The 40,495-nt window shown below is 43.0% G+C and carries 34 protein-coding genes (1 of these 34 only partly in view); 10 read left to right on the top strand and 24 right to left on the bottom strand.

What is annotated here, in order from left to right; genetic code table 11:
• Positions 1–361: 361 nt before the first annotated feature.
• The 3 genes from KP803_RS03020 to KP803_RS03010 all read left to right on the top strand — a co-directional run bounded on the left by KP803_RS03020 (position 362) and on the right by KP803_RS03010 (position 6,792).
• A complete protein-coding gene (locus KP803_RS03020; RefSeq protein WP_248007342.1) occupies positions 362–1,420 on the top strand; it encodes an efflux RND transporter periplasmic adaptor subunit in 1,059 nt (352 codons plus the stop codon).
• Positions 1,420–4,530 (top strand): multidrug efflux RND transporter permease subunit, encoded by a 3,111-nt coding sequence (locus KP803_RS03015; RefSeq protein WP_248007341.1) that lies wholly within the window; start codon positions 1,420–1,422, stop codon positions 4,528–4,530. The genes KP803_RS03020 and KP803_RS03015 overlap by 1 nt, the downstream gene beginning before the upstream one ends.
• Positions 4,531–4,887: 357 nt before the next feature.
• On the top strand, positions 4,888–6,792 hold the full coding sequence (locus tag KP803_RS03010; protein WP_248007340.1) for a DUF1566 domain-containing protein: 1,905 nt from the start codon (positions 4,888–4,890) through the stop codon (positions 6,790–6,792).
• A gap of 61 nt (positions 6,793–6,853) precedes the next feature.
• Here KP803_RS03010 and KP803_RS03005 read toward each other — a convergent pair whose 3' ends face one another.
• The gene (locus KP803_RS03005; protein ID WP_248007339.1) at positions 6,854–7,453 is read right to left on the bottom strand and encodes a YitT family protein; all 600 of its coding nucleotides are present in this window, start codon (positions 7,451–7,453) and stop codon (positions 6,854–6,856) included.
• Between the two features lie 348 nt (positions 7,454–7,801).
• On the opposite strand from KP803_RS03005, the gene glyA reads away from it, so the two are divergent.
• A complete protein-coding gene (gene glyA, locus KP803_RS03000; protein ID WP_248007338.1) occupies positions 7,802–9,052 on the top strand; it encodes a serine hydroxymethyltransferase in 1,251 nt (416 codons plus the stop codon).
• A 216-nt stretch (positions 9,053–9,268) separates the two neighbouring features.
• On the opposite strand, the gene KP803_RS02995 is transcribed toward glyA, so the two are convergent.
• The 13 genes from KP803_RS02995 to leuS form a co-directional block, all read right to left on the bottom strand.
• Complete coding sequence (locus tag KP803_RS02995) at positions 9,269–9,598, bottom strand: hypothetical protein (RefSeq protein WP_248007337.1); 330 nt, start codon at positions 9,596–9,598, stop codon at positions 9,269–9,271.
• A 177-nt stretch (positions 9,599–9,775) separates the two neighbouring features.
• Entirely contained in the window at positions 9,776–10,741 is a 966-nt protein-coding gene (gene lipA / locus KP803_RS02990) for a lipoyl synthase (RefSeq protein ID WP_248007336.1), read from the bottom strand.
• Positions 10,742–10,747: 6 nt separating this feature from the next.
• Complete coding sequence (gene lipB / locus KP803_RS02985) at positions 10,748–11,401, bottom strand: lipoyl(octanoyl) transferase LipB (RefSeq protein ID WP_248007335.1); 654 nt, start codon at positions 11,399–11,401, stop codon at positions 10,748–10,750.
• A 176-nt stretch (positions 11,402–11,577) separates the two neighbouring features.
• Positions 11,578–11,856 (bottom strand): DUF493 family protein YbeD, encoded by a 279-nt coding sequence (gene ybeD, locus KP803_RS02980; protein WP_248007368.1) that lies wholly within the window; start codon positions 11,854–11,856, stop codon positions 11,578–11,580.
• A gap of 151 nt (positions 11,857–12,007) precedes the next feature.
• Positions 12,008–13,186, bottom strand: coding sequence for a serine hydrolase (locus KP803_RS02975; RefSeq protein ID WP_248007334.1), 1,179 nt, complete (start codon positions 13,184–13,186; stop codon positions 12,008–12,010).
• A gap of 95 nt (positions 13,187–13,281) precedes the next feature.
• Positions 13,282–14,082 carry a septal ring lytic transglycosylase RlpA family protein gene (locus KP803_RS02970; RefSeq protein ID WP_282437135.1) on the bottom strand — a complete coding sequence of 267 codons (801 nt, stop codon included), beginning with the start codon at positions 14,080–14,082 and terminating at the stop codon, positions 13,282–13,284.
• Positions 14,083–14,100: 18 nt separating this feature from the next.
• Positions 14,101–15,222 carry a rod shape-determining protein RodA gene (rodA, locus tag KP803_RS02965; protein WP_248007333.1) on the bottom strand — a complete coding sequence of 374 codons (1,122 nt, stop codon included), beginning with the start codon at positions 15,220–15,222 and terminating at the stop codon, positions 14,101–14,103.
• Positions 15,219–17,108: a penicillin-binding protein 2 gene (mrdA, locus tag KP803_RS02960; protein WP_248007332.1), complete on the bottom strand. Its 1,890-nt coding sequence runs from the start codon at positions 17,106–17,108 to the stop codon at positions 15,219–15,221. The genes rodA and mrdA overlap by 4 nt, the downstream gene beginning before the upstream one ends.
• A 92-nt stretch (positions 17,109–17,200) precedes the next feature.
• Positions 17,201–17,671 carry a 23S rRNA (pseudouridine(1915)-N(3))-methyltransferase RlmH gene (gene rlmH, locus KP803_RS02955; protein ID WP_248007331.1) on the bottom strand — a complete coding sequence of 157 codons (471 nt, stop codon included), beginning with the start codon at positions 17,669–17,671 and terminating at the stop codon, positions 17,201–17,203.
• A 4-nt stretch (positions 17,672–17,675) separates the two neighbouring features.
• Positions 17,676–17,993: a ribosome silencing factor gene (gene rsfS / locus KP803_RS02950; protein ID WP_248007330.1), complete on the bottom strand. Its 318-nt coding sequence runs from the start codon at positions 17,991–17,993 to the stop codon at positions 17,676–17,678.
• A gap of 71 nt (positions 17,994–18,064) precedes the next feature.
• Positions 18,065–19,093, bottom strand: coding sequence for a DNA polymerase III subunit delta (holA, locus tag KP803_RS02945; RefSeq protein ID WP_248007329.1), 1,029 nt, complete (start codon positions 19,091–19,093; stop codon positions 18,065–18,067).
• Between the two features lie 7 nt (positions 19,094–19,100).
• Positions 19,101–19,766 (bottom strand): LPS-assembly lipoprotein LptE, encoded by a 666-nt coding sequence (locus KP803_RS02940; protein ID WP_248007328.1) that lies wholly within the window; start codon positions 19,764–19,766, stop codon positions 19,101–19,103.
• A 125-nt stretch (positions 19,767–19,891) separates the two neighbouring features.
• Positions 19,892–22,468 carry a leucine--tRNA ligase gene (leuS, locus tag KP803_RS02935; protein WP_248007327.1) on the bottom strand — a complete coding sequence of 859 codons (2,577 nt, stop codon included), beginning with the start codon at positions 22,466–22,468 and terminating at the stop codon, positions 19,892–19,894.
• Positions 22,469–22,588: 120 nt separating this feature from the next.
• Here leuS and KP803_RS02930 point away from each other — a divergent pair, with 120 nt between their 5' ends.
• Entirely contained in the window at positions 22,589–23,059 is a 471-nt protein-coding gene (locus KP803_RS02930) for a zinc ribbon-containing protein (protein WP_248007326.1), read from the top strand.
• A gap of 120 nt (positions 23,060–23,179) precedes the next feature.
• On the opposite strand, the gene lnt is transcribed toward KP803_RS02930, so the two are convergent.
• The 5 genes from lnt to miaB form a co-directional block, all read right to left on the bottom strand.
• Positions 23,180–24,712, bottom strand: a complete 1,533-nt coding sequence (lnt, locus tag KP803_RS02925; protein WP_248007325.1) for an apolipoprotein N-acyltransferase — start codon at positions 24,710–24,712, stop codon at positions 23,180–23,182.
• A 107-nt stretch (positions 24,713–24,819) separates the two neighbouring features.
• Complete coding sequence (corC, locus tag KP803_RS02920; RefSeq protein ID WP_248007324.1) at positions 24,820–25,719, bottom strand: CNNM family magnesium/cobalt transport protein CorC; 900 nt, start codon at positions 25,717–25,719, stop codon at positions 24,820–24,822.
• A gap of 161 nt (positions 25,720–25,880) precedes the next feature.
• Positions 25,881–26,345: an rRNA maturation RNase YbeY gene (ybeY, locus tag KP803_RS02915; RefSeq protein ID WP_248007323.1), complete on the bottom strand. Its 465-nt coding sequence runs from the start codon at positions 26,343–26,345 to the stop codon at positions 25,881–25,883.
• A complete protein-coding gene (locus KP803_RS02910) occupies positions 26,345–27,463 on the bottom strand; it encodes a PhoH family protein (RefSeq protein ID WP_248007322.1) in 1,119 nt (372 codons plus the stop codon). The genes ybeY and KP803_RS02910 overlap by 1 nt, the downstream gene beginning before the upstream one ends.
• 154 nt (positions 27,464–27,617) lie before the next feature.
• A complete protein-coding gene (miaB, locus tag KP803_RS02905; protein WP_248007321.1) occupies positions 27,618–29,042 on the bottom strand; it encodes a tRNA (N6-isopentenyl adenosine(37)-C2)-methylthiotransferase MiaB in 1,425 nt (474 codons plus the stop codon).
• A 262-nt stretch (positions 29,043–29,304) separates the two neighbouring features.
• Here miaB and KP803_RS02900 point away from each other — a divergent pair, with 262 nt between their 5' ends.
• Positions 29,305–30,456 carry a 2-octaprenyl-3-methyl-6-methoxy-1,4-benzoquinol hydroxylase gene (locus KP803_RS02900; RefSeq protein WP_248007320.1) on the top strand — a complete coding sequence of 384 codons (1,152 nt, stop codon included), beginning with the start codon at positions 29,305–29,307 and terminating at the stop codon, positions 30,454–30,456.
• A 113-nt stretch (positions 30,457–30,569) separates the two neighbouring features.
• Here the strand turns inward: KP803_RS02900 and crr are convergent, their stop codons facing one another.
• The 5 genes from crr to cysZ all read right to left on the bottom strand — a co-directional run bounded on the left by crr (position 30,570) and on the right by cysZ (position 35,497).
• On the bottom strand, positions 30,570–31,079 hold the full coding sequence (gene crr, locus KP803_RS02895) for a PTS glucose transporter subunit IIA (RefSeq protein WP_017034689.1): 510 nt from the start codon (positions 31,077–31,079) through the stop codon (positions 30,570–30,572).
• A gap of 122 nt (positions 31,080–31,201) precedes the next feature.
• Positions 31,202–32,926, bottom strand: a complete 1,725-nt coding sequence (gene ptsI / locus KP803_RS02890) for a phosphoenolpyruvate-protein phosphotransferase PtsI (protein WP_248007319.1) — start codon at positions 32,924–32,926, stop codon at positions 31,202–31,204.
• Between the two features lie 139 nt (positions 32,927–33,065).
• Positions 33,066–33,323: an HPr family phosphocarrier protein gene (locus KP803_RS02885; RefSeq protein WP_248007318.1), complete on the bottom strand. Its 258-nt coding sequence runs from the start codon at positions 33,321–33,323 to the stop codon at positions 33,066–33,068.
• Positions 33,324–33,624: 301 nt separating this feature from the next.
• Positions 33,625–34,593 carry a cysteine synthase A gene (gene cysK, locus KP803_RS02880; RefSeq protein ID WP_248007317.1) on the bottom strand — a complete coding sequence of 323 codons (969 nt, stop codon included), beginning with the start codon at positions 34,591–34,593 and terminating at the stop codon, positions 33,625–33,627.
• Positions 34,594–34,750: 157 nt separating this feature from the next.
• Entirely contained in the window at positions 34,751–35,497 is a 747-nt protein-coding gene (cysZ, locus tag KP803_RS02875) for a sulfate transporter CysZ (RefSeq protein WP_248007316.1), read from the bottom strand.
• Between the two features lie 224 nt (positions 35,498–35,721).
• On the opposite strand from cysZ, the gene zipA reads away from it, so the two are divergent.
• The 4 genes from zipA to KP803_RS02855 all read left to right on the top strand — a co-directional run.
• Complete coding sequence (zipA, locus tag KP803_RS02870; RefSeq protein WP_248007315.1) at positions 35,722–36,642, top strand: cell division protein ZipA; 921 nt, start codon at positions 35,722–35,724, stop codon at positions 36,640–36,642.
• 100 nt (positions 36,643–36,742) lie between these two features.
• Entirely contained in the window at positions 36,743–38,755 is a 2,013-nt protein-coding gene (gene ligA / locus KP803_RS02865; RefSeq protein ID WP_248007314.1) for an NAD-dependent DNA ligase LigA, read from the top strand.
• A 518-nt stretch (positions 38,756–39,273) separates the two neighbouring features.
• Complete coding sequence (locus tag KP803_RS02860; protein WP_248007313.1) at positions 39,274–40,377, top strand: porin; 1,104 nt, start codon at positions 39,274–39,276, stop codon at positions 40,375–40,377.
• Positions 40,378–40,459: 82 nt separating this feature from the next.
• Positions 40,460–40,495 carry the beginning of a YccT family protein gene (locus KP803_RS02855; RefSeq protein ID WP_248007312.1) on the top strand. Its footprint extends 717 nt past the window's final position, so only the first 36 of its 753 coding nucleotides appear in the window; its start codon is at positions 40,460–40,462; the stop codon falls past the right edge of the window.

Here is a 40,495-nt window from a genome sequence, read left to right as displayed (position 1 = left end):
CGAAGGCGGAGCCGGCAGATTTACAGTCTGCTCCCTTTGGCCACTCGGGAACCCCCCCAGGGGGCACTTTGGTATTTCTTAATCTCTAAGGATTTAAGAAATAAGCTTAAGTGATGTTTTCCCAACGCGTCACTCAAGTGCGGAGCGCATCATAGCAAACTCGTAAAAGCTGTAAAGAGTTTTCTTAGGATTTTGAACTGAATGGTGCCTTTTTGGACAAAGGTGATACTAAATAGCCATTTTAGCGTAAGGGATATGAGGTAAACGTTGAGTTTGTTTCCTATTATTTACACTACTTGACGTTATCACTAGCCAAGAAGAGGTACTATATTGATAGTTCTTATTTTCACAGATACCAAACATGAAAAATAAAATAATCATAAAGTTACTGGCACTGTCTATTCTAACGTCTGCTCCTTTGGCTCAGGCAAAGCGTCCTTCTGGCCCACAAGCCGTTACGGTGATCACTGAAGAAGTTCAAGTCCACCAAATATCTCAATCTTTAACATTAGTTGGTAAGTTAGAGGCAAAACAAGCCGTGGTTATCTCTCCGGAAGTGGCGGGTAAAGTGACCAAAATCCCCGTTACTGCGAACCAAGAAGTAAAACGAGGTCAACTGCTGATTCAATTAAACGACGATAAGGCGAAGGCATCACTCAAAGAAGCAAGAGCTTACTTAAATGATGAAACTCGTAAGCTGGCAGAGTTTGAACGCCTAGCAAAGCGAAATGCGATCACTCAAACACAAATAGATGGGCAAAAAGCGAGTGTTGAAATCGCTCAAGCTCGCTTGGATGCAGCCCATGCCAACGTAAAAGATTTGAATATTGCCGCGCCTTTCTCTGGCACTATCGGTTTCATTGATTTAAGCCCCGGTGAGTTAGTCAGTGCGGGAAGCCAACTGCTGACGCTTGATGATTTGTCGGTGATGCAGTTAGATCTACTTATTCCAGAACGTTACTTATCGCGTTTAAGCCAAGGTATGAAGGTGGTGATTAGTACGTCAGCTTGGGGTAGTAGAACCTTTGACGGTGAACTTGTCGGTATTGATTCTCGAGTTAACATGGAGACGTTGAACTTACGTGTTCGAGTTAGCTTCGATAATCCAGAATATTTACTAAAACCAGGCATGCTTGCGTCTGCAAACATGGCATTTCCTACAATAGAAGCGCCAATTATCCCTGCACAAGCATTGGAGTACTCAGGTACAAAACGATTTGTGTACGTTATCGGTGAAGATAACAAAGCGACACGTACCGAAGTCATCTTAGCTGAGCGAGTTGAGAATCAAGTAGTGATTGCAGAAGGCGTAGAAGTAGGACAAAAAATTGTCGTCCAAGGTATTGTGAATATGCGTGATGGTGTTTCTGTGAAAGAGCTTAATATTGAACAGAGTGCACTGGAAAAGGAAAGTAACTAATGTTGTTATCTGATATTTCAGTAAAACGCCCAGTTGCCGCACTTGTTCTTAGCATGTTGCTGTGCGTTTTTGGCATCGTATCCTTTTCAAAGTTGGCGGTACGTGAGATGCCGGATATTGAATATCCAGTTGTGTCGATCAATACCACTTATAAAGGCGCTTCAGCCACCATTGTTGAGAGCCAAATAACCACGGTCTTAGAAGATCAGCTCTCTGGCATTAGTGGAATCGATGAAATTGTGTCGACCACGCGAAATGGCTTTTCTCGAATTACCATTACGTTTGATCTTGGCTATGACTTAAACTCAGGCATTAGTGATGTTCGAGACGCGGTCGCAAGAGCTCAGCGATCACTGCCTGATGAAGCCGATGACCCGTTGGTTTATAAAAACAACGGTTCCGGTGAGCCATCTATTTACATTAACCTCAGCTCATCAGAAATGGATCGAACTCAGCTGACTGATTACGCTGAGCGCGTGTTGATAGACCGTTTCAGTCTTATTTCTGGAGTTAGTTCGTCCAATCTGTCTGGTGGTTTGTACAAGGTAATGTACGTTAAGTTAAAACCAGAGGTGATGGCAGGGCGAGGTGTGAGTACCAGTGATATTACCGCTGCTCTGCGCCGAGAGAACATGGAGAGCCCGGGCGGTGAAGTTCGAAATGACTCCATTACAATGTCAGTTCGAACGGTTCGCGCTTATAGTGAAGCGAAAGATTTTGAATACCTTGTTGTTAAACGTGCGAGTGATAACTCGCCGATCTATTTAAAAGACGTTGCGGATGTTTACTTAGGTGCTCGTAATGAAAATGCGTCATTTAAGGCAAACGGTATTGTTAATTTAAGCATAGGTATTGTCCCACAGTCAGATGCGAACCCGCTGGACGTGGCGAAACTAGTACGTAAAGAAGTTCAAGATATTCAACAGTTTTTACCGAAAGCAACGAGTTTAGTGATTGATTATGACGCGACGATCTTCATTGAACGTTCAATTTCTGAAGTTTACACCACCTTATTTATCACGGGTGGTCTCGTTGTCCTCATTCTTTACATCTTTATTGGTCAGGCTCGAGCAACATTGATCCCTGCGATCACGGTTCCTATCTCCTTGATCTCATCTTTCATTGCCGCGTACTACTTTGGGTTCTCTATTAACCTGATTACGTTAATGGCGCTGATCCTTTCGATTGGCTTAGTTGTTGATGATGCCATTGTGGTAATCGAAAATATTTACCACCATATTGAACAAGGTGAAACACCGCTGCTTGCCGCTTATAAAGGAGCAAGAGAAGTAGGCTTTGCTGTTGTTGCGACAACGCTGGTCTTAGTGATGGTTTTCCTACCTATATCTTTTATGGATGGCATGGTTGGGTTACTGTTTACGGAGTTCTCTGTGTTATTGGCGATGTCTGTGATTTTCTCATCATTGATCGCGCTAACTCTAACCCCTGTTCTTGGCAGTAAGATCTTAAAAGCTAATGTCAAACCAACGCGTTTTACGTTGGTGGTTAACCGTGCTTTTGCTTTCTTGGAGAGAAAGTATCGAGGAGTCCTGCAACACGTTATTCGTTTCAAATGGATAGCCCCGATTATCATTGTCTCCTGTATTGGCGGTAGCTTTAGTTTGATGAAGCAAGTCCCTGCACAATTAGCCCCGACAGAAGATCGAGGCGTTATTTTTGCCTTTGTTCGTGGCGCAGATGCAACCAGCTATAATCGAATGTCAGCCAATATGGATATTGTTGAAGATCGCTTAATGCCTCTGCTTGAAGAGAATTTCTTAAAATCATTCAGTGCAGAGACTCCCGCTTTTGGTGGTAACGCGGGCGATCAGACTGGCTTTGTCGTCATGGTGTTAGAAGACTGGAATGAGCGTGATATTACGGCGACAGAAGCTCTTGGTAAGGTTCGTAAAGCGTTATCAGGGATCCCTGATGTGCGTATTTTCCCATTCATGCCTGGTTTTAGAGGTGGCTCGAGTGAACCTGTTCAATTTGTTCTCGGTGGGGCAGATTACGATGAGTTGCAACAGTGGGCCAATAAGCTGAAAGACTTGGCCGAAGATTCCCCAATGATGAATGGCACCAATATCAACTACTCAGAGAAAACACCGGAGTTAGTCGTCAATGTTGATAAACAGAGAGCGGCAGAGCTTGGTATTAGTGTTTCTGAGATTTCGGAAACGTTAGAAATTATGCTAGGTGGCAAATCTGAAACAACATTTGTTGATCGTGGTGAAGAGTATGATGTGTACCTTCGAGGCGATGAGAACAATTTCAATAATGCCGCCGATCTCAGCCAAATTTATTTACGCACTAACAGCGGTGAATTGATTACGCTGGATACCGTGACTCACATTGAAGAGATCGCCTCGTCTATTCGTCTTTCTCACTACAACAAGCAGAAGTCGATAACCATCACGGCAAACGTTGAGGAGGGTTACACGCTAGGTGATGCGCTGAATTTCCTTGATGAAAAGGCGATTGAGCTACTGCCGTCGGACGTATCGGTTAGTTATTCTGGTGAATCAAAAGACTATAAAGAGAACCAATCGAGTACGCTTCTTGTCTTTGGCTTAGCGATGCTAGTTGCTTACTTGGTACTTGCAGCGCAGTTTGAAAGCTTTATTAACCCACTTGTTGTGATGTTTACCGTTCCAATGGGTGTGTTTGGTGGCTTCTTAGGCTTAGTACTTATGTCGCAAGGGCTTAATATCTACAGTCAAATCGGCATGATCATGCTGATTGGTATGGTTACCAAAAACGGTATTTTGATTGTTGAATTTGCCAACCAACTGCGTGACCGTGGTATTGAGTTTGAAAAAGCCATTATTGATGCTTCAGCGCGTCGTCTTCGCCCGATCATGATGACGGCATTTACAACGCTAGCAGGCGCGATTCCATTGATACTATCGACAGGGGCAGGCTATGAAAGCCGCGTTGCTGTGGGTACGGTTATCTTCTTTGGGATGGGCTTTGCGACCTTAGTAACACTGTTCGTTATTCCAGCGATGTATCGTTTGATTTCAATTACGACCCATTCGCCAGGACATGTTGAAGCTGAACTTAACAAAGCGCTACAACACGATGTGAAAGCGCGAAGTGCGCATTAATCTCTAATAATAAAATCCGCTTCAGTGTTTGAAGCGGATTTTATTTTGCAGTTAATAGGCTTTTTATCAGCCTACTATTTCTCTTCTTTCTCTTCTTTCTCTTCTTTCTATTTTTCTCACTACTTTTCTATGGTTTTGTCTCTTACTACTTATTGGGTAGAGCGACACGTTTCATATTAAATGAAAACCATTATTCCTTAGGGAATTATCTATATTCCAAATCTACTACAGATGTAAAGTCTTTAATTTCAATATCTTGGGTGGTGATAACTATGGGTTATCATTCATATAACTTAAACGGACTCATTACTTTTGTTAATTTCTACGCCAGAATAATAAAACCTGTTTGGAGAAGAAATGAATAAAAAGTTAGTGTTGTTGCCAACTGTGTTAAGCGCAGCTGTAATGATGGGGTGCAGTGATTCTGGGTCTGATGCAGAACCGTATGTGACTGATGTTATTATTAAGGCTCATGATGGTGCTATGCAGGATGGGAGAGTTCTACCGCTAGGGTACCCAACTAAGCTTGAAGCTACAGCGGTATACAATAATGGTACTCACGAAGATGTTACGGATAAAGCATCTTGGAGTAATAGTGCTGAGCTGGATGTAGTGCAAGGGTACTCGAAGGGTGAATTTATAGCAGTTGATCTAGGTAGTGCGCAAGTAACCGCTACTTTTGACGGTCGCCAATCTAGTAAAGAGATTCAAGTTCAAGCATTAGAACCAACTGAGCTATTAATCGAAGGTCGCCAATTAACTTTTATTGATTACCCCGTTTCATATAAAGCGACCACGTATTTTGATAGATCTTCTCACGTCATAACTGATTTCGTTGAGTGGGAGATTGATAATCCTGATATAGCTTCAATAGGTGGAAACACTGTCACTGCAACTATTGAAGGAAAACTTTCTGTATTTACAACAGATAACCATGCTGCATATGTTGATGATAAAGCGATAACAATTCTTGAAATAGTTGAAGGCACGGAGCAAGACGTAGACTTTTTTGTTTCGGGAAGCGATCGAATAGCCACTGGCACGACTACTCAATTAAATGCCGCTATTGTTCTCAAAGGGGACGCCGAAAATCCTTTTGATTTTACCGATAGAGCTGATTGGGTATCTTCTTGTCCGGATGTTTTGTCTGTTAATAGTTCGGGTGTCGTGACGGCCAATGGTCAAATTGACGATTGTTCTATATCTGCGAGCTATTTTGTTGAGGGAACAGGCACAGTATTCGAAGACTTTATTAAAGTATCTTCGTTTGCAGCTCAAATATCGGGTGTAGAAGTAAAGTGTGACGCAGAAAAGTATTTCTTTGGAGAAACTCAATGTTCAGCCTATTTGACTTATGAAGATAGCGATGAGAGAACAGATGTGACAATTGATACACGGACTACTTGGTCTTCGGATTCAGGTTTTTCTGTAGATAATAAAGGTATTGTTACTTCTGTAGATGTAGGTACAGAAGGTAAGGTTCATGTAAGGTTCGATACTTCGCCTCAGTCTTTGTTTGGCAATTACGAACTGGTAGTAGGTCTACCAGCTGGTTCAACAGTAGACGTCATCACAAATGAAAAGGAAGAAGCGGAACTCTTTATAGGCGGGGCTAGACAGCTTTTTGCTATCTCTGGTGAATACGATGTAACATCTTTTGTAATTTGGAAGGTAGAATCTGTGACTAGTGGATGGTTAGTAAAAGATGGTTTAGTTACTGCGCCAAGCAATGTACAAATTGGTGAGGTTGCCATTGTTTACGCTGAGAGTCCTATTGATGGAGATGTATTAGATACCTTAAATATTACTGTTGTAGAGTTAGGTGAATGTAACTTCTCAAGTAACTCCAATGATTGTATTACTATTCTTGAGTCTGGAGAGCACCTATACACAGTAGCACCTAGTTATTCATTAGTTAGAGCTTCAGGTGCTAATAACTCCGGCGCGACAGGAGATTCCATTGGTTATCAAATGGCTATTTTTAATTTGGATCAAGCCTATGATTGGTGTTCGGAATTAACAAATCGTTCATTCGACGATAAAGTTTGGACTCTTCCTAATGAAGACGAGCTTGATTCTTTAAATGATGATATAGGCTATGATGATATCCCTGTTGGAACTGCCTATTGGACTACATCAACAGTACAAGTTGGAGGTCAAACATTCTATAGATACTATGACTTCACAACTGGTAAATTAGGGGATACAGGTGGTACTGATAAAACGAGAACGTATTATGCATCTTGCGTTGCTGACCAATAGAATCGCTTAATCGACAAATCATAAAATAAAGTGAGAGGCAGTACCTCTCACTTTTCTTTTTCTAAGAATACCCCACAGTATACCTAGTTGGCTTATGGTTCATCGCCAATACGATATTCAATGCCACCGCGCCTAGCAAAGACAAAGCAATTACCATTGGTGATACAAAGAAGACGGAGGCGAATAAAATCATCATATCGATGCCCATCTGAGTTTTACCCACTGAAATTCCAAATCTATCCTGAATAACTAAACATAGTACGTTGAAGCCACCCAAGCTTGAGCGGTGTCTAAATAGAATGAGCATACCCAATCCCATTAATAGACCACCAGCGATTGCGCAGTAGATTTCATTGATCATATCTAATGTAATGACCAAATAAAGGTGATCAGCAAATACAGAAACTAACGCCCCTGATATTGCACTGTTGATCGCAAACCGTTTTCCAAAGCGCTGCCACGCCAATAAATAGAAAGGGCAGTTAATGAGGAAGTATAAGGTACCAAAAGAGACGGAAACGATTTGGCTTAACAGTAAAGCAAGCCCTGTGGTTCCGCCTGTCAGTAAGTGTGCCGACTGGAGAAAAAAAACGCCCTGAGCGACCAGAAATGTACCCGTTAGAATTGCGATCCAATCTTCTTTACGTGTGTGTTTTTCCATCAACTTTATTTTCTTCTAGGGGATATTGGGGAGAATAGTAGAGAAAAGATGATCTTTTCGGTAGATAGAGCGCTTTATTTAGGGTAAACCTATGTAACCATCGTTTTACAGGGTGTAAAACGGATATTTGACAGTAAGGCGTCTTGTAAAGTCGATATAGCGCGTATGCATTATAAACCTTACACCGCATTATGAATAAACTGCATGATAAAAATTGAATTTGCACTTTATGATATAGATCAAATTATGTAGAATGCATTCCATTAATTCGACCGACGTAAACGTTTGCGTATGGTTGTTGTGCGGTTTTTTTGAAACTTTCAGTACAATCTGAGTCAGGAGATACAGATGCTAACACGTGACATGAACATTGCAGATTATGATGCAGACCTATTTGAAGCTATCCAGGAAGAGACGGTACGCCAAGAAGAACATATTGAGCTTATCGCATCTGAAAACTACACAAGCCCACGTGTAATGGAAGCTCAAGGTTCTCAGCTAACGAATAAATACGCTGAAGGTTACCCAGGTAAGCGTTACTACGGTGGTTGTGAGTATGTTGATAAAGTTGAAACACTAGCAATTGACCGTGCGTGTGAGCTATTTGGTGCAGAGTACGCAAACGTACAGCCTCACTCAGGTTCTCAAGCAAACAACGCTGTTTACATGGCACTGCTAAATCCAGGCGATAAAGTTCTAGGTATGAGCCTTGCTCACGGTGGTCACCTAACTCACGGTTCTCCTGTAAACTTCTCTGGTAAGTTATACGATATCATCCCTTACGGTATCGATGAGAAAGGCCAAATTAACTACGAAGAGATGGAAGCTCTAGCAGTAGAACACAAGCCAAAAATGATCATCGGCGGTTTCTCTGCATACTCTCAAGTGTGTGATTGGGCACGCATGCGTGAAATCGCAGACAAAGTTGGCGCATACTTCTTCGTTGATATGGCTCACGTTGCTGGCCTAATCGCTGCAGGCGTTTACCCGAACCCGGTACCACACGCGCACGTTGTAACAACAACAACGCACAAAACACTGGCTGGTCCTCGTGGCGGTCTAATCCTTTCTTGTGAAGGTGAAGATCTGTACAAGAAGCTTAACTCAGCAGTATTCCCTGGTGGTCAAGGTGGCCCTCTAATGCACGTTATCGCGGGTAAAGCAGTAGCGTTCAAAGAAGCTCTAGAGCCTGAGTTTAAAGAGTATCAAGCTCGCGTTGTTGCTAACGCAAAAGCCATGGTCGCTGAGTTCCTAGCACGCGGTTACAACATCGTTTCTGGTTCTACTGAAAACCACCTGTTCCTAGTTGATCTAATCGACAAAGACATTACAGGTAAAGAAGCAGACGCAGCACTAGGTTCAGCTAACATCACTGTGAACAAGAACTCTGTACCAAACGATCCACGTAGCCCGTTTGTGACTTCTGGTATCCGTGTTGGTTCTCCTTCAATTACTCGCCGTGGTTTCTCAGAAGCAGACGCAAAAGAGCTAGCTGGCTGGATGTGTGACATCCTAGACAACATCGGTGACGAAGCGGTTGTTGAAGCAACGAAAGCAAAAGTGCTAGAAATTTGTAAGCGTCTACCTGTTTACGCTTAATTTTTCTTTGTCGTTATTTGAACTTCTTTGTCGGGCATGTTCATTTACATACGTAAACTCCGCGTGCCCTCCTAGAATTTCAATCAACGACTTTGAAAAAGGCAATTCCAAAAGAGAGCTATAGTCAGCTTTCTTTTTGTTTACGTCAGAAATGAAAAGACCAGCCTATTGCGGGGGCTGGTCTTTTTTATCTCGGTAATAGTCTAAAAGGTCGTCTTACTTCTTCGAGATACTCAGTAATGTGCCTGATTTGCACTGGAATGAGTAATACTTGCGGCTCTCGTTGAATTTTCCTAGCCCCTCACCATCGCAGTAATCGATATTGATATCTCGCATTACATCGAGTGTTTTTTCAGAGGTGAGAGCGAATTTTGAGCCGTCTGAACAGACGATACGAACGCGGCCATCATCACTGACTGAATAGATATCAACTTCTGTATTACACAGCTCGAAAGAGGCTTCTCTAAAGTTATCTTGTTTAGTGTTTGAAGCACAGCCCGCTGTAATCGCAGCAATTATTACGGCCAATATTCCAAATCTATTCATAGCGATTCCTTAACTACTTTATTGGTTTGTTATTCCTTTAGTTTCCTAAGCCTATCTACTTAACTGCTAAGTTTCAATTAACTAGATGATTAATTTAAGCATAGCTAAAAAATTGAGATGAAAAAGCCGACGAGATCGTCGGCTTAGTGTTTTTCGCTAGAGCGGTAATTCGAAGTACTATTTCACTTCTTTGCCTTGTGCTTGCATGTCGGCATGGTAAGACGAACGTACAAATGGGCCACAAGCGGCATGAGTAAAGCCAAGCTCTAGGGCAATCTCTTTTAGCTCATCAAACTCTGAAGGTGGAACATAACGTTCAACTGGAAGGTGGTGGCGACTTGGTGCTAGGTACTGTCCTAGTGTCAACATTGTCACGCCATGCTCTCGTAGATCTTTAAGTACCTGAACGATCTCTTCTTTCGTTTCACCTAGTCCCATCATGACACCAGACTTTGTTGGTACATTTGGGTGTTGCTCTTTGAATTTTTGAAGAAGCTGTAATGACCACTTGTAGTTTGCGCCTGGGCGAGCTTTACGATAAAGGCGAGGGGCTGTTTCTAGATTGTGGTTAAAAACATCTGGTGGGTTGTCTTTTAACAACTCAAGCGCAATGTCCATACGGCCACGGAAGTCAGGAACTAGCGTCTCGATATGGATCTCTGGGTTTAACTCACGAATGGCTTTGTTACAGTCAGCAAAGTGTTTCGCACCGCCATCACGCAAATCATCTCGGTCAACTGAGGTAACAACGACGTATCTAAGCTTCATGTCTTTGATCGTTTGTGCAAGCTTTTGAGGCTCATCAGCTTCTGGGGTTAATGGGCGGCCATGAGCTACATCACAAAATGGGCAGCGACGAGTACAGATAGCGCCTAAAATCATAAAAGTAGCGGTGCCGTGGTTAAAGCACTCAGCAAGGTTTGGACAAGAGGCTTCTTCACATACCGAGCTAAGGTTGTTTTTACGTAAAGCAGACTTAATATCTTGAATTCGCTGGCTGTCTGAAGGAAGTTTGATCTTCATCCATTCAGGCTTACGTAATATCTCTTTTTGTTCAGTAGGTATATTCTTTGCTGGAATTAGCGCCATCTTATCAGCGTCACGGTATTTAACGCCTTTTTCCATTTGGATTGGTTTGCTCATGCTTTACTACTTCTCGTTAAGGGCTTCAGTGCAAAATTCAACATGCTCATAGTCTAATAATGCTACAAGTTCTTCTATTAACTGCTGTTCTACGATCTTTAATTCTTTGGGGCCACCGAGTTGGCTCACCTGTGCCATTTCCATTCCTTGATAACCACAAGGGTTAATACGCAAGAAAGGGGATAAGTCCATATCAACATTCAGTGCTAAACCATGGAAAGAGCAACCCTTACGGATTCTTAATCCTAGTGAGCAGATCTTTTTGTTGTCCACGTAAACACCGGGAGCGTCGGCTCTTGCTGATGCGTCGATATTGTATGCTTTGAGTGTATTGATTACGAGATTCTCAATGTGTGTAACGAGATCTCGAACACCTAATTTTTTTCGTCTTAGGTTAATCAAAAAATAGGCAACCAGTTGGCCTGGTCCATGATAAGTCACTTGACCACCACGGTCACTTTGTACTACTGGGATATCACCAGCAGCAAGAATGTGTTCCGCTTTTCCTGCTTGCCCTTGGGTGAAAACGGGGTTGTGTTCGACAAGCCAAACTTCATCGCTACTTTCATCGGTTCGATTGTCGGTAAACTTATGCATCGCTTGCCACACTGGGTGGTAATCTTGACGACCAAGTTGTTTTACAATCAGCTGATTTGCCATGCCGTTATCCGTGGTGATTAATAAAGTTATTGCATTATAAACACTTTCATTCGATTGAACTACATTTCGATAACGACAAATTAACCCAAACAAAGTTATCTTTATGTTATCTATTTGATAAAAAACAAAAAAGCAGCCTAGGGCTGCTTTCAAAAATATTTTAATGATTAAACTTTCTAAAGAACCATTCGCACAATATCAATCTCACCGAGCTCTTTGTACAAGGTTTCTACTTGTTCAATCGAGGTTGCAGTGATGTTCACAGAGACTGAATTGTAGGTGCCTTTGGCGCTTGGTTTTACAACTGGGCTGTAATCGCCTGGAGCGTGGCGCTGAATAACTTCTAATACTAACTCTGGTAATTCAGGTTTAGCGTAACCCATCACTTTAAAAGTGAAAGAGCATGGGAATTCAAGCAAGTCTTTTAGCTTTGCATCTGAATTAATGTCCATAATTATAAAGACTCCAAATATAAATGGCTTTTAAGGGGACGCATATTACTGTCAATTGAGGTGGATCTCAAGCATCGAGGATAGCGCATAAAATGAAAAAAGCCGCTATATCCCTTGAGGGTTAGCGGCTTTTGTTTGTCAGTTCAGGTTTTGTCTAAAATAACCCTTTGAATAGTAGAACTAAGTAGTCCCAAAGGCGGCTAAATAGGCTACCTTGCTGGACATCTTCTAGTGCTAATAGTGGGTATTGTGCAACATCTTCACCATCAAGTTGATAGAAGAGTTTACCGACAACATCACCTTCGGTAATAGGAGCTTCTAGTTCACTTTCAAGAACAAAACTTGCCGTTAGGTTCTTAGCTTGCCCACGAGGTAATGTGACGAAGGTATCCTCATTAACACCAAGGGCGACTTTATCTTTGTCACCCATCCAGATTTTTTCTTCAACGAAGGTTTCACCCGCCGTGTGTGGTGCGACAGTTTCAAAGAATCTAAACCCGTAGCTTAGGAGCTTTTTACTTTCTGATTTACGCGCATTAGCGTTTTTTGTACCCATGACTACAGCAACTAAGCGCATCTTTCCTTCAGTCGCTGAGCTGACTAGGCTGTATCCAGCATTACTTGTATGGCCTGTTTTTATGCCATCCACGTTCATGCTCTTGTCCCATAACAAGCCGTTACGGTTATATTGAGTGATGCCGTTGTAGGTGTATTTCTTCTCTGCGTAAATACGATATTCATCAGGCACGTCGCGAATAAGAGCAGAACCTAATAAGGCCATATCATAAGGTGTCGAATATAGCTCATCATTATCTAGGCCGTGAACGTTACCAAAATGCGTGTTCGTCATCCCAATAGAGCTTGCCCATGCATTCATTAGGTCAACAAAGGCATCTTCTGAGCCTGCAATATGTTCTGCCATCGCAACACAAGCATCGTTTCCTGATTGAACGATGATGCCACGATTGAGATCTTCAACTGTAACGGTTGTACCTACTTCTATAAACATCTTTGAAGAGTCTGGGAAGTTTTTTGCCCACGCCTTTTCACTGATAGTGACTTCATCTTTTAGTGAAATGTTGCCGCTCTCTAGCTCTTGACCAATAACATAGCTAGTCATCATTTTGGTTAAGCTTGCAGGAGAGAGTTTGGTATTCATCTCCTTTTCAGCGAGAACCTTGCCTGAGTGGAAATCCAGAAGAACAAAGCCCTTAGCTGCAATTTGAGGCGCGTCAGGTACAACAATAGGCGCTGCGCTAGCGGACGTTGCGATGACGGAAGAAAGAGCGATTGAGCAAGTAAGAATGGTATTACGTAGTGATGTTTTTTTCATGATGAATACAAAATTTCTATTTTAACTGTCCGTATCTTAACAGAAACCATTTTTCACACCAGTGCCAAGTGCATGGCAGCTGATGTGAAGTGGGATTACTGCGCGGTAGCGTGTTTCTTTATAAACGCTGAGGTATAGCCGAGCACCTTAACTTGCTCTAAGGCTTTCTGCGTCAAGGCGTAGTCAGTAAATGGGCCTAAGAAGACTCGGTGCATTGAGTCACTAGTCTCAAGGAAACTCTCAACCGACAGTTTGGTCGCAAGCTCGTTGGATAGTGCCATGGAGCGGTCATGATGTTGTGACGTCGCTACTTGAACAACATAGTTAGGGAATGCACTCTGTTTGTGCGCAGATTCAGGTCTTTTAACCGTAATAACTTCAATTTTAACGTTGGCCGTTCCTGTTTTTAATACGTCTAACTTCTGAGCGGCGGCATAACTAAGGTCTATAATTCTCCCTTCATGAAAGGGTCCACGGTCGTTCACGCGTACTACGGTCGTTTTATTGTTGTCTGTGTTTGTCACTTTGACATAGCTTGGAATCGGCAAGGTTTTATGCGCGGCGGTCATGGAATACATGTCATAGATTTCACCATTTGAGGTGAGGTGCCCATGAAACTTTTTGCCATACCAAGAGGCTTTCCCTTTCTCGGTAAATCCTTTGGCATCTTTGACTATGATGTATCGATTACCACGTAGCGTGTAGTCACTATTACCACCAAGACTGTAAGGCTCGTACTGAGGAACCGCATCTTCTAGATGGTCGACAGATATAGGTTGTTTCGGTGCAACGTCATCATTAAGACTATAACGGCCTGAAGATGAGCAGCCAGCGAGCAGTATGCTAGTAGCTGCGAATAATAGTACGAGCTTCTGGTTCATTAACTTTTGTTTCATCGACTTTAGTATCATCAACTAGGTTGCCTTTGAGAATGCGTTTCTGTGAGTATGTATCGACATTAACATGCCAAAACCGGCCATAAGGGTGACCATGGAAGTACCACCATAGCTGATTAATGGCAAAGGAACGCCAACAACAGGTAAAATTCCGCTCACCATGCCGATATTTACAAAGACATAAACAAAGAAACTTAATACGATACTGCCCGCCATCATGCGACCAAATGAGGTTTGTGCTTGGCTCGCAAGGTATAAGCCTCTGCCCATAATAAATAGGTAGATACTTAACAGCCCTAAAACGCCAATCATGCCCCATTCTTCAGCGATGACGGCAAAAATAAAATCGGTATGGCGCTCTGGCAAGAACTCGAGTTGAGATTGCGTTCCTTGCAGCCAACCTTTACCCGATATACCACCTGAGCCAATAGCAATCTTACTTTGAATAATATGATAGCCAGCACCAAGGGGATCGGACTCTGGATTAAACAGCGTTCTAACGCGAACTTTTTGGTATTCGCGCATTAAAAAGAACCATAATACGGGGGCAAAAGCGCTTACTGCCATAACCGCAGCAAAGATTATTTTCCAGCTTATTCCTGCAAGAAAAATAACGAATATTCCCGATGCCGCGATAAGTATGGATGTACCTAAGTCTGGCTGCTTTGCTATCAAAATTGTCGGTACAAAGAGCATCACCAAAGAGACGGCAATAGTCTTGAAACTAGGAGGAAGAGAGCGTTTGCCAATATAGCGGGCAATCATTAAAGGTACGGCTAGCTTAAGCAGTTCTGAGGGCTGAAAGCGAATAAAGCCTAAATTAAGCCAACGTTGTGCTCCTTTTGATGATTCCCCGAAAAAGAGCACTCCTAATAATAAGATAATCCCACAAAAGAAAAGAAAGGGGGCGAGTGACTCGTAAGTTCGGGGCGATATTTGAGCGAGTAGAGCCATAACGACTAAAGACAACGCCATACGCATTGCTTGTCGGTCCATCATCGCGTAGCTTTGCCCACTCGCACTGTACATAACGACTAAGCCAAAGGCCATGAGCACCAAAAGGCCAAGTAGCAGTGGTAAGTCGATATGAAATCGTTGGAAAAAGGCTCGATTTTGTCCAGTTGCTGGGTCAAAAATCATGGCTTGGATTCCTCTTTCTCACTGAGAATTGCGTGATCAAAAATACGTCGAACAACTGGGCCACCATTACTTGAGCCGCCACCGGCATTTTCCAGGACAACAGTTACCACAAACTCAGGCTTCTCGTAGGGAGCAAAACCGGTATAGAGGGCGTGGTCTCTTAAATGTTCTTCTAGCTCTTCCGCATTATATTCTTGGTCTTCTGCTAGACCAAAGACTTGTGCGGTTCCTGATTTTCCTGCAGTCACGTAATCCATGTTTGTAAACGCCCGGCGAGCGGTCCCTTTTTTACCATGGTTAACCAAACGCATACCATCTGTCGCAATATTCCAGTATTTTTCGGGTACACCAGTGATTGGTGGGTACGTTTCATAATCTTCGAGTTGCTGAAGATCGAATTGTTCACCATTTTCAATAGTTGCGCGAAGTAGGTGAGGCGCGATAACTTCACCGTGATTAATCAATACAGAAGTGGCTTTTGCGATCTGCATTGGTGTCGCTGTCCAATAGCCTTGTCCGATCCCGACGGGTATGGTGTCACCTTGATACCAAGGCGTTCTGTGGCGAGCCATTTTCCAATCTCGAGTCGGCATGTTCGCTTTACTTTCCTCATGGATATCAATACCTGTGTATTCACCGAAACCGAACATGTTCATCCAACTAGAAATTCTATCGATTCCTAGGTCATACGCTATTTGGTAATAGAAAGTATCGACAGATTCTTCAATAGACTTGGTGATATCAACAACACCGTGACCCCAACGAAGCCAATCACGGAATGGTCGAGTCTTTGAGTTTGGAATTCGCCAATACCCTGGATCATTACGAGTGGTCGTCGGTGTCACCACACCTTCTTGCAGCGCAGCAACCGCAATAAATGGTTTCACGGTAGAGGCTGGAGGGTAAATCCCCAGCGTTGCTCGGTTAACCAATGGACGGTTTATATCGGTAAGTAGCGCGTTATAGGCTTTACTCGAAATCCCATGAACAAAGGCGTTAGGGTCATAGCTTGGACTTGAGACCATGGCTAATACCCCATTGTCGACGGGATCAAGCACAATAGCAGAGCCACGGCGGCTATCGAGTAGTTTATACACGTAGAGTTGAAGTTCGATATCAAGATTTAAGACGATATCTTTGCCGGGGGATGGTGGTACATATTTCAATGTTCGAATGATACGACCACGGCTATTTACTTCAACTTCCTGATAGCCCGCTGTGCCGTGCAATATATCTTCATAATAACGTTCGATACCAAGTTTACCAATGTCTCTTGTTGCTTGGTAGTTAGCCGCTCTCTCTTCACGAACTAACCGTCTCATATCTCGGTCATTGATACGAGAAACATACCCGATTACATGGGTCAGTACTTTATCGTAAGGGTAATGGCGTTTTAGGTTAGCTGTGACGGCAACGCCTGGGTAATTATGCTGATTGACGGAGAAGCGTGCCACTTGCTCTTGAGTTAATTGTGTCAAGATCGGAACGGATTTAAAGCGGCGCGTTTGACGTCTCTCTCGAGTGAATGATTCAACCCGTTCTGGGGTTATTTCCGGCATTAATTGTTGTAAATCAGCAATGGTTTCATCGATATTACTGACTTTTTCCAATGTCACTTCTAAGTTGAAAACAGGGCGGTTTTCAGCCAGTAATACCCCGTTTCGATCATAGATTAAGCCGCGATTAGGGGCGATCGGAACCACTTTGATCCGATTGTCATTCGAGCGTGTTTTATAGTCTTGGAATTGATTGACCTGAATGTTGTACAGGTTTGCGAGCAAGACGCACATTAGTAGGATAATGCCGACAAACGAGACAAGAGCACGGCTTTTAAATAGTCGTGACTCTTCATGGTGATCTCTGATTTGGCTACGCTTACGCAACATGGGTCGTGCTCTCGATCAAATTAGTGCGGATAATAAAATTTTCTGTTGTCGTAGGTTAAAGTAATTTAACTAGTCGTTTTCTGACGGTCGAGTTACTCACGATGGTATGGGTGGTTAGCCGTTATACTCCAAGCGCGGTAAAGACTTTCAGCCATTAAAACTCGAACCATTGGGTGAGGCAAAGTCAATGGGGATAGAGACCAACTCTGTTCTGCTGCAGACTTACAGGCAGGCGCTAACCCTTCGGGTCCACCAATTAAGATAGAGACATCCCGAGCATCAAGTTTCCAAGCTTCTAATTGCTGCGACAGCTGTTCAGTATCCCAACGCTTACCTGGAATATCTAGAGTAACAATCCGATTGCCCTTAGGTACAGCCGCAAGCATTGCTTCGCCTTCTTTTTGTAGAATGCGTGCAATATCGGCATTTTTTCCACGCTTACCTGCGGTTATTTCAACCAACTCAAGTGGCATGTCATGTGGGAAGCGACGGCGATATTCTTGAAAGCCTTCCTCAACCCATTTCGGCATTTTCGTCCCTACGGCAATCAGTTGTATTTTCACAGATTTAGCCCCAAAGCTTTTCTAGTTGGTACAGTTCACGATGTTCTTGTTGCATAACGTGGAGCATAGTTGAGCCCATGTCAACGACAACCCACTCCCCCTCTTTTTCGCCATCCATACCAAGCGTTTCCAAGCCCGATTTTTTCAATTCATTTGCTACGTGGCCCGCAATAGATGAAACGTGTGTTTTTGAAGTGCCAGTACAGATGATCATGTAGTCAGTGACACTCGATTTACCTTGTACATCGATAGTCGTAATGTTTTGGGCTTTCATATCATCGGCTTTATCAGCTAGAAATTCATTCAGTTCTTCACGCAACAAAAGGGTATCCTCAAGGGTTATTAATTAAGAAATTTGACCGCGTAGTATAACATGCTTTTCGTGGTAGGCTGCTAATTTACCTGTACACCAAGGTCAATAGAGGGCTGACATAACTCTAAGCTCAACTGGTGTAATGTTGGCCAAGGTGACGTCTCGTACTGAGTCTTTGATAATAATTCGCACTGTGCCAGTAGCTGAAGACCCTGCTGGATGGCCGAAATAGACAGACGTGAAAGCGCACTGTTGTAGAGCGGTCGTTTAGACTGCCAAATTCGGTACTTGTCAAAAACCTGTCCTGCTGGCGCTGATTTTAGTTCTAGTTGAAGTTTAAGCAGTTGCATGAGCTCTTTTTGAATAGTACGGATCAGAATAACAGGCTCTACTGATTCTGCCTCTAGTTGACGTAATATTCGTTGAGCACGCTTTGCTTTACCCGCTAGAAGCGCGTCTATCCAGTGAAAGGGAGTAAAGTGGTTATGGCGACTCAATGACTCTTCAAGGCGAACTAGGGTTAGTTCTCCGTCTGGATAGAGTAGAGCCAGTTTTTCTAAGCTTTGAGAGAGAGCAAATAAGTTGCCTTCATGCCATTGAGCTAGCATTTGTCTAGCTTCGATGTCAGCACGTAATCCAAGCGCATTACAGCGAGCTTGCACAAACTGCGGTAGCCGCTGTATGTCAGGCGTTAAGCAGCTGACCCAACATCCTTGTGTGTTATAAGTCTTAAACCATTTTGCATTTTCTTGTGCTTTGGTGAGCTTGCTACCAATGATAATGAGTAGAATATCTGGATGTAAAGAGGCCGAAAGAGCGACGAGCTCTTTCGAGTGGGCGGCATTAACACCTGCCTCGGGGATCTCTAATTCTATTATTTGTCGAGCTGAGAATAAACTAAGAGCCTGGCAGCAATCGTACACTTCATTCCAGTTAATGCTGTTATCAAGAGTAAAGCGATGGTGCTCTTCAAAGCCAACTGTTTTTGCTTTTGCTTTGATTGCACTGTGTGACTCTTGAATCAGTAGAGGCTCGTTACCAAGCAATAGATAGACGGAATGAAGCTGTCTATTGAGTTGGTCGGCTAGTTTGTCTGCATAGATCCGCATTATGAACCTACTGCTTCGTTTCTGAGTTTAAATCCTCTAGAGGCTTTTCTTCAGAAGGCGAGTCTTCAGAAATGGTCACTTCGTAGTCTTCGGAAGTGACAACTTTGTAATCTTCAGCAGGTAAGTCCGTATAATCTAGAAATTGCTCTTCTTGGCTAAGTTCATGTTCTTCTATATCGGCTCTTAAACGCGCCATTTGACGGATGATTTGAGTAGAAGCAAGCTTACGCATTTCATCTTCAATCATGTCTCGCTCAACCGATTTCGCTAGTGCGGTTAGCGGGTTATCTAGGTAGCTACGAGTAACGCTAGTCGAAAAAGTCTTAGCACCTAATTCTGGAATAGTGACTCGATATGAAGCGCGGAAAGTCAGTTCTTTTTCTGCTGCGCGAGTATTTTGGTAAAGAGAGAGGGTTCGTTCACCGACGCCTTCACCAAGCAAATGGATATTGGCAACGTCTTCACTTGGCGTGACAAGTTCTACATCATTGAGACGAAGTTGAGTTTTAACTAAACGTGTAAAGGTGCTGTATTGGTCGTAACTGGTGACCGATATGGTTGAAAGCTCCTCGGGTACCGAGTAATCACCGCGCAATTGGAATCCACAAGCAGAAAGAAGGCTGGCGGTTAATACAACACAAGCGAGTTTAAATGAGTTAGAAGTCAGGCGCATTTGTAGGAGGCTCTCATTAATTAAAAAACTTATCTAATTGCTCGTGTTTCGTAAGACGAATAGAGCGATTAGATAAGTAAGCAGAGTGAATGAACACCCTGCTTATTTATATTGTTTTCGACTAATTAGTTAGCAACGATATTTAGAAGCTTACCTGGTACGTAAATCACTTTACGGATAGTTAAACCATCTAAAAACTTAATCGCATTCTCATCGTTCAGACCAAGCTCTTTCACTGCTTCTTCCGTAATATCAGCGGCAACCTGAAGTTTCGCGCGAAGTTTACCATTGATCATCACAACAATAGTTTTCTCGTCTTCAACTAAGGCTTTCTCATCGAATGTTGGCCATGTTGCTGAATCTACATTTGATTCACCAAGAGCCATCCACATTTCATAAGAGATATGCGGTGTCATTGGGTAAAGCATACGAACAACGGCTTTCAGTGCTTCATCAAGAATTGCACGGTCTTGTGCATTCGCTTGAGGCGCTTTCGCTAGCTTGTTCATCAGCTCCATGATGGCAGCAATTGCAGTGTTAAAGGTTTGGCGGCGATCAATATCGTCCGTCACTTTCGCGATAGTCTTATGAACATCGCGGCGAAGTGCTTTTTGGTCGCCAGACAGTGCAGCAACATCTACAGATTCAGCTGCACCTTTCGAAGAGTGAGTATGAACCAGTTTCCAAACACGTTTCAGGAAGCGGTTAGCCCCTTCAACGCCAGACTCTTGCCACTCAAGTGTCATATCTGCTGGGGATGCAAACATCATAAATAGACGAACGGTATCCGCGCCGTATTTATCAACCATCTGTTGTGGATCGATACCGTTGTTTTTCGACTTAGACATTTTAATCATGCCTGAGTGCGCAACGTTACGACCTTGGTTGTCTACTGCTTTTTCAATTCGACCTTTACCATCACGTTCGATTTCAACATCTGTTGGAGCAATCCACTCCTTAGTGCCTTTGTCGTTTTCGTGGTAGAACGCGTCTGCCAGTACCATGCCTTGGCAAAGTAGCTTCTTGTATGGTTCGTCAGACGTTACGTAACCGGCATCACGTAATAATTTGTGGAAAAATCGAGAGTAAAGCAAGTGCATACATGCGTGCTCGATACCGCCAATATACTGATCAACGGGTAGCCAGTAGTTTGCTTTTTCTGGATCTAGAATGTCGTCCGCTTGTGGAGAACAGTAACGAGCGTAGTACCAAGATGATTCCATGAAGGTATCAAATGTGTCGGTTTCACGTAGCGCTGGCTCACCGTTGAACGTCGTTTTTGCCCAAGATTTGTCTGCTTTGATTGGGCTTGTAACGCCATCCATTACCACGTCTTCTGGAAGAATGACTGGCAGTTGATCTGCTGGAACTGGGTGAACTTGACCGTCTTCCGTTGTGACCATTGGAATTGGAGCACCCCAATAGCGCTGACGAGATACGCCCCAGTCACGTAGACGGAAATTGACGGTTTTCTTGCCTTTGCCGTCTGCTTCTAATTTCGCTGAAATAGCATCGAATGCCGCTTGGAATTCAAGACCGTCGAACTCACCAGAATCAAACAGTACGCCTTTCTCTGTGTAAGCCGCTTCAGAAACGTCTAGTTCAGAACCATCTTGTGGTTTGATTACTGGAATGATGTCGATACCGTATTTCGTTGCAAATTCGTGGTCACGTTGATCGTGAGCAGGAACCGCCATTACCGCACCAGTGCCGTAATCCATTAGAACGAAGTTTGCTACGTAAACAGGAACAACACGACCGTTAAGAGGGTGGATAGCCGTTAGGCCAGTATCCATACCTTTCTTTTCCATCGTTGCGAGTTCAGCTTCTGCAACTTTGGTGTTGCGACACTCTTCAACGAAGGCGGCAAGCTCAGCGTTGTTCTTAGAGGCTTTCTCTGCAAGAGGGTGACCAGCAGCGATACCAACGTAAGATACGCCCATTAGCGTATCAGGACGCGTAGTGTACACTTCTAGAGGCGCATCTTCACCGTTAACGGCGAAAGATAGCTCAACACCTTCAGAGCGACCAATCCAGTTGCGCTGCATGGTCTTAACCATTTCAGGCCAACCTTCAAGGTTATCTAGGTCATCAAGTAGCTCTTGTGCGTACTCAGTGATTTTAATAAACCACTGTGGGATTTTTTTCTGTTCCACTGGAGTATCACAACGCCAGCAGCAACCATCTTCAACTTGTTCGTTTGCTAGAACAGTTTGGTCATTTGGACACCAGTTAACAGAAGAGGTCTTTTTGTAAACCAAGCCTTTCTCGTAAAGCTTAGTGAAGAACTCTTGTTCCCAACGGTAGTACTCAGGAGTACATGTCGCGAATTCACGACTCCAATCGTAACCAAAGCCTAAAAGTTTAAGCTGGTTTTTCATGTATTCGATATTTTCATATGTCCACGGAGCTGGGGCAGTGTTGTTCTTCACTGCTGCATTCTCTGCTGGTAGGCCAAATGCATCCCAACCGATTGGTTGCATTACATTTTTACCTTGTAGGCGCTGAAAACGAGAAACCACATCACCGATGGTGTAGTTGCGCACGTGACCCATGTGCAGTCGACCACTTGGGTAAGGGAACATGGAGAGACAGTAGAATTTTTCTTTATTTGGGTCTTCACTTACAACAAAGGTCTTGTTGTTATCCCAGTGCTGCTGAACTTTTTGTTCAATATCTTGCGGGTTATATTGCTCTTGCATCGATGATATCCGGTTATCTTGGAATTTGTGAGTTCGGTTAGAACAGATACGAGTAGATCGACATAGAATACCTAAAGGAGCGAAGTACAACAATAGCCAATCTGCTTGAAGGGGTCTGTTATGCCAAAACATAAAGCTGGTTACGAAGAGATGTTCGAAGAAGTTGTCGATACATTGAAAAGTAGCCCTGAAGAAATTAACCATGTTTTTGAAACGTCGGCTAAGGTAGTCAGTGCTGCTAACGACATGACTAAAGATGAATTATCCTTGATCTCTGCTTATCTAAAGTACGATTTTAAGGAGTTTGCTGACAACTATGAAGAGAGCAAGGGCAGCCCATTTTCACTAATGATCTCAGATTCGATTTGGCAAGGGTTACTAGATATTACGGACCGAACTAAAGTTGAATGGGTGGAATTATTTCAAGATCTTGAGCATCAAGGGCTGTATCAAGCTGGAGATATGATAGGACTTGGGATACTAGTGTGTGATGAGTGTGGGCACAAGGTGCAGTACAACCACCCGACAACGGTTATTTCATGTACAAAGTGTGGTCATACAGGATTTAGTCGTCAGGCTCTAAAACCTTAGTTTTTTAAACTCCGAGTGTTTCAATGCAGCTAGTCGATGCCTTACTTTGAGTTTTTAATAGCAAGGCACCGACAATACTGTGTATCGTCAGTGCCTTATTTTCAATATTCCATTTATGAATTAACTTTCGTTACGAGTGCTCAATTTACGCGCAGTGATTCCTGCCAGAACTAAACTGACTAAAACCCAAATATACAGAGGCCACGTACCAAAATTTCGATATGGAGTTTGACCTGAGGTAGAGTGCATAGTGGCTTTTAGAACGACTGTTTCAAATTGTTCAACCTGTTCAATGATATTACCTTTGTAATCAGTTACTGCGGTGACACCATTATTGGTTGAACGTATTAGTGGCTTGCCAAGCTCACGGGCTCGCATTCTCGCTATTTCCATGTGCTGTAAAGGTCCAATTGAATCGCCAAACCATGCATCGTTAGAAAGAGTCAGAATAAAGTCGGTGTCATCGGTGATGTTTTGTCTGACCTGCTCATTGAAAATAATCTCATAACAGAGCGCTGGAGCCATGTGGCGGCCATTTGCAACAATGTTTGGCTGAACAAAGTCTCCTCGACTGAATGAAGACATAGGCAGATTGAAAAACGGTGCTAATGGTCTCAGTATGTCTTCAAATGGAACGAATTCACCAAAAGGCAGTAAGTGATGTTTATGGTAGCGCTCAGTTGGGTCATAGCTGTATTCGCCATAGGGCGTTTCACCAATAGCTAGTACGCTGTTATAAAAGTCGTTGTTATCGCCTTTGTTGACCACACCAGTGATAATCGCACTATTATTCTGCTTGGCGGATTCATCGATATTTCTTAAAAATGACGGGATTTCAAATTCAAACGCAGGAATGGCTGCTTCTGGCCAAATGATAATATCGGCATCCCAATTCTCTCGGCTGTAATCGACGTACTTCATAATGGTTGGCCAACGTTGGCTAGGTAACCATTTGCTTGCTTGATCAACATTTCCTTGAATTAACGCAACTTGCGTTGTTTTTTCTAGATTAGGAACAACCCAATCAATATTTCGAAGACCAAACCCTGAGGTGAATATAACCGTTGGTATCAGTAATAGCGCCCATGCGCGTGTGAGCACCGCGTAGCTCAAACTCGCGGAAGCGAGAATAATGAGCAGGGTTATAAGCTCAACTCCACCGATAGGAGCAAAGTTTGCTAACGATGAATCTATTTGACTGTAGCCAAGCCAAAGCCACGGGAAGCCAGTCATAACCCAGCCTCGAAGCCAATCAGTGATTAACCATAAAGCGGGGGCTGCGAGGAAGAATCTGTGTCGGCTTTGTACTGGAAAGAAACGATTTAAAGCCCCAGCAAATAAACCACTATAAAGAGCAAGATAGCCGACCAACAGTGCCATTAAAAACAGACCAGCGATTTTCGGCATTCCACCGAATACATCGATACTGATGTGAACCCAGCTGATTCCTGTCGCAAACAGGCCTATTCCCCAAGCCCAGCCAATCAAAAAACTCTGTTTGGTTGATTGCCCTTGAATAAGTAACAGTAAGAGAGCAGGGCTGATGATAGCCATTGGCCAGAATTGATAAGGTGCGAAAGCAAGTGTGGTGGAAGCGCCAACAAAAACGGCCCCTAAAGGCCGTAATAGGCGATGAATAATTGGATTAGTCATCTATTCGTATTCTCGGTAAAGACCGTTTCCCTAAGGAATAAATTTAATAAGAGAGCTCTATTAAAAAGAGCTCTCGCATAGAGTATATTTAGACAGTGAAAATAACGTTACTCTTCCTGCGGTTGAGGAAGAGGCTCTTCATCAGGTACTGTCACTTGCAGTTGTAGGACTCTACGATTGTCTGCGGACGCCACTTTGAAGAGGTAGTTATTAATATTCACGATTTCACCACGTGAGGGTAAATGACCTAGCGCGCTCATAACAAGGCCGCCTACAGTATCTACTTCATCATCGCTAAAGCTGGTGTGAAAGGTTTCGTTAAACTCTTCTATCGTCGTCAAAGCTTTAACAGCGAAGGTGTGTTTACTGAGTTTACGAATCTCAATCTCTTCTTCGTCGTCAAATTCATCTTCTATTTCACCGACAATCTCTTCTAAGATATCTTCGATTGTCACAAGCCCGGACACGCCGCCAAATTCATCGACGACAATCGCCATGTGGTAGCGTTCTTCACGGAACTCTTTCAGTAAACGGTCGACTCGTTTACTTTCAGGGACAACAACCGCTGGGCGAATAACCTGTTCGATGGTGAAGTCTTCACTATCAGAACCGAGGTATTTAAGTAGATCTTTCGCCAGTAATATCCCTTCTACGTGATCTTTATCTTCACTGATCACTGGGTAGCGTGAGTGTTGTGCGTTGGTGATGAGCGCAACGAGAGCGTCGAGGTCGTCACTTTTATCAGCAGTCATCATCTGTGAGCGAGGGATCATGATGTCACGAACTCGCATTTCAGATATTTCCATAACGCCTTCAAGCATGTCTCGGGTGTCATGGTCAATTAAGTCGTTTTCTTCAGAATCTCTAATAACATCAACCAGTTCTTGGCGGTCTTTAGGTTCTGCTTGAAACAGTTGTCCAATACGTCCTAATAAGGACTTTTTACTCGGACCTTCAGCCTTTTCTTTTTTACCTTCCGGCGAAGGGGGAGGATTTTCTTCGTTCATTATGTCTCATATCTAAAAAGCTACCAAAAGTGTGGTAGCACACATGATGCCTTCTCATGTTAGTGTTCATTGATGAAGGCATCGACTAACAACCTTAATTCGGGTGTTATTCAGCTTATACATTAAGCATTGCTGATAATATCGCTTATTTCGATGGCTGGCTAAGATTTCTCGTCAATGTAAGGGTCTTTAAACCCCATTGATTGCAAGAACTCAGTCTCTAAGGACTCCATTTCGTCAGCTTCATCATCGTCAATATGATCATAACCTAGCAGATGCAAGCTACCATGTACAACCATATGCGCCCAGTGTGCCATCAAGGGTTTGTTCTGCTCGATGGCCTCTTGCTCTACAACCTGACGGCAAATAATTAAGTCACCAAGAAGATCAAGCTCTACGCCAGGTGGCGCTTCAAAAGGGAAAGAAAGCACATTTGTCGGCTTATCTTTTCCGCGGTATTGATGGTTAAGCTCATGGCTCTCTTCCGTATCAACAATTCGGATAGTTACTTCCGCATTCGATTGAAAGCTTGTCACAGCTTTGCTTAACCAGAGATGAATATCCGCTTCGCTTGGCAAACCAGCTTCATCTTTTACCGCTAATTGAAGGTCTAATTCAATACTCATTACTTATTTGGCTCTTGCAGCGGCGGAGTTATGGTCGCAGGTGGTTGAGGTACTGCTGCTGAATCAACTTGAGCTAAACTTGCTTCGCGTTCTGCTCGTCGACGCTTCTCATACTCTTTGCGTTCTTTTTGATCTTGCGTTTCCCACTTTTCGTAGGCGTTAACAATACGCGCAACAACAGGGTGGCGAACAACATCATCAGCAAGGAAGAAGTTAAAGCTAATTTCATCAACATCGCTCAGTACTTCAATAGCGTGGCGAAGACCAGAGCGAGCACCGCGAGGTAAATCGATTTGAGTTACATCCCCAGTAATCACTGCACGAGAATTAAAGCCAATACGGGTTAAGAACATCTTCATTTGCTCAACGGTCGTATTTTGACTCTCATCGAGAATGATAAATGCATCATTGAGAGTGCGGCCACGCATATAAGCAAGTGGCGCTACTTCAATGACGTTACGTTCGATGAGTTTTTCAACTTTTTCAAAGCCAAGCATTTCAAACAATGCATCATAAAGCGGGCGTAAATATGGGTCGACTTTCTGGCTAAGATCGCCAGGTAAGAAACCGAGCTTCTCGCCCGCTTCTACCGCAGGACGAGTAAGCAAAATTCTGCGGATTTCTTGTCGCTCTAATGCATCAACCGCAGCGGCTACAGCAAGATAGGTTTTACCCGTACCAGCAGGGCCAATACCAAAACAAATATCGTGCGTCACCATGTTAACCAAATAGTCGCCTTGGTTTGGTGTACGGGGCTTTATCACGCCTTTTTTGGTTTTAATAAAAACTTCTTTGCCATGTTCAATGGTTGATTCGGCAGTCTGCTCCAATATACCGGACTGCTTTACGTTCAGGTGAATATGCTCAGGTTCGATGTCTGGGATATTGCCACGTACAGGTGTAGTATCCACATAAAGTGTTTTGAGAATATCAAGAGCAGCCGCAGCTGTGTGAGGCTTACCAACAATGGTAAAGAAATTGTTTCTATGATTGATTTCCACGCCCAAGCGGCGTTCTAAATGCTTAATATTATCATCGAAAGGGCCACATAGGCTGGCTAGTCGGCGGTTGTCTGCAGGTTCTAAGTTAATTTCTAGCGTAACAATTTTATTGCTCAAGGTTGCCTCTCATTTTAAACCAGTCGCGTCTATTTTAAACTAATAGCAAAAAGCCCGATTGAGACCGGGCTTTTAGTCGCGATATCTCTCATTCTAAGATGGTCACTTAGTGAGAGAATTTCAAGCTTTATATATCAGCTTTCTGATAAGGATCTTATGGGGTAAAGGTGGCGACACCTAACTCATCTTCACGTTTTGTTTGTGCCATCATTTGAGTTGGAGAAATCACGCTACGAAGATCCATCTCTTTTTCCGTGCGGATTAGCTCTGCACGAAGTGAGTTAGCGAAGACATCGGTGATTTTCACATCGACAAATTGGCCAATAAGATCGGCTGAACCTTCAAAGTTTACAACACGGCTATTTTCAGTACGGCCACGAAGTTCCATCAGATTCTTCTTAGACGGACCTTCAACCAAAATACGCTGCTCAGTACCTAGCATTAGGCGAGAGAAACGCATTGCTTGGCTATTTACCTGCTGTTGCAGTTCCCATAAGCGATCTTTCTTAGTTTGCTCAGGGAGATCACACGGGTAGTCAGCAGCAGGTGTACCAGGGCGAGCTGAGAAGATAAAGCTAAAGCTCATGTCGAAATCAACTTCTTTAATTAGCTTCATGGTGTCTTGGAAGTCTTTATCACTTTCACCAGGGAAAGCAACGATAAAGTCAGAGCTGATTTGAATATCAGGACGCGCTTTACGTAGCTTGCGAATGATGGATTTGTACTCAATCGCAGTATGTGGACGCTTCATCATTGTTAGAATGCGGTCGCTACCACTTTGTACTGGTAGGTGTAAGAAGCTCACAAGTTCAGGCGTATCTTCGTAAACGGCAATGATATCGTCAGTAAACTCAAGCGGGTGGCTTGTTGTGAAACGAATTCGATCAATACCATCGATTGAAGCAACAAGACGTAATAAATCCGCAAAAGAGCAGATATCACCATCGTGCATAGGGCCACGATAAGCGTTTACGTTTTGGCCTAGAAGGTTTACTTCACGAACGCCTTGTTCAGCAAGTTGTGCGACTTCAAATAGTACGTCATCCATCGGGCGGCTAACTTCTTCACCACGCGTATAAGGGACAACACAGTAGGTGCAGTACTTAGAGCAGCCTTCCATAATAGAAACAAAAGCGGTTGCGCCATCAGCTTTTGGTTCAGGTAGATTATCGAATTTCTCAATTTCAGGGAAAGAGATATCCATAACCGGCGCTTCATTTGAAAGTGAAGACGCAATCATTTGAGGAAGGCGGTGCAGAGTTTGAGGGCCAAAAATAACGTCAACAAATGGCGCTCGTTGGCGAATGTGATCACCTTCTTGTGTTGCTACGCAGCCACCGACCCCGATAACCACGCCTTCTTTCTTATCTTTTAGTGTTTTCCAACGACCAAGTTGGTGGAATACCTTTTCTTGTGCTTTTTCACGGATAGAGCAGGTATTGAGTAGAAGTACATCTGCCTCTTCTGGATCTTCTGTTAATTCATAGCCATTAGCTGCATTCATTAGGTCAGCCATTTTTGATGAATCGTATTCGTTCATCTGGCAACCCCAAGTTTTAATTAGTAGTTTCTTACTCATCTTTGTTCGCTCGGTCGTTAGTTTAAAATAAGGGAGCAAATTGCCCAGTGTTACTCCTGCCTACAGCGACTCTATAACGTCGCTCAGGCTCGGCAAGCGGCGTATTGTACTGGTTTCAATACCAACTGACCAGTGATTAGGCAAAACTAATGCTGAGGATAAAGTGCGTAAATTTTGCGGAATGAAAGCCAAATAAAGAGGCTTACATTATCGTAATGAAAACGTACAATAAATTGTCTTGAATAGTTTGAGTTACGATCTGATGAAGAAGTATGAAATTGCAGTAGTAGGCGGTGGTATGGTTGGCGCAGCGGTTGCCATCGGCTTTGCTAAACAGGGGCGTAATGTCGTTGTGATTGAAAATCGACAGCCAGAGAGTTACAGCGTTGCTCAAACACATGACATTCGCGTTTCTGCTATTTCGCACGCATCGGTTTCGTTATTAGAGCGCTTAGGGGGATGGAAGCATACATCTGCAATGCGTGTTTGCCCTTATAAGCGTCTTGAAACATGGGAGCACTCTGAGTGTAGAACTCGCTTCCATTCAGATTCACTCGGTTTGCCTGAGCTTGGGTACATTGTCGAGAATCGACTGATTCAATTGGGTTTGTGGCAAGAGTTCTCACAGTACCCAAATTTGGAATTAAGATGCCCAGAGCAATTAAAAGCGATAGAGTTTGGTAATTCGAATCAACTGACATTAGAGTCAGGAGAAATGATCGAAGCGGAATGGGTCATTGGTGCAGATGGTGCTAATTCACAAGTCAGGCAATTATCGGGGATTGGTGTTACTGCGTGGGATTACCGCCAACACTGCATGCTTATTAATGTCGAGACAGCGCTTGCTCAACAAGACATTACTTGGCAGCAATTTATGCCTTCAGGTCCTAGGTCGTTCCTTCCGTTAAGTGGTCAGAACGGTTCACTTGTATGGTATGACGCTCCAAAACGTATCCGCCAACTGAGTGCAATGGACAATGAGACGTTAAGAACAGAAATACTTTCCCACTTTCCGAAAGAGCTAGGTGACATCAAAGTACTAGAGAGCGGCTCTTTCCCACTCACTCGTCGACATGCTCAGCAATACGTAAAACACAGATGCATATTAGTTGGAGATGCTGCTCATACCATTAATCCACTTGCAGGACAGGGGGTTAATTTAGGCTTTAAGGATGTCGTGTCACTGCTGGATGAGACGGAAGGAGACGAGATTAAACTGGATGACCTTTCTCGCTATGAGAACAAGAGGCGTAGAGATAATCTACTGATGCAAACAGGAATGGATCTGTTTTATAAAGGTTTTAAGTCCACAAACCCACTGATTAAGTTTGTTCGTAATGGTGCGCTAAAAATAGCGGATAAGTCCGGAGCATTAAAAAGTGAAGTACTGAAATACGCGGTTGGATTGAAGTAGTAAACCTAGTAATGGGAAGAATAGTGTGCTCTCTGATAGTTAACAGTAAACGTTAGATACAAAAAACGCTGCTAAGAGCAGCGTTTTTTAATTCTTCGAATAGCTAAGTTAAATTACTTAGTTACGCGTAGAACTGGGTTCTCACCAACAGTTACAGAACCAGAAAGCTTGTTCAGCTCTTTGATTTCGTCCATGTTAGAGATAACAACTGGAGTAAGTGTAGATTTTGCTTTCTCTTCTAGAAGCGCTAGGTCGAAAGTGATGATTGTGTCACCAGCTTTAACAGATTGACCTTCTTCAGCTACGCGAGTGAAGCCTTCACCTTTTAGCTCAACAGTATCGATACCGAAGTGAACGAATAGTTCAACACCATCGTCAGACTCGATAGAGAATGCGTGGTTAGTTTCAAAGATCTTACCGATAGTACCGTTTACAGGAGCTACCATTTTGTCGCCAGCTGGCTTGATCGCGATACCGTCACCAACGATTTTCTCAGCGAAAACCACATCTGGCACATCTTCGATATTTACGATTTCACCAGAAAGTGGTGCGATGATTTCGATTGCACCAGCATCAGCGCTGTCATCAGATACAAGCTTTTTAAGTTTGTCAAACAGACCCATTGTGTCATGCTCCTAACGTTTAGTTTTATTCTGTCAAATATAGTATACCAATCATAAACAATAGACGACTACTTTTAGTCGTCTAACTATTTTTGTCGCTTATGATAGTGGGTATTAGCAGATTATTGAGTTTTCTCTGCAATGAACTTGTCTACACAAGCTTCAATTTCAGCAGCTGTTGCTAGTGAAAGCGCTTCGGTAGCCATCGCTTTAACTTCTGCGAAGTTAGAGTTACGGATCACTTTCTTAACTTTAGGGATAGAGATGCCGCTCATTGAGAACTCATCTAGACCCATACCAAGAAGAAGAAGTGTTGCGCGCTCATCACCTGCTAGCTCACCACACATACCTGTCCATTTGCCTTCTTTGTGAGAAGCATCGATGACTTGTTTGATAACAAGTAGAACCGCTGGAGATAGTGGGTTGTATAGGTGAGAAATCATCTCGTTACCACGGTCAACTGCTAGTGTGTACTGAGTTAAATCGTTAGTACCGATAGAGAAGAATGACACTTCTTTAGCTAGGTGGTGTGCAATCGCGGCTGCTGCTGGCGTTTCAACCATAACACCGATTTCGATGTTCTCGTCAAATGCTAGGCCTTCAGCACGAAGCTCAACTTTATACTCTTCGATTGCTTTCTTAAGCTCACGAATCTCTTCAACAGAGATGATCATTGGGAACATGATACGAAGTTTTCCGTGTGCCGATGCACGTAGAATACCGCGTAATTGGTCACGTAGGATTTCACGACGATCCAAGCTGATACGTACTGCACGCCAGCCAAGGAACGGGTTCATCTCTTGTGGTAGGTCCATGTATGGAAGATCTTTATCGCCACCGATATCCATAGTACGGATGATCACTGACTCGCCGTTCATTGCTTCTGCTACTTCTTTGTAAGCAACGTATTGCTCTTCTTCAGTAGGAAGCGCGGTACGGTCCATAAATAGGAACTCAGTACGGTACAGACCAACACCTTCACCACCGTTACGTAAAATACCATCACAGTCTTTTACTGTACCGATGTTGCCACAAACTTCTACACGGTGTCCGTCTAGGGTTTCAGCATGTAGGTCTTTAAGTTTTGCTAGCTCAGCCGCTTCTGCCTCAAAATCAGCTTTGATTTTTTTAGCTGCTTCTAGCTCAGCGTCAGAAGGGTTGATGATGATTTGGTTATTCATCGCATCTAGCACAAGCATGTCGCCGTTCTTCACTTGCTTAGTGATATCGTTAGTACCCACGATAGCTGGAAGCTCAAGTGAACGTGCCATGATTGAAGTGTGCGAAGTACGACCGCCGATATCACAAGCAAAACCAAGAACGTAGTCTAGGTTGATTTGTGCTGTTTCTGATGGGGTTAGGTCGTAGGCAACTAGGATCACTTGCTCATCGATGTCACTTAGTGAAACGATGTTGATGCCTAGTGCATTTTTAACAAAACGTGTACCGATATCACGGATATCTGTTGCACGTTCTTTTAGGTATTCGTCGTCTAGAGATTCTAGAGCGCATGCTTGCTCTTCAATAACGGTGTGAATCGCGTTATCAGCGTGCATTTTTTCTTTTTTGATGAGTGCTAGGATTTCTTCCTCTAGCTCTTCATCTTCAAGAAGCATGATGTGACCTTCAAAGATCGCTTCTTTCTCTTCACCGAACGTTTCAAGCGCTTTTTGCTTGACGATTTCTAACTGTGCTGAGGATTTATTACGTGCGTCAAAGAAGCATTGAACTTGAGCTTCGACTTGGTCATCTGAAATCGAATGAGTATTTAGGACAATTTCATCTTCTTGAAGAAGTAGTGCTTTACCAAAAGCAATACCTGGAGATGCTAGGATGCCTGAAATCATAGCCTTACCTTAAATTGGTCAACTGTAAACGGGAGAGTGTAGCTAAAAGTGCTAACGATAAGTTGTAGCTTATATTTTGCCCTATTTCCAATAAAGCCACTTTGCTTTCACAAAATGGCTTAAGAAGTAGGAGACCGGATTAGTGTAGTTGGTCCATTAGAGCAACTAGGTGGTCTACAGCTTGCTGTGCTTGAGGGCCTTCAGCTGAAATCGTAACGTTTGTACCTTTAACAAGGCCAAGAGTTTGTAGCTTGAAAAGGCTCTTTGCGCTAGCGCTTTTGCCGTTAGAAGTCACAGTGATGTCTGCGTCAAAGCCTTTAGCTTCTTTAACGAACTGTGCTGCTGGACGTGTGTGAAGGCCGTTTTCTGCTGTGATTTCTACTTGCTTCTCGTACATGTTATTACCCCAATTGATTTATTTTTTGTTAGTTTATTAACCTAATTTCAGCTTAACTCTTTCAGCGGGTTTGTGCTACCTGAGTAACGCAGTTTACGTGTCAGAACTGATACTAGATTAAAGTTATGCAGTGACGATTTCAATCCACAGAGTGAATCATTACTGTCTAAATATGTTTATTGCTTCTTTATTTTGAAGCTAAAAATAAAACAGGCTTGATAGTACCAAAGGTGCGGCAGGGATCAACAAAAAAAGCCCCTAAAAGGGGCTTTTTCATATCAAAAATTGATTTGACCACATATTACTGCTGGTTCTCTTTCTCTCCAAAGATACCTGCAAATAGGGCGGTACTCAGGTAGCGCTCACCTGAACTTGGTAGTACGGTTACAATAGTTTTCCCTGCAAATTCAGGCAGTTCAGCTAATCGATTTGCCGCAACAACAGCAGCGCCAGAAGAGATACCAGCAAGGATACCTTCTTCTTCCATTAGGCGTTGTGCCATTTTAATGGCATCTTCAGAAGTAACCGCTTCAACGCGATCTAAAAGCTCTAAATCTAGGTTTTCAGGAATAAAGCCTGCGCCAATACCTTGGATTTTGTGTGGAGCGGGTTTGACTTCTTCACCGGCTAGCACTTGAGCGATAACTGGAGATTCCGCAGGTTCAACAGCAACAGAGGTAATCGCTTTGCCTTTTTCGCCTTTAATAAAGCGGCTAGTACCTGTGATAGTACCTCCAGTACCTACACCTGCAACGAATACATCAATTTGACCGTCTGTCGCTTCCCAAATCTCTGGGCCCGTTGTCTTTTCGTGAATTTGTGGGTTCGCAGGGTTGTTGAACTGTTGAAGTAGTAAGTACTTGCTTGGATCAGATGCAACGATTTCTTCTGCTTTTGCGATTGCGCCTTTCATGCCTTTAGCTGCTTCAGTGAGCTCTAGCTTAGCACCTAGTGCTTTAAGAAGCTTGCGGCGCTCAAGGCTCATTGATTCAGGCATAGTTAACGTTAGCTTATATCCACGAGCTGCTGCTACGAATGCTAGAGCAATACCGGTATTACCACTGGTTGGCTCTACAAGCTCAACGCCTTCTTTTAATGTTCCCGCTTTCTCAGCTTCCCAAATCATGTTCGCACCGATACGGCACTTAACGCTAAAGCTAGGGTTGCGAGCCTCAACTTTCGCAAGAACTTTACCGTTACTTACTTTATTAAGGCGTACAAGTGGAGTGTTACCAATAGTTTGTGAATTGTCTTCGTAGATCTTGCTCATGTCGATGTCCCTTCATTACACGTTTTGTGAATACGTTTAGAAGAATATGCGCTAAGCAAAAAACGGAAAAGGATTAAAAAGTTATAACATATAGAAGCAAAGTAGGTTATTCAAAATTAGCACCAGTAAAAAGAGGTATTTGCTGGTGCTTAAATGTTTATGGGTTTTGTTCCTTGTATTCCGAAACCCACATGGCTGTTGCGCCACACACCGCAATGGGCATAACAACCAGGTTTAAAATTGGAATGGTCGTAAATATCGCCACAAGAGAACCAAAGCTGTATGTCTTAGTTTGATTTTGTTTCAAACTGTAACGCATCTTATTGAATTCCACCTTATGATTATCAAAGGGATAATCACAATATTGAACCGAAAGCATCCAGGCCGTAAAAATAAACCATAAGAATGGTCCTACGGTTTGCCCTAACGCTGGAATGAGTAGCAAGATAAACAGCCCGACGGCTTTAGGAAATATATAGAGTAACTTACGCCACTCTCTAGCAAAGATACGAGGTAAATCTTTTATCAAAGCAGAGAACCCATCATCATTGATTGGGGCGCCAATGAGGTACTCTTCTACCTTTTCTGCCAGCAATCCATTAAATGGAGCGGCTATGAAATTCGCTAAGGTGCTAAAAAAATAAGAAAAGGTAGCCAATATAGTGATGACAATAAGAGGCCAAAGTAGGTAACTCAGCCAAGATAAAAATTCAGGAAGCTGACCCATCCATTGGCTAATCCAAGAGTCCATATTGGAGAACAGATAAAAGAGAGCCCCACCGACTAACAAGACATTAGCCAACAGTGGGAGAAGTACAAATCGACGAATGCCCGGTGTCATGGCAAGTTCAATGCCGTAAAAGAAGTAGCCAAATCCAGAGCGTGAAGAAGTATTCGAGTCCATTCAATCAGGTATCCACATAATGTTATAAGCTTCATTCTACTTAACTTGGTTAATAAGAAAAGAGCTCAAATTTATAATATAGGTTGAACTTATTGCATTAAGTTGTTCTAAATTAGTGGGGAGTTTTGGTAGAGTAGCAGAAGTATTCCCGTTTTTCCCTTGATGCGAACAAGCTCAAGGCTGTTCGGTCACTATTTTTATCATCAAGTTATTGAGAGTTAAGCATGCAGGAATTGCGATTCGTACTTATTATTGTCGGCGCTCTAGCGATAGCAGCGTTACTGTTTCATGGTCTATGGACAAGTAAGAAGGAAGGGAAAGCCAAGTTTGGTGATAAGCCGCTCGGAAAGTTGAATACAGATAATCAAGAAAAAGATCCAACCCCTGAGCGTGGTTTTGCGCCGGAAGATGACTTTGACATTATCCGTAAAGAGCGTAAAACCCCTAGCTTTCAAAGTGAGATGAAAGCGGATCCGTTAATTGATTCCGATCCTTTGGCTGACGATTATGATCCTGACCTAGAACCTTCAATCGAATTGGATTCGAAAGAAAGTGAGGTTATTCCATCTTTTCATGCGATGAGAGAGACGGATGAAAATGAATCTCTATTTTCAAACCAATTGGACAACGATGTAACGACCCCCGTTGCTGAGATGAACGGCGAAGAGAACGAAACAAAAGAAACAATCGCTGCAACTGCAACTGCACCAAATCCTGAGCCGGAAATGCAAGTCATCGTTCTCAATGTCCACTGTGCGGGAGAAGTACCATTTGTTGGAACTAAACTATTTAACAGCATGGAGAAGAACGACCTACGCTATGGTGAAATGGATATTTTCCATTACCACGTAGACTCTACATCAAACAGTAAAGTACTGTTTAGTGTGGCAAACATGATGCAACCGGGTACGTTAAAACACTCAGATCCGGCAGAGTTCTCGACCAAAGGGATTTCATTTTTCATGACTTTACCTTGTTGCGGTGATGCTGAACAAAACTTTAATTTACTGCTTAGAACGGCTCAGCAAATTGCCGATGATCTTGGTGGAAACGTTCTTGATGATGCGAGAAACCTAATGACGCCTGATCGCTTGTCGGCCTACCGACGCCAAATTCAAGAATTTAAGACTGCATTGCCTGCTTAATGCTAAAATGAACCTATCAGTTTATGAATAGAGAGGCTCCTAGTAGGGGGCCTTTTTTATTGTTGTTACTCATAACAAAATGACCAGTTTAGAGAATACTATGTCTGACTCAATCAATGACAAACTAACCGAATTAAGAAACACCCTTCATTACCACGCTGTTAAATACTATGTAGAAGATGCGCCAGAATTACCTGATGCAGAATATGACAGGTTAATGAGGGAGTTACTTGCATTAGAAGAAAAACATCCAGAATTAATGACGGTTGATTCCCCTAGTCAAAGAGTCGGTGGAAAGCCACTTGACGGTTTTGAACAAGTGACCCATGAAATGGCCATGTTGTCTTTAGATAATGCGTTTGATGATGCCGACTTAGACAGTTTCAATAAGCGACTTAACGATCGACTAATTGGTTCATGTGTTGAACAGTACTGTTGTGAGCCTAAATTAGATGGTTTAGCAATCAGCTTACTGTATGAAAACGGCGTATTAGTTCAAGCCGCGACTCGAGGTGATGGCGCGACAGGTGAGAATGTGACGGAAAATGCTCGCACCATTAATGCAATCCCTTTAAAGTTACAAGGTGAGGGCTGGCCTGATCGTATTGAAGTCCGTGGCGAAGTATTTATGCCTAAAGCTGGGTTTGAAAAACTGAATCAAGAAGCGTTACGTAAAGGCGACAAGGTATTCGTTAACCCTAGAAATGCGGCGGCAGGCAGCCTTCGTCAATTGGATTCAAAAATTGCAGCAATGCGGCCACTGAGTTTTTACGCTTATAGCGTTGGCATAGTAGAAGGCGGAGAGTTGTCTAACAGCCACTATAACCGCTTCTTGCAGTTGAAAAACTGGGGGTTGCCAATGTGTGGCGCTACAAAGCAAGTCAACTCTTTGGATGAGGTAAAGGCATACTATCAAGACATCATGCAGCGTAGAGACGAACTGGAATACGAAATTGATGGCGTTGTGATTAAGGTTGATGATATAGAGCAACAAGAAACGCTAGGCTTCGTCGCAAGAGCGCCACGTTGGGCCATAGCTTATAAATTTCCCGCTCAAGAAGAGCTAACCACGCTCAATGATGTTGAATTTCAAGTAGGACGCACAGGCGCGATTACTCCTGTTGCTAAGCTTGAACCTGTATTTGTAGGTGGTGTCACTGTCAGTAATGCCACTCTTCATAACGCTGATGAAATAGAACGCTTAGGCGTAAAAATAGGTGATACCGTCATTATTCGCCGAGCAGGCGACGTGATTCCACAAATAGCGGCGGTTGTTTTAGAGCGCAGAAACGAATCGTGCCGAGAAATTACCTTTCCAACGCATTGTCCCGTATGTCAGTCTGAGATAGAGCGTATAGAAGGTGAAGCGGTTGCCCGTTGTAGCGGGGGCCTAGTTTGCCAAGCACAACGAAAAGAAGCGTTTAAACATTTTGTTTCACGTAAAGCACTCGATGTTGATGGTTTGGGCGTCAAAGTGATTGAACAACTGGTTGATAGAGAAATGGTAGCAACACCGGCTGACCTATTTAAATTGTCTGCTGGTGTTCTAACGGTACTCGACCGAATGGGGCCTAAATCAGCACAGAATATTGTGTCGGCACTCAATAAAGCGAAAGAGACGACATTAGCTCGGTTTATCTATTCTCTAGGTATAAGGGAAGTAGGTGAAGCAACCGCAAGTAATTTAGCGCAACACTTTTTGACTTTAGAGGCTATTCAAGAGGCGACGCATGAGCAGTTGCTTGAAGTGGATGACATTGGAGAAATTGTGGCTGCCCATATCATTACCTTTTTTGCTCAAGATAAAAATGTACAAATTACGACCGATCTTATTGGGCAAGGCGTTCATTGGCCTGACCTTTCAGCTTCTGATAATGCCCAACCAAAACCACTTGACGGTAAAGTCGTGGTATTGACTGGCTCTCTTTCTCAGCTTTCGAGAAGTGAGGCAAAAGAAGCGCTACAGCAATTAGGTGCTAAGGTAACGGGCAGTGTCTCGAAGAAAACAGACGTTCTTTTCGCTGGGGCAGCCGCGGGTTCTAAATTGGCAAAAGCGGTTGAGTTGGGGATTGAAGTAAAAACTGAGCAAGATTTGGTCGATTTAATCTCGTGATTCACTCATAAAAAAACATAAAATAGATAAAAGACGTTAAACCGTAAGGTTTAGCGTCTTTTTTTATGCTCGAAATATAGTAAGCATTTCTTCGAATAGATATGTATTGAAAAATAGAGTGACTCTGCTCAAACTATGACTTTAATGATGGGTGGAGCGTTGATCTATGCGATCAGCTTCAAGGTTATTTGAGTAAGTTTGATTTTAAGTGTTTGTTTTGTAATGAATTGATTCTATTCGGTGTAAGTTCATTTTATTTATAAGATCTCGATCACTAACTTGAGGAAAGTTTGGTCTGGCTCATATTTTTTTAGATAAAAATTAAGTTCTCGTTGATATTTTTTGATGCAAAGTTAGTCTGTAACTCATGGATACACGGTGTGTATGCAGGAAATAAGAAAATCAAAAATTAATGACTAATTTAGATTTTCGACATAGGAATTGTTTTCTCCCTTCGGCGGCCAACTTAAGGCGAGAAATATAAAACAGCTATATATCCATTTTTTAGGAGTTTTTCCATGGACAACAAAATTTTTAAACGCACTCTACTAGGCGCAGCAGTTTCTTTTGCTGCTGTTTCTGGCTCAGCTAACGCTGCAATCGAACTAGCAGGTGATGCCGTTCAAGTTTACGGTCAAGCGGCTGGTTTTGCTTTGCTAGTAGATTCTGGTGATACAACTAGTGCTGGTTCTGTTATGGAGTCGCGTATCGGTTTCCGCGGTACGGTAGAATTTGATGATTTTGCTCCAAATTTTATTTGGCAAATCGAAGGTGGTAATGCTGATAACTCTGCTAAGTCCGGTCAACTTGGTGCTCGTGATACATTTATCGGCTTAGACTTTGATGGCGTAGGTCAATTTAAGTTTGGTCGTCAGCTAGTTGCTGCTTATAACTACGTAGATTGGCCTCATACTAACCCTGGTCTTGGCAACGTATTTGATTGGAACAATGACATTGGTGCTAGCTACCAAGATCGTGCAGATAGCGTATTCAGATATGACTCTGCGACTTGGAACGGTTTCAACTTCCAAGCTACATTAAGTGGAATGGGTACAGATACAGATAGACTAGTAAGTAGTTTAGGTACTTCTTTCTCTAGAGATATGTTTAGTGTTCATGCTGGTTTCTATCAGCAGGGTTCATATGACCAAGGTGTTGATGAGCCGCCAAAATACATTATCGACCCAACAGGTAATAGTGCAACAGTTGTGCTAAACCCGGCATGGACTGAATGGAACAATTCTGGTGCGAAAGAAATCGAAACAGTTGAAAAGCAAAGCTATGGTATTGTCGGTGGTAGTTTGTACCTAGGTGACTTTACTCTAACTGCAGCATTGAAAAAAATGAAAAATGGTGATGCTGATCAAACTGCTGTTTCAACAACAGCTCAGTACGTTATTGGTGGTCAATGGGTTCTAAAAGCTGGTTATGCTCAGACTGATGATGCAACAGGCCTTGATAACTCAGGTGATACAGCGATTACTGCTCGTCTAGGTTATATCCTACCAAGTGCGTATCTGTACCTAGATTCTCGTAACTATAAGATTAAGAATGACGACAATGATTACACAGCAGATGACTGGGCAAACAGCCTGCTAATTGGTGCTGAATATTACTTCTAATCAATTGCATAGATAAATTTGTTATGTAGTATTAACGAGCACCTAGAACACAGGTGCTCGTTTTCATTAAAAGGAGAAGCAAATGAAAGTAATGAATAATGTGTTAGTTGTTGGTGCC

Origin of the sequence: Vibrio amylolyticus (assembly GCF_023145695.1) — a bacterium.
GTDB classification, from domain to species: Bacteria; Pseudomonadota; Gammaproteobacteria; order Enterobacterales; family Vibrionaceae; genus Vibrio; species Vibrio amylolyticus.
The sequence above is the reverse complement of the archived record's forward strand: the minus strand, read 5'-3'. Positions and strand labels throughout refer to the sequence as shown.

What these genes read in the sequence shown, in the direction of transcription:
- holA (WP_248007329.1), bottom strand. Translation starts at nt 19,093, where the DNA reads ATGCGGATCTATGCAGACAAACTAGCCGACCAACTCAATAGACAGCTT.
- KP803_RS02900 (WP_248007320.1), top strand. Translation starts at nt 29,305, where the DNA reads ATGAAGAAGTATGAAATTGCAGTAGTAGGCGGTGGTATGGTTGGCGCA.
- corC (WP_248007324.1), bottom strand. Translation starts at nt 25,719, where the DNA reads ATGAACGAAGAAAATCCTCCCCCTTCGCCGGAAGGTAAAAAAGAAAAG.
- ligA (WP_248007314.1), top strand. Translation starts at nt 36,743, where the DNA reads ATGTCTGACTCAATCAATGACAAACTAACCGAATTAAGAAACACCCTT.
- mrdA (WP_248007332.1), bottom strand. Translation starts at nt 17,108, where the DNA reads ATGTTGCGTAAGCGTAGCCAAATCAGAGATCACCATGAAGAGTCACGA.
- KP803_RS03005 (WP_248007339.1), bottom strand. Translation starts at nt 7,453, where the DNA reads ATGGAAAAACACACACGTAAAGAAGATTGGATCGCAATTCTAACGGGT.
- leuS (WP_248007327.1), bottom strand. Translation starts at nt 22,468, where the DNA reads ATGCAAGAGCAATATAACCCGCAAGATATTGAACAAAAAGTTCAGCAG.
- lipA (WP_248007336.1), bottom strand. Translation starts at nt 10,741, where the DNA reads ATGAGCAAACCAATCCAAATGGAAAAAGGCGTTAAATACCGTGACGCT.
- glyA (WP_248007338.1), top strand. Translation starts at nt 7,802, where the DNA reads ATGCTAACACGTGACATGAACATTGCAGATTATGATGCAGACCTATTT.
- rodA (WP_248007333.1), bottom strand. Translation starts at nt 15,222, where the DNA reads ATGATTTTTGACCCAGCAACTGGACAAAATCGAGCCTTTTTCCAACGA.
- KP803_RS03020 (WP_248007342.1), top strand. Translation starts at nt 362, where the DNA reads ATGAAAAATAAAATAATCATAAAGTTACTGGCACTGTCTATTCTAACG.
- KP803_RS02885 (WP_248007318.1), bottom strand. Translation starts at nt 33,323, where the DNA reads ATGTACGAGAAGCAAGTAGAAATCACAGCAGAAAACGGCCTTCACACA.
- crr (WP_017034689.1), bottom strand. Translation starts at nt 31,079, where the DNA reads ATGGGTCTGTTTGACAAACTTAAAAAGCTTGTATCTGATGACAGCGCT.
- KP803_RS02940 (WP_248007328.1), bottom strand. Translation starts at nt 19,766, where the DNA reads ATGCGCCTGACTTCTAACTCATTTAAACTCGCTTGTGTTGTATTAACC.
- KP803_RS02860 (WP_248007313.1), top strand. Translation starts at nt 39,274, where the DNA reads ATGGACAACAAAATTTTTAAACGCACTCTACTAGGCGCAGCAGTTTCT.
- ybeY (WP_248007323.1), bottom strand. Translation starts at nt 26,345, where the DNA reads ATGAGTATTGAATTAGACCTTCAATTAGCGGTAAAAGATGAAGCTGGT.
- KP803_RS02930 (WP_248007326.1), top strand. Translation starts at nt 22,589, where the DNA reads ATGCCAAAACATAAAGCTGGTTACGAAGAGATGTTCGAAGAAGTTGTC.
- KP803_RS02975 (WP_248007334.1), bottom strand. Translation starts at nt 13,186, where the DNA reads ATGAAAAAAACATCACTACGTAATACCATTCTTACTTGCTCAATCGCT.
- lipB (WP_248007335.1), bottom strand. Translation starts at nt 11,401, where the DNA reads ATGGCAAATCAGCTGATTGTAAAACAACTTGGTCGTCAAGATTACCAC.
- KP803_RS02970 (WP_282437135.1), bottom strand. Translation starts at nt 14,082, where the DNA reads ATGAAACAAAAGTTAATGAACCAGAAGCTCGTACTATTATTCGCAGCT.
- zipA (WP_248007315.1), top strand. Translation starts at nt 35,722, where the DNA reads ATGCAGGAATTGCGATTCGTACTTATTATTGTCGGCGCTCTAGCGATA.
- cysK (WP_248007317.1), bottom strand. Translation starts at nt 34,593, where the DNA reads ATGAGCAAGATCTACGAAGACAATTCACAAACTATTGGTAACACTCCA.
- miaB (WP_248007321.1), bottom strand. Translation starts at nt 29,042, where the DNA reads ATGAGTAAGAAACTACTAATTAAAACTTGGGGTTGCCAGATGAACGAA.
- KP803_RS03010 (WP_248007340.1), top strand. Translation starts at nt 4,888, where the DNA reads ATGAATAAAAAGTTAGTGTTGTTGCCAACTGTGTTAAGCGCAGCTGTA.
- KP803_RS02995 (WP_248007337.1), bottom strand. Translation starts at nt 9,598, where the DNA reads ATGAATAGATTTGGAATATTGGCCGTAATAATTGCTGCGATTACAGCG.
- cysZ (WP_248007316.1), bottom strand. Translation starts at nt 35,497, where the DNA reads ATGGACTCGAATACTTCTTCACGCTCTGGATTTGGCTACTTCTTTTAC.
- lnt (WP_248007325.1), bottom strand. Translation starts at nt 24,712, where the DNA reads ATGACTAATCCAATTATTCATCGCCTATTACGGCCTTTAGGGGCCGTT.
- KP803_RS03015 (WP_248007341.1), top strand. Translation starts at nt 1,420, where the DNA reads ATGTTGTTATCTGATATTTCAGTAAAACGCCCAGTTGCCGCACTTGTT.
- ptsI (WP_248007319.1), bottom strand. Translation starts at nt 32,926, where the DNA reads ATGATTTCAGGCATCCTAGCATCTCCAGGTATTGCTTTTGGTAAAGCA.